Origin of the sequence: Pedobacter gandavensis, from assembly GCF_032677645.1 — a bacterium.
Lineage (GTDB): Bacteria > Bacteroidota > Bacteroidia > Sphingobacteriales > Sphingobacteriaceae > Pedobacter > Pedobacter gandavensis_A.
The window spans coordinates 1-57,671 of the sequence record NZ_JAVTSB010000007.1; the positions used below are offsets into that span (position 1 = coordinate 1).

Consider the following 57,671-nt stretch of genomic DNA (forward strand, 5'->3'; position numbering starts at 1 on the left):
TTTAAGGTTACCAGCTTTTTTTATGGAAATCATCGTTGGCTGGGCCAACGGGGATGAATAAATTGAATTTAGTGCCTACGCCGGGCTCACTGTCTACTGTAATATCGCCATCATTACGCTCCATAAATTCTTTGCAGACTACCAGACCTAAGCCAGTTCCTTTCTCATTCAAGGTGCCCCTGGTCGACATATTTTCTCCGCTAAACAACTTGTCAACAGTTTCTTGTTTTATCCCGACACCATTGTCATGGACCGAAAGCATCATTTGCCCTCTGTTATAGACGGAAGAAATATCAATCTCGCAGCCTTCGTAACAGAATTTTATTGCGTTACTCAGTAAGTTGCGCACTACAATTTGAATCATTAACATGTCTGCATAAACCATCATTCCCGGAAATACATCCTGGATGATTTTAATGTTTTTTGAAGCGGCGGAAGGTAAATGATAATTGACTTCATTGATGATCATACTCCTCAAATCGAAATATTCTTTATTGAGACCGTATCCTTTTAGTTGACTTCTGGACCAGTGTAAAATGTTTTCCAGCAGTTCTGTGGTATATAAAATGTCCTTGTTTAAGGTCGGTGATAACATTTTAAACTCTTCAATGGTGATCTGATCATTTGAAATCATTTTGAGTACTTCCGAAAGATTCACCAAAGGTCCGCGAAGGTCATGCGCAATGATCGAGAAAATCCGGTCTTTTAACTGGTTTAGTTTTTTAAGTTCCTCGGTTTGGTGCTGAGATCTTAGGGCATCCTGTTTAAAATGGGTGAGGTCCTGAAATTTAATGATGGTTGCATTGTTGCTCAGTTGATTTTCATCGAGGTAAAGGATGTCTGCTTCCAGGTCATGTTCCCCCAAAGGACTTTCTACCCGTAATTCTACCTTGCCCGATTGATGGTCTTTTAGGCATTGAAACAGCGCTTCCTGCTCAGGAAACAGGGATTCGATAGAAGCACCGATGATTTTTTTGCTGTTCGGTTCTTCCAGGTATTTTCTGATGGCATGGTTGTAATCGATTACTCGGTATTGCTTGTCGATCACCAAAAAACCATCCTGAATTAAGTCCATTACCTTTTCCCGGGCTACCGGTAACACATCAAAAAGTTTGTACCGGTATACAGCAATAGCCACAAAAGTGATGGTTCCGGCAAAAGCAAATGGGGTAAGGTCCAGGTTTTCCACCGGGCGAAAGCCAAAAGTATAGGCAATATTGGTTACCCAGGGGATAAGTGCCGCGATGATGATGCTGAAGTTTTGTCTTTTATAAATCGGATCCGCTTTGCGGAAAGTAGAGATCAGCAGGTAAGTGCCAATGGCGAGTAGCAGATAAAAATAGGTGGTAAATGCTTTATAAGCGATGCCGGGTTCAATGGAAACCATTGGAAAAGGACCGCTGGTATCCATAAAGTAATTCTTGTAATGGAGGTGGTGGTAATCGTTGGTCCAGACCAAAATGGAGGTAATAAAGGCCAGGCCGATGAGTATAGACAGGTTTAACGTCCTTTTATACCAATATTCTTTTCCGGATAGCTTTAAACAGAAGAGCAGCCAGTAGAGTGGAACGGTGGTGATGCCAATATATTCGATATCGATGAAGAATTTCGCATCTGCTAAATTATTAGTGGCGAGTTCCAATCCATAACCAATTGACCAGATGGCATTGGAAAGCATGACCAGGCCGAAAAGCCGCACTGCACCATGGTCTTTGCGATACGCATACCAGGATAAAAAGAGGGTGATTGCCCCGAAAAAAATTAAGAAATATGAGTACGCATTAAAGGTAAAATCCATCTAAATAGGTGATGATTAGAGCCTCACCATTGAATTCTAACGTGATTTCAAACAGGCGATTGTAAATATAAAATTACGTAATATACTGATGAATTAAAAATATTCTTAGTTTTACATTATAGTTTTACTATCAACCTAACATTGCATTATGAAAAAAATAATCTTATCTGCGTTATTCATCTGTTCGAGTATGATGGCGTTTAGTCAGATCTTACCAAGCTTCCAGTTCGGACTAAAAGGTGGGGTCAATATGACCAAGTTTAGTACAGAAGGTACATTCAAAAGTGAGAACAGAGCAGGATATTATGGTGGTATCTGGGCACGTATTGGTGCAGCAGGAATCCACTTACAACCAGAGATGTATGTTTCAGGTAAAAACACAACAGTAAAAAGGGATAATGGCTTTGAAAGTAACGTAGATTTCACAAGTTTAGATATTCCGGTGTTAATCGGTACAAAAATCGGTGCAGCTGGTGTAGGCATTCGTTTAAACACAGGACCAGTAGTTTCTTTTGTGTTGAGCAAAGATCAGTCGATTAAACAAGCAGCAACTGAGGCTTTTAACGGTAAATTTAAGGATCAAAACTTTGCATGGCAGTTTGGCGCAGGCCTGGATGTCAGTAAATTAGGTATTGACTTGAGATATGAACAAGGATTGACAAAAATTGGCAAAGATGATTACAGTGGCGCTAAAAAACTAGGCTTATTCACGTTAGGACTAGCTTACCGCTTATTCTAAAATACAATTTTTCAACAATTGTGGAAAAGGGTTGATCTTTAGGGGTTTGCCCTTTTTTTTGGCGCTAAAATTGATGTTATAATTCTCCCTGACTAAATTATGAAGACCATGAGTATCAAAGAATTATTATTAAACGGAAAAGGCTTCTCAGAGCTGCTGAAACAGTTCTCGATTGAGGCTAATGATGTTAAAATTCAGGATGAAGACGTGATCTTATCTGACCAGACTTTGCGACACAAAGACATCCTGAAAGAAAGCATCTGTATTGAAGGCAGGAATGAAGAAGGTATTGTGAACCTATTTGGTACCCTTCATTATAACCTGCTTAATAAGCTGGCCATATTTGAAATGCAGGGCTTTGAGAAAATCGCCGCAGTTTAAAATTGGCTAGGTATCCTTTATTATTTCCTTAATTTCGTAGTTAAAAGCGCCCTTTATAGGACGTATAGGATGGTTTTTGTCGTCACTTAGTACCTTCACATAACAGGCTCCGAAGTAAAAAATGAAGGAAGAATAGAATACAAATAGCATAATCAGGACAATAGATCCTGAGGTGCCATAGATGTTTCCGATACCACTAAGTGGTAACATGATCCTGAGTATGGACTTTCCGATGGTAAATAGTATTCCCGTAAGAATACCGCCATGGATCGCAGATTTCCAGCTTGGACGACCATTGGTGAGGTACTTAAATAAGACGGAGAACCAGGTGGTCACAATCACAATAAACAAGACCTGGTTTAGGATCATTAGGAAAATTCTTCCGAAAGTTGGGGCAGCATTGTTCACATAAGTCCCAATAATAACCTGCATACTGTCTGTCATGATGCCCACGAAGAATAATAATCCGGCAAGTAAAATGATCACAAATGACCTTGCGCGGAGTTTCATTTTGAAATAGAATCCCACCTTTTCCTTGATGCCAATAGACCAGATCTGATCCATGGAGTTCTTGATTACGGCAAAAAGTGTGGTAGCTACAAACATAAAGAAGATAAAACTCAATACCGTTGCATACCACTGGTGCTCTACGCCTCTGATATTTCGCAATACCTGTTTGATTTGAGTAGTACTGCTATCGTCTAATACCGTTCCTAAACGTTCAAATAAAGTATTGGCAAGGGTTTTTCGATCCGTGAAAAATCCAAATAAGCGAATTAAGATGATGAGGATGGGCGGTAGGGCGAAGTTGGCAAAAAAAGCAGTTGCTCCGGCAAGACGCAGCGGGTCGTTTTTTTGGAATAGTTTAAATGCCGCCGTAAAGCGTGTGAAAAATAATGAGATGCTTCCGATGATATTGATGTCCATTCCCGCGGGTTGCCTTGAAGGCCGAAATTAACCATTTTTTCGTATATCTCCGCCTGCTATGATGTAAAAAAGCCAGTACTGTTTCCAGACTGGCTTTCGTTTTATGAATAATAAGCGTCAGTTTTTTATAAGTTACCTCTCAATTCCTGTTCACGTTCCAGGGATTCAAATAAGGCTTTGAAATTTCCGGCACCAAAAGATTGGGCCCCTTTTCTCTGGATAATTTCAAAGAATAAGGTTGGACGGTCTTCTACCGGTTTGGTGAAAATCTGTAACAGATAGCCTTCTTCATCACAATCTACCAGGATACCCAGTTCTTTTAACTGTGCAATCTCCTCATCGATTTCACCTACACGCGTTGGCATCATGTTGTAATAGGCATCAGGGGGTGCACTTAAAAACTCAACCCCTCGAGCTTTTAATTCCCTTACAGTAGACAAAATATCTTTTGTAGCTACCGCAATGTGTTGCACCCCTTCGCCTTCATAAAATTCTAAATATTCTTCGATCTGAGATTTTTTCTTTCCTTCCGCAGGTTCATTGATCGGGAATTTAGAAAAACCGTTCCCGTTGCTCATTACCTTACTCATCAGGGCTGAGTATTCAGTATTGATCTGTTTATCATCAAATGATAGGATATTGACAAATCCCATCACCTCTTCGTACCATTTTACGGTCTCATTCATCCTGTTCCAGCCCACATTACCCACACAGTGGTCAATGTACAAGAGGCCAGCTTCTGTTGGCGCGTAATCGCTTTTCCAGTCGCGGTAACCCGGCATAAAAGTCCCTGTATAGTTCTTGCGTTCTACAAACATGTGGATGGTCTCTCCATAGGTATAGATGCCAGACATTCTGACTTCTCCATACTCGTCAGTTTTTGTCACCGGCTCCAGGTATGGTTTTGCGCCACGTTTAGTGGTTTCTTCAAAGGCACTATAGGCATCATCAACCCATAAAGCCAATACTTTTACGCCATCGCCATGTCTTTTTACATGTTCTGCAATCGGGCTTTCCGATTTCAAAGCCGTAGTTAACACCAACCTGATTTTCCCTTGTTGTAACACGTAGGAAGCACGATCCCGGACCCCTGTTTCTGGTCCGGCATATGCCAGAGACTGGAATCCAAACGCAGTTTTATAATAATGTGCAGCTTGTTTTGCATTGCCTACATAGAATTCTATGTAATCCGTTCCATTTATTGGAAGAAAATCCGGCGCTTTGGCAATCTTTTCTGCAAATGTTTGTGTACTCATGATTTAAATATTTTAAACTCTTAATCTGATTTGTCTATTTATATTGGTTTATCCAGCATTTTCCTGCCAGCTTTTGTAGTAATCCGGGTCTTCAATCTGGAGCGCATCTTCGGTTAGCATTAAAGGACGGAAAGGATCAATCATGACCGCCAGTTCTTCTGTACTTTCTTTACCGATGGATTTTTCTACGGTTCCGGGGTGTGGTCCATGAGGAATTCCACCGGGATGGAGGGTAATCTGGCCTCTAACCACACTTTTTCTGCTCATAAAATCACCATCAACATAGTATAGCACTTCATCACTGTCCACATTACTATGGTTGTATGGGGCAGGAATAGATAGGGGATGATAATCGTATTTTCTTGGTACAAAAGAGCAGATCACGAAATTATGGCCTTCAAAAGTCTGGTGTACAGGAGGTGGTTGATGTAAACGGCCTGTAATTGGTTCAAAATCATGGATAGAAAATGCCCATGGATAGTGGAAGCCGTCCCAACCTACAAAATCAAAAGGATGGGTACCATAAGTATAAGGATACATCAGGCCTTGTTTCTTGATCAGTACCTTGAAATCACCATATTCGTCGATGGTTTCCAGATCCTGAGGACGTCTGATATCGCGCTCACAATAAGGAGAATGTTCCATTAACTGCCCGTATTCGTTTCTATAACGTTTCGGAGAACGGATCGGAGAGAAACTTTCAATAATGAAAAGCCTGTTTTTCTCGTCGTCAAATTCCAATTGATAAATCGTACCCCGGGGTACGACCAGGTAATCGCCATAGGCAAAACGGATCTTTCCGAAGCCTGTTTTTAGCGTTCCGGTACCTTCATGGATAAAGATCACTTCATCTGCCTGACTATTCTTATAAAAATAGTCGGTCATAGATTTTCTTGGCGCGGCCAGGGAGATGTGTAAATCGCTGTTTACGAGGACAGGTTTTCTGCTTTTCAGGTAATCATCTTCCGGTTTGATGTTGAAACCAATCAGGCTGGTATGACGCAGATGCTTTTCGCGCGCAATCTTTGGCTCCACCGAGTAAGGCTCACCGAGTTCTTTTACGATGGTTGGCGGGTGACAATGATAAACGAGTGAGTATAAGCTGGAAAACCCTTCAGTAGAGACTAATTCTTCTGCATATAAATTGCCATCTGGCTTTCTAAAAACGGTATGACGTTTCGCAGGAATAGTTCCTAAGGTATGATAAATAGGCATAACAGTAGGTTAATTTGGTTAGAATTATATGTATATTAATAACAGTAAAACGCAGAAAACGTTTTATTCAAAAGCGAGGGAATGCTAAATGGAGTATTGTGCAAAGATGATCTTGGAAAGCATCGCATACCTGAAGGCAGCCAACGCTTGTTTGGCCACTTGATTGTGATATGTGAGGTTTAAAATCATTTTGTTTGCGGAGCTAAATTAAGTAATAATTATAGTAAAGAACAAACAATCAGCACGATTATATGTAGATAAATTATATTTAACCATCGTAGCTGTATTTTTATATAGCTTTGAATAACTTGACAAAAAACTGAGCATATGAAGCTGGTATCCTATAAAACAGAAGACAGAGAACACCTGGGTGTTTTTGTAAACGGACATATTTATAACCTGAATTCCTGCGACAAATTGTTGCCTGATGAGATGAACGAATTCCTAAGGGGAGGGGTTGATTTGATGGATCGCGCTAAAAAGGTGGATGCACAGATTAAATCCGGTGAGATCGAACCTAAAGAAGAAGCTTTCTTTGAATTACTGGCACCAGTACCGCATCCAACATCTTGCAGAGATGGTTATGCTTTTCGTCAGCATGTAGCTGCAGCACGTAGAAACCGTAAGGTAGATATGATTGCGGAGTTTGATCAGTATCCGATTTTTTACTTCACCAACCACAATGCCATTCAAGGTCCTGGTGATATCTTATGTATGCCGGATCATTTCCAAAAACTGGATTTTGAATTAGAAGTTGCCATTGTCATCGGTACTAAGGGCCGGAATATTACTGCTGCAGAAGCTGATAATTATATTGCCGGTTATATGATCATGAATGACATGAGCGCAAGAACCCTGCAAATGGAAGAAATGCTGCTGAATTTAGGTCCGGCAAAAGGGAAGGATTTCTCTACCGTAATCGGCCCTTGGTTGGTTACTCCGGATGAACTGGAAGAATATTTAACGGAAGCAAAACCTGGTCATACCGGAAAAGCTTATAACCTGGCAATGACTTGTACGGTAAATGGTGTACAGGTATCTGCAGGAAATATGGCTGATATGGACTGGACTTTCGCAGAAATTATTGAGCGTTGCGCCTATGGTGTAGATGTTTTGCCAGGCGATGTGATTGGTTCAGGTACTGTTGGTACAGGTTGTTTTCTGGAACTAAATGGCACAGGATTGTTGAATAATCCTGATTTTAAACCTCAATGGCTACAGGAAGGCGATGTGGTTGAAATGGAAATTACCGGGCTCGGACATCTGAGCAACAGCATCATTAAAGAAGACAGCGATTTCTCGATCCTTGCTTTGAAAAAGAAATAAGCTAAATATTCTACATAAAAACCTATGCTCCGCTAAGAGATGTTATTTTCTTAGCGGAGCATATCGGCTTTGCTATAAAAATTCTACAGCCCTTTTTTTAACTACTTTTAGGCAGTAACTTTGAGCGTACACAAGCTCAAATAAATATGCTGACTATCGATGTAACCACGCTTTCTGCTGTTCAATTGCAAAACTACCTGCAATATGCCATTGCACCCAGACCCATTTGTTTTGCAAGCACCATTGATCAGGAGGGGAACATCAACCTCAGTCCTTTCAGCTTTTTCAATATGTTTAGTACCAATCCGCCAATGTGCATCTTTTCTCCATCGAGAAGGGTGAGGGATGGCAGTACCAAACATACCCTTGAAAACGTGTTGGAAGTGAAAGAATGTGTCATCAATATCGTCAACTATCCGATGGTTCAGCAAATGAGTCTGGCCAGTACAGAATATGTAAAAGGGATTAATGAGTTTGAAAAGGCTGGTTTTACCATGTTACCTTCTGTTTTGGTTAAGCCACCAAGGGTGGCCGAAGCACCGGTGCAAATGGAATGTGTGGTTAAAGAAGTGATCCATTTGGGAGATCAGCCGGGCGCTGGTAACCTGATTCTGGCGGAAATAAAAATGATTCACATCAAGGAAGAAATACTGGATTCGGAAGGTAAAATCGATCAGGAAAAGATAGACCTGGTGGCTCGTTTAGGTGGCGACTGGTATTGCCGTGTAACGCAGGAAAGCCTGTTTAAAGTAGCGAAACCCTTAACCACACTGGGTATTGGCGTAGATGCCCTGCCTAAAGCTGTAAGGAACTCTTATGTGTTATCAGGGAATGACCTTGGGAGATTAGGAAACATAGAGCAGCTGCCTTCCGCAGATGATGTGGATGAAATGCAGCGCAACAGTCAGGTCAAAGAAGTTTTAGACGCTACGATTGGGGATGCCAATAACCGCGAGCGTGAGCTTCATGAACTGGCAAAGCAGTTTCTGGCAGAAGGAAATGTACTGGATGCTTTAAAGATTGTGTTGTTATAAAAGCTCGTAAAAAGCCTTTAGAAGGGTTTTTATAAAATACTCACTACTTTCATAAAACGTTTCTTGTAGAAACCCTCGTTTAAGCTGGTAATGGTAACGCCTTTTGCAGCACCTGAAGAAGCGTGGATAAACTTGATTTCATCGCCGTCTATTGCAGAAATAATCCCTACATGGCCAACACGACGAACCCGGCTGTTGGTACCGGTAAAGATGATCACATCTCCAACCTGAGCATCAGCAAGCTTTTTATCCTGTCCTTTGGTCGCAAAATCTCTGGACGACCTTGGGGCATTGATCCCGAAATTCTTAAACACGTAGTTTACAAATCCGGAACAGTCGAAACCTACTTTCGGATTGCTGGAAGCATAACGGTAACGGGTACCAATCATGGACTTCGCAAAAGATAACAAATTGACTGGTTGAAATTTGCTGGCAGGAAGTGCCGGTAAGTTTTCCATAATTTTGAAAACCATATCCTGATAAGGAATAGGTGTCAAAGACTGCGACTTTGCAGCAAAGGTACTTATGGATAGAAAAAGGAGAATTAGGATGCTTTTCTTCATAGGGATTGGGCTAAAGATAATAAAACTATCTTTAGCCTAAAGTAATGTTGATAAGTAATTGATTAAGGGGTGGTTACTGCTACAGGTAGCACTTTTCCATTGAAAAACTTGTGTCCGGTCTTCGCAAAGTCGGCCACATATTTACCCATTTCAAAGGCCATAACCGGCGATTCATAGCCTGGGAAGGCTAATTCCAGCATTTCTGTTTGCGCAGAACCTAGAGCCAGACAGTTAACTTTAATACCCGTTTCTACTAATTCAGCTGCCAGACATTCCGTTAAAGTATGCAAAGCAGACTTGCTCGACGAGTACGCGGCAAGGCCTGGGAACTTTACGCTACCCTGAAAACCACCCATGCTACCAATGTTTACAATATGGCTGCCAGCCATCATTAAAGGCAATAGGTTCTGAATCATATTGAAATGACCCAATACATTGCTTTCGAACATTTCATATAGATCATCTTTACTGGTTTCCAGGAAAGACTTGTTGATCAATGCGCCTGCATTGTTGATTAAAATGTCTACGGTACCTAATTTTTCCTTTAGAAAAGGAAGTAACACCGCATAATCATCCTTAACAATGTCAAATTCTACCGGAAGCAATACGCAATCCGGATTGATACTTCTGGCAATTTCCAGCAGTTTACGTAGTTTGTCCGCAGAACGGGCAATACATACAATTTTATTCTCTTTGTAATTACTGAACTCTAATGCGGCTTCAAAACCTATTCCGCTGCTCGCACCTGTTAATACTATATTCATTTAATCTTCTTCTGTAATCAACTGACTTACCGGATTTTCAATCACATGTAAACCATCTGTAATTAATTTAAAATGATCTGGCTCATTCGCCGCTTTTAGCTCCAGGTAAATCCGTATCTCTTTTTCCAGTTCAGGATCAAGATTTTTGTGGTAAAGGATCTCAAGAATCTCTAAAGCAGCCAGCCAGTCGGCACGATGATCTGTTTTTAAAGCTTCAAATAAAGCAATCACCTGCTCGTAGTTTCTTTTATCTTCTCTGATCGTACGAATTTCCTTGTAAATCGCATGTAACTGCTGCGTTTTCTCGTCGTACGTTACTTTATGTGTTTGTTTATCACTGACGTGTGTGATTTCTTCGTAAGCATCTTTATCGGCAGCACCATTGAAGACAGAAATGATTTTCTCGCCTACTGCCATGTCATAAGTACCCCACTCCGGTTGGAAAAGCACATTGCCATTGTCTTCTTTTACGGTACAATCTTCAAATACAATCAGGATCGTTTTGTCCTTATGTTGAAGAATATCTTTCACCATTCCATTTACATGGATGCCACTGTCAAAGGTTACATCCGCGCGGCTACCAATTGCAATGCCTTGTTCCTGCAATTCCGCCAGACTAAGATCTTCCAATACCAGGCCATTTAAGCGGCCAACAGGAGAGGAGAAGCCGTCTTTATGGTAGAATTTGCCATGGCCTTCTAATTGTACCGAATCTACTGCCAGGGCAGAAGGACCCGTTGTTTTGATGAAAGTAAGCTCATCAGCGGTATTCAGACCCATGTCTGTAAAGATACCGGTTACCTGTAATCCGGAACTGTAAACTGCCGTTGCCGGGTTTTTACACTCAATGGCTTTAACTACGCTTTCGGCACCGCCACGTCTGAACGCCATAGTATCCGCAAACTGCTCTAGAACATCAATCAGGTTCTGGAAATTCTCCGTTACAAACAGTTGTGGCTGTTGTTTCGTGATGTCGTAGGAATAATTGATCGTATCAATATTGTACCATAGTTTGGTAACTTCTTCTTTCATACAGCTGGAACTTTCTCCGATAGAAGAAAGCAGTCCTGCACCGTATATTTTCGGGTTTTCCAGAGTACCGATCAAGCCATATTCTACGGTCCACCAATGTAAACGACCCAACAGGGACATTTCCGAAGGCTCGCCCATATTTTCTGAAACCACTTGTAAGTGTTTCTCCGCTTTTGCAATTTCCTGTTCCGGTGCATTTGCCGCTTCTTTTAAGATACTCAGGTTGCGAATTGCTTCGTACAACTCAAAATCTTTCGAAGAAAACATGGCTTTAGCACCGATAGAGCCAAAGTAGCTCAGGTAATTGTTGTAATCGGTATCTGCAATAATCGGGGCATGCCCGGCCGACTCATGGATGATATCCGGAGCTGGTGTATATTCAATATGGTTAATCTGACGTATGTCTGCTGCAATCACCAATACCCGGTAAGCCTGGTATTCCATGAAAGCCGCAGGCGGAATAAATCCATCTACAGTAACGGCACCCCAGCCAATTTTGCCAAGGTTATCGTTCATGGTTTGTAAATTAGGGATATGTTCGATACTTAAACCTGCGCGTTGCAAACCTTTGATATAAGGATAATAGGCCACTTGTTTCAGATAGCTGTAGTTCTGACGCATTACATAGCGCCATACTGCCTGATCAATTGGCGTATATTTTTCATAATGCTGCTCTACAATAAATTGCCTTAAATGCTTAGGAAGCTTAGCTACTCGTGGATTGTTAAAGTCATTAAAATCACTCATTACCTATATCGTTTATATAAAGCCCAATATAAGAAAATCTATTTCTTCTCCTAAACAAAAGCTGCCCTGACTACGGAAAATAACGGAAAGTAGACATAACCAGGTACTAAAACTCCTATTTCTTCACTTTAAAAGTAAAGTGTTTTTGGGAGAAATAACTAAACACGGCAAGGAGTAAAGAAATGATCACTTTGGTAACTGTCGGGTAAAAACCAAAGGCTTCGACCAGTACTTTAAACAAAGCATAATTGATTAGGATATTGGTGGCTACCACAGAGGCATACCTAAACAACTGAATCCGGCCTTTTAAGGTCGACTTTGTAAAGACCAGATATTTGTTCAGGGTAAAACCGATGAAAAAAGTAATCACCGATTCTATGGCAAGAGCCGCAATCGGTGCAGTAATGAGCTTTGGGAGAAAAGAGATAGTCAAATGAACATCCTGCTGTTTCAACACCCAATTATAGACAATATAGTAAATCACAATTCCGGCAGCAGTTGTAGTGCCCCCGGAAGCGATATATCGAAACGTATGTAAGGAAATGTATTTTGAAAAAGGAGGATAGAAAAAGTCTATGAGCTTTAACAAAGCTTTGCGCATACTTATTTTTTATAGGTTAACTGGTTTGCGATCATTCTGTTGTTGTACTGTTGTCTGAAAGCTTTCAATTTCTTTTCCATATCCGCGGCAACTTCCGGTTCTTCCGCAAGGATATTGTGTTTGCTGAAACGGTCTTTTTTAAGGTTATATAAGGCCAGGTTGTCCTTGCCATCATTCACCAGGTAATAATCACCCATGAAAAAGTTAAAAGAACCGTCGTTATTGTTCACCACAAAGTTATCCGTTTTTCTGTCAAAAGCATCAAATCCCATAGAGAAGTAAGGCTTGTCGTAATTCAGGTAGTTCAACACAGTTGGCATGATGTCCATTTGTTGCACCAGCTTATCCGACAATCCTTTTAAGGAACCATCCGGGCGATAAAAAATAATAGGGATCGAGTAATAGCCTGGTGTATTCTGGTATTCCGGATGAAAAGTCACCGTAGCATGATCTGCGCAAAGCACAAACAATGTATTCTTATACCATGGCATTGTAGATGCCGTTTTGAAGAAATTACGCAAAGCCATATCCGTATAACCCATAGGTTCATGTACCGGAAGTGGCCCTTTAGGGAATTTCCCGATATACTCATCCGGAACACGGAAAGGGTGATGAGAAGATAAAGTGAACACACTGGCAAAGAAAGGCTGTTTTAGTGTATTTAATGTTTTTGCCGTGAACTGTAAGAAGGGATCGTCCCAGATACCCCAGGTACCGTCAGAATCACCGGTCTTCTGGTATTCATTTTCACCAAAGTATTTCTTTACACCTGCCAAATGGGTATAAGAAGAGAAGCCCATGGAACCATTTGGTGCACCATGGAAAAATGCGGTTTCATAACCTTCCTTACCAAGGATTTCCGCAATACTGGTGGTTTTATTGCCCGAATAAATGGACAATACAAAAGGTTCATTAATAGAAGGAATTCCGGTAATTACAGAAGGAAGGGCGTCAATAGACTTCCGGCCATTCGCATAACTCTTGTTAAAAGTATAGCTCTGCGCCGCTAAAGAATCCAGAAAAGGGGTGTATCCTTTATACTTACCACCGTCAAGATCTTTGTTAAAGTAGCCCATGTGCTCTTTTCCCAGACTTTCCACAATGATAAACATGACGTTTAGCTTGTTAAAATTCCCGCTATCTTTTGGGAGATGAATGGGGTTGTAAAGGTTGTTTAAGGTTTTCTCATCGTAATAGTTAACCGGCGATAATTTAGAAACTCTTAAGGTTCTGATGATGGCGAAAGGCGTGTTTAACACCAGGCTCATCTGATCCGGTGTATCCACAAATTCGCCCGCATTGCTTAATGTGATTGGTCTGGTACCAAATCCCCAGCCGCCACGAACTCCTGTGATACACATCACCGCAATTACAAATACCAAAACCGTATGTAATACATAGACTGGCCAGGTAAAACGGGCAGGTTTTTTAACGGTTACCAAATCATATAATTTGATGAACAACCAGATAAATACGGCAAGTAAGATCAAGAGGTACCAATAGTCTTTCCCGAAATCACCGAAGAGTTTCAGCTTGTTGTTTTCATTACTAAACTGGCTGAAAACCGTTGCTGTTGTTCTTTTAAGCGTAAATTTATAATAGACGAAATCCATGAGATTGGCTACAATCCCTAAACTGTTGGTGATGATGAACCACCATTTGAAAAATCTTTGATAACCTTCGTTATACCGGAAAGGAAAAGGAATTACATGCGCAAGAATATAAATCGAATTGATATAAACTAAAGCGGAAACATCAAACTTTAAGCCGCCCCAAAGGATGTACAGGTACTTAGGCAGTGTAATGTTTTGGAAGAGATCCTGGTTGAAAAGGTAGAAACCGATTCTACATAAGGTATATAGTAGTAATAATATTAGAAAGCGGTAAGCCAGCGCCAGATAAAGGTTTAGGCCTGTTGTGTCTTTTATTTTCAATTCTTGAATATTTGCTCCAAAGCTAATAATTGATAATGATTTATTAATGTTAAATTAATCAAAAGGGCTATCTCCTTATGGAAGACAGCCCTTTTTGATCATTGGTAGCTATTTCTCTATAATATCATGCTCTAGGAAAAATAGATGTCTTTAAAGTTCAGCGTTTTCGTAGTGTCAATTCTTCTGTTGAAACGTTCTGGTTTGATCTCATTTAAGGTGTCAAAGCCACAAGCTTCCATCAGTTCTATCGTAGCGTGAACGGTATTTTTATGGAAATTGGCCACACGATGTTTTTTATCGGTCACGTCAATCCCTTTAAATAAGCTTTTATCTTGTGTTGCAATACCTACAGGGCATTTACCACTGTCGCATTTAAGGGCCTGAATACAACCCAGAGCCATCATCATACCTCTGGCACTATAGCAAGCGTCTGCACCTAAGGCAACCACACGCATAATGTCGAATCCGGTAATGATCTTTCCTGAAGCCAGGATTTTAATGTCTTCTCTTAGTCCGTATTGTTTCAAAGTGATGTTTACAAAAGCAAGGGCATCTAATAAAGGCATCCCTACATAATCTGTATATTCCAGTGGCGCTGCACCGGTTCCACCTTCTGCACCATCAATGGTAATGAAATCCGGAGAGATTTTAGTGGCGATCATCGCTTCGCAGATCTCAATAAATTCTTCTTTGCTACCGATACATAGTTTAAAGCCGACAGGTTTACCACCTGAAAGCTCACGCAATTGGTGCATAAAGTACATCAGACCTGTTGCATCAGAGAAAGTACTGTGTGCTGGTGGAGAAAGAATGGTTGTTCCTGCAACCACATTTCTGATTTCCGCAATCTCTGGTGTATTCTTGGCTGCTGGTAAAATACCACCATGACCAGGTTTTGCACCCTGCGAAAGTTTAAGCTCAATCATTTTCACGTATTCTCTTTTCGAGTTCTTTTGAAACAGTGCAGCATCAAATTTACCTTCTGCATCTCTACAACCGAAATAACCGGTACCTACCTGCCAGATCAGGTCGCCACCACCTTTAACGTGGTAAGGACTAATCCCACCTTCGCCGGTATTGTGTGCAAATTTATTCAAATGGGCACCATTACTAAGCGATTGAATCGCTGTTTTACTTAATGCACCAAAACTCATTGCTCCGATATTCAGGATACTCAGGTCGTAAGGCTGCGAACAAACCGAACCTCCAACTTTTACCCTTAAATCCATATTAGAAATCCTTTTAGGATAAATACTGTGGGATACCCACTCGTAACCTTCCTGATAAGGATCTACCTGCATTCCGAAGGCAACCGTTTCTCTTTCGTTTTTTGCTCTTTGGTAAACAATAGAACGTTGACGACGGTTAAAGGGCTTGCCATCTAATTCCGATTCAAAGAAATACTGACGCATCTCAGGTCTGATCGACTCAAAGAAATAGCGTAAGCGGCCAATGACCGGATAATTGCGGAGCACCGCATGTTTAGATTGAAAACGGTCGTATGCCAGAGCCGTAATCAGAATAACGGGCAACGCTATTAATAAATGGAAGGCAGATTTCTGATAAAATGCATTCACGATTAAAGCGATAATGCCAAATAAGGCGATCCAAAGAAATACTGTTCCTAGTATGGAACGAAATCCTTTTTGTTTCATAAGATGGTGATAAATAAAAGTAAAATGAACATCCTTCAGGCATATGATTTTTGAATCGTATACCTTCAAAATGAATTTAAATAATGATTTTTCGAATAGAATAGGCCCCTGAATCGAGAATCTTATGGCGAAGGACTCGGGGCTAAGAGAATAAAATCTCTCGAGGTACTCTGAAAAACAAAGCCAAAAGCGTAGTTCTCCCGCTCATATCGGCCGAAGCGCTTATACGCGGTGTTGTACTTATCCTCAGTTGTTTTCATTGGCGCAAAGCTCGGCACCTTTTTCCTCAATTCAAAGGAATTTGACGTTATTAATTGTAAAAATTAATCCGGGAGGGATACAAAGTCGATGACGGCACAATAACGGTACCTTGGGTGTGGTTGAATACTCAAACCAACGGTGTTGAGTTCGGCAGATTTGTTTAAGATCAGTTTGCGGTGCCCTAAGTTAGGAACACCCTTGTCCAGCAGCAACATACATACGTTCTCCAGTCCTGAGTTGAATCCAAAAGCAATACATTCCCCATTAGATTTCTTCGGATATGCAGTGCCGATGCGTTGGTTTAACGTACGTCCGTCTTTCGAAGTATGACCCGCATAATTGTTTCTATTTAAGTCTTTTGCATGACCTTTGGCGATGTTTGTCAGCGCCCTGTCCGGCCAAAAAACCGGAAAATCCTTAATCTGCTGCAGATCTCTTCTTAAGCTGCGGTAATAATTGTCATTTCTGCTCACTTTTAGCTCTTCATAATTGCCATATTGCCTGACCTTCATGTTATAGGCATCTACGAAATCCTGAAAATAGGTATCAAAAAAACGGGCACCATCCATTCTGGCCAGATTCATATAAATCACCATGTCTTTTTCTTCGGCAGTGAGGTAGCTGGCATCACCGGCTGTATTGGCCATTCTCAGTTCCTCTCTAGTCCAGCTGTCATCTGGTGATTGGGCAGTTGACTGAGGAGCAGGGGAGGTAAATGGTAGTATTAGTAAGAGCGCAAGGGCGATGATCTTCATCTTATCTGTCTTTATTCCTGATCAGTTATTATTTAGCTGACCGATTTCCCTGCATTAACGCAAAACACCGGCCATATGGTATAAATAGGAGGTACTCTTGTTGAATTTATAAATTAGGAACGGGATTTCCTGAGTCTGCGCAAAGAAAATACTCAGGCAGCGGAAATAAATCATCAGGTAAAACCTCCGGGAAACAAAAAAGGAGCTGCCGGCAAGACAACTCCTTTTTTAAAGTATAAATCAGCTCCTTAGAACCTGTAGTTTAATGTAGCTACAAATTGTCTTGGAGGGATTGGATTCACACTGTAATTCTCGTGTACAAAATAGTTCAGCTCATTAGTGATGTTCGCTATTTTAGTTAACAGAGATAGTTTTTTCCATTGGTAACCAGCAGAAAGGTCAAAGGTAGTGAAGGCTTTTAAAGGAATAATTCCAGTAGAAGTTCCTGATTTGTTGGTATTTCTACCACCATTACGGTCGCCTGTATAATAAGCAGAAGCACCTAGTTTCAAACCTTTCAGGTTGCCATTCTGGAGCGTATAGAATAGAGATCCGTTAGCGGTGTTTTTAGTGGTACCTACTAAGCGTTCGCCTTCAATGATGCCACCAGGTACTACTTTATTGTCAGCAGTTTTAGAGGGTTCACGGGTATGTGTATAACGCATATAGTTATAACTGTAACCGGCAAGGAAATTTAATCCTTCTACGATTGTTCCCGTAATGTCCAGTTCCACACCATCACTGGCTGTTTTACCGGTAAATTCTTTTAGGTTAGTATCACCATTGATACTGCCATCAGGTTTAAATTCCGCAGTTTGCGCGAATTTATTGTTGTTGATTCTATACACCGTCAGGTTAGCTGTTAAACGACCACCAAGGAAGTCATTTTTAATGCCAGCTTCATACTGATCAATGATCGAAGGATCCATCGGTGCATTTGTAGTGATATCTAATCCGGCATTTGAAGTGAAGTTATTGGCATAACTCACATAAATTGAAGTCGTTTTGAATGGCTCATAGATGAAACCTAATTTAGGAGAAAAAGCACTTTCTGTTTTAGATTTCTCAATACCATTGGGCGAGATCGTTTGTAAACCTGTAGCATAGGTTGTAACCACAGATCTTGGTGTTTTCTGGAAGCTATAACGTAAACCGGCCAATACTTTAAACTGATCTGTTAAAGCGATTAAATCCTGTATAAAACCACCCATTCTATAAATCGGAGTTTTAGTGTCAGAAATTAATGGCGTTTCCGGCATATTAAAGTTAGAAGGTATGTTAAAGCTGGCTGGATCCAGAATGTTTACCTGATCATAATATTTAGCTTTTGTATCGTCCGGAGTAATTAAGTTATTAGGAACACTATAACCATAAGCTTTAGTAATCGATTGATCTGCATCAGCGCCTACCAATAAAGTATGTGTAATTCCGGCCGTTTTAAATGAACCGCTTAAGTTGATTTGTTGGTTATAAGTTTGCTCATCTGTTTTAGAACGCGTTAATGCACGGTACCATACACCAGTAGCTAATGCTGCAGGGCGTTCAGAAGAGAAGTAATTTCTGTCGTAAGATTGCAAAGAGGCAACTACGTTTAATTTCCAGTTGTCGTTAAACTTGTGGGTAATATTTGCTTGTGCAGTAGTGGTATTTGTTTTGTTATAGGCCCAACGGGTATTTAAAAACATGCTTCTGTTGATGTTTCCAGGCAATTGGTTCCCAACGGTACCAACCCCGAAATCCGGTGTGAAATCACTTTTCAGGTAATCTCCCTGAAGCAAGATTTCCGTTTTATCACTTAGTTTATATAATAGTGACGGATTTACATAAACGCGGTTAGAAGTAACATGGTCTCTGAAACTACCGGCATCTTCGTAAGTACCAATCATACGGAAAGCAAGGTCTTTAGTAATCGGGCCATAAATATCAGCTGTAGGCTTATAAAGATCATAGCTGCCAGCACGCATGGATACTTCTCCACCATAGTTGAATTGTGGTTTTTTAGTCACCATGTTCACTACAGCACCACCAGAAACACCACCATATAATAAAGCAGCACTACCTTTTAATACTTCTACGGACTCTAAAGTACTGGTTTCGGGCATGCCACCAGTAGTGGTACGCGCTCCGTTTTTGAATACATTATTGGTTCCTAAGGCATAACCACGGGCATAAAATGTTTCACCACTTACGCCACCACGGTTGGCACCAAAAGCAACACCATTTACATTTTTCAACACGTCGCTTAATCTGCTGGCTTGTTGGTCAGTAATCGTTTGACTGTTGATGATCTGTACGGCCTGAGGAAGATCTTTAGCCGGGATGTTTACTTTACCAAGGCTCACCGGTTTTTTGTTCGGACTGATATTAGCCGCGATAATTACTTCATTTAGTTCAGAAGAGCTTTCGTTCAATGTAAAGTACAACTTCGTGTCCTGACCTTCGATAACGGTTGCGGTTTGAGTTTGCACTTCTAGACCGATGTAAGAAGTCTTTACAGTATATTTTCCTGATTTCAGGTGATTGAAGGTAAAAGTACCATCGTCTTTAGTCAGTGTTTTTCTGTTGTTTTCTACAATTTGTACATTCACGTAGGCAGCAGGTTTCCCATCGCTGGTACTCACTTTTCCACTGATTGTACCTCTTACAGGTGCCGATGCCAGTTGCGCAAAGGAGGTAGTGGTCAATAAGGTAAGCAGCATGAAGCTGAATAATATGTAAAGTTTTTTCATATATAGTTTATTTAGATTAATTCTAGAAAGGCGCAAATGTAAGTGCTGATTCTGACAAGTGCAAGAATTATTTAGATTAATTGTAAATAGACTAAAAAGAGGCCTTAGCGCTATTAAGAATAACGATCGCAGGGATTGCAATAAAGGCCGAAATGGAAGAATAGGGAGGGAAATATAAAAATATTTTCAGTCGGATATAATAAACTGGATAGAAGAGCGTCTTTATATATGAGAGCGTTAATTTAAACGGGGAGGTTTCGGAGGAAACTTCCCCGTTTTACTTTAGAAGCTTATTTTAAATGCCACAGTGGTTATTTTAAACACCAGACATGATAGGTGTCGTCTTTCATTTCTGATCCTTCCACTACCTTTTCGAACCCAGGGAATTTACGTCCCCAATCCTGCAGGCTGCGGATATAGCTTAACCATGGACCATCTGCCGGACCAAAATTCTCACCCGGCATAATGATTGGAATTCCAGGAGGATAAGGGATAACTCCTACCGCAGACGTTCTGCCGGCCAGTTTATCCAGAGGCAATAACTCTACATCACCCGACATCAGTTTTTGGAAACCAACTCTTGGCGTGGTAATCGGTGTTGGCAATTGACTAAATGCTGCCGTTTGCCATTTATCCATGTTGCTTTCTCTCATGTTATGGAACATCTCATCAGCAAGGTCTTTCAATCCCATTTTTCCATAACGATCAGGGTAGTTCGCAGGAAGGTCAGGGATAGTTACCGTTAACGGTGCGTTTTCATCATACAATCTTTTGAACTCTAAAAGCGCATTGATCAAGGTACCCCATTTTCCCTTGGTATTTCCTACGGAGAACAGGCAAAGGACCATGAAATCTGTCGTTCTGGAAGGGATAATACCTTTGGCATATAAGAACGACGACAATACGGCTGCGGGAATTCCCCAGGTACTCAATTTACCATTATCTTCCATTCCCGGGCATAAAATACCGGCTTTAATCGGATCTAACATACACCAGTTTTCGGTCATATGATCGAAACCATGCCAGGCATCACCAGGTTTTAATACCCAGCATTTCGGATCATGACTCAGCAATTCTTTCGGTGCATCTGCAAAATCTATTTCTTTGCCAGTTGCGGGATCAGTTACCGTTGGCGCATTCCAGGAACCAAAGAACCAGTCTTTTTTCTGATGGAAAGCACGTTGTGTACGCGCTAATGCCTGGCGGAAATCTACCGCTTCATCAATTACATCCTGAATCAGAATTTCTCCCTGTGGACCGTCCATCATCGCTGCACCAATTTCATTAGAAGCGATAATCGCGTACAATGGAGAGGTGGTAGATTGTAAAAGGTAAGATTCGTTAAATCGGCTATGCTCAATCGGCCTTCTGCCATTCCTTACATGGATATAAGAAGATTGAGAGAGTGCCGCCAATAATTTATGCGTAGAATGCGTTACAAATATCGTAGGCGCATCTTTTGGATGATCTTCCGCTTTACCGCGTAGGCCAAAACGATCTTTGTATAAAGGGTTAAAACGGGCATAAGCATACCAGGCCTCATCTAAGTGGATCTGGTCTACGGTTGGGGCCAGGATACCTTCCAGCTCTTTAGAATTGTAGCACATCCCATCGTAAGTACTGTTTGTTACTACAGCATACACAGGTCTGTCCTGAACCGCTAAATCTTTAAGCGCGTGGTTTTTTATTTTCGACTGGATCACTTCCGGAGAAAATTCTTTTGCCGGAATCGGGCCGATGATCCCAAAACGGTTACGGGTAGGGATAAAGAAAACCGGAATCGCACTGGTCATGGTTAAGGATTGCTCTATGGATTTATGACAATTTCTATCACATAGCGCGTACTGTCCATCGCTAACTGCCGCGATAAAAACTGCTCTGTTAGAACCGGAAGTTCCATTCAGCATGTTGTAACTTAAATGTGAGCCAAAAACCTTTGCGACATAGGCTTCCGATTCTTTTACCGGTCCTTCATGGTCTAACAGGGAGCCTAATGGTGTTCTTTCGATCCCTGTATCCGTGCGGAAAAGGTTCTCTCCAAAGTAATCAAAAAACACTCTTCCTACTGGAGATTTTGTAAAGGCAATCCCACCCTGATGCCCCGGAGCAGCCCAGGAGTACTCTGCTGAGCTCTCTGTATAGTTGATTAAAGCTTTAGTAAATGGAGGTAATAAGTTTTCAAAATAATGATGAATCGCGATCTCAATCCTGCCACCAAGAAAGGAAGCTGTATCTTCCAGCATCCAGATAAATTCATTAGCCAGGCTCATCGATTCTATAGTGAAAGAATGCTGATCGCCTTTTTCTGCCAATAAAAATACCGGTACAGCAGCATTTCTTTTTCTGATTTCATTCAGTAATGCCGTTCCCTGTTGATGGGTCGCATCGTCATTATCACCTAAAGTCCAGTCCAGCAATACACAGCTGATCGCTGCGTCAGAGATAATCACCGATAGGGCGTCGTCATAAGAAATTGCTTCGATGACCTCAAAATTACGGTCATTCAATTCATTTACCAATGCTCTGACCGCTCTTCCATTGGCTGTATTTAGAATAAGAAGTTCATCATCGATGATCAGAACTTTTCTTTTGTTGAGTTTATTGATACGTTGAATCATAGGTTTTTTATTTAATTAGAATCAAGTGGAAATGCTCCTTTATGGGTACGGTTATAATTGAAGGCGTATAAGGCAGTAGTAATCAGTACAGAAACGAAAGCACCCAGTACAGTAGTAGAATCTGCACTCACGACAGACCAGATACAGTAAAGGAAGGCAACGCCGATAATCGCGATGTAAGCGTTACGTTTTTCGCCAAGGTTACCATGACCAATCAGCATCAATGCCGCACAGGTATAGATATAAGGGATCACGGTAAAGATTACAGTGATCGAAGAAACTACACCGAATTGTTTTGCCGCATTTGGCGAGATGGTTGTCAGCTGAAGAATGGTCATCAGGACACCCACAATAACCAAACCGGCAACCGGGATTCCGTCTTTGTTCACTTTACCAAATATTTTAGGGAATAAACCATCATCAGCGGCTGCTTTTGCCGTTTGTCCGGCCACTAAAGTCCAGCCACCAACAGAACCTAAACAGCCCAGCATGGCGCAGAAGGCGACTACCGCACCGGCAGTTTTTCCTAAGGCCATTGCTACCGCATCGCCGAAAGGTGAAGAGGAAACCTGTAATTCTGCATTGGGAATCATCCCCATAATCGCAGTACTGGATAATATATAAGATACCGCGGCAATTAAGACCCCGCCAACGGTAGCAATAGGCACATTCTTTTTAGGGTTTTCTACTACTCCGGCAACAACCGAAGCGGTTTCTACCCCAATGAATGCCCATAAAGTAATGTTTAACACACTTTGTACGGCACTAAGCGAGCTTTTTCCACTCACATTCCAGGCCTCCATATACGTACTGCTTTTAAACCAGAACCAGCCAAATATAGCCACACCGATAATCGGAATTAAGGCTAAAACGGTGGTCACGGCCTGTACTTTGGTCATTAACCGCGGACCAGAGATGTTGATCAACACAAATCCCCATAGGATTGCAATGGAGCAAATTGCAGCAGGAATCGGTTCTTTTAAGAAAGGAAAGAAGAAACTCAGATAACCTACACCGACCACCACAATGGCGATATTACCTACCCAGGCGGCCACCCAATACAACATATTGGTCTGGTAACCTAGAAAAGGGCCAAAAGCTCTTCTTGCATAAGCATAAGAACCACCCGGGCTATGGTCTATCGAAGAAATCTTCGCATATACTATAGATAGGGCGATTGCACCGACAATGGTGATCAGCCAACCATATATGGCAATACCACCGGTAGCCGCCAGATTTGCAGGCAAGAGGAATACCCCTGAGCCCATGATATTCCCTGCAACCATCAGCATTACAGGGATTAAACCAACTTTTTTATTATTTTCTGCCATAATATTTGAGGATTTAGATAGACCCTATAACAAAGCTATTGATCCAGTTCAACAATTGGGAGTAAGATGTCGGGCAATGCGTTGCAGTTTAGAATGTGGAACATAGTGGCCGGCATACCGGTAGCGCTTTTGTGTATTTTGAGGAATTAAATATATTATGGCGCTGACTGAAAACCGACTGATTAAGCTATCTATTTATCTGACAGGTGTTTTTGCACTTTTTAGCATCTTTTTTGGCTTGCTGACGGATGCCAAGGCTATTATATTTGACGGCCTTTTTAGCCTGATTGGGATGATCCTGTCTATCGCTTCCATCTTCGCCATCCGCTTTATCAGAAAACCAGAAGATCAGGTACTTCCTTATGGAAGAGCGCATTTTGAACCCTTCATTATTCTGATACAATGCCTGGTGATCATCTTCCTCTGCTTATATTCTCTGATTACCGCAACGCTCGATTTTATGCATGGCGGCAGGATTGTAGACCTCGATGTTGCCATTCTGTTCTTAATATTTTCGGCTCTTGGATCATTAGTTATCTGGTTGTATTTCAGGAAACAATCGCGGAAATCAGCTTCTGAATTTGTGCGGATAGAGGCACTGGAATGGCAGTTAGGCGCTTTCCTAAGCGTCGCAATTTTAGTGGGTATGGTGATTGCCTTTGTCCTCGACTGGCTGGGTTTTCATGCTGTGGTTCCTTATGTAGATCCGACACTGGTGATTCTGGCTTCGCTGATTTTTCTGTTTGAGCCGATAAAAACCGGAATCAGGAACCTCAAAGAGTTGCTTTTATTTGCCCCGGATGATGAAGTGGAAAGAACCACCAAGGCATTGGTTCAGGAGATTGTAAAAAGTAAAAACTTCCTTGATGTGAAAAGCCATATCGCTAAAACCGGTAAACACCACCTGATAGAAATTGATTTCCTTTTACCGGAAGGTTATCCATTACACTCTGTAGATGAGCTGGATATCATCCGAGCTGCGGTATATGATGGCATTAAAGATAAAAACAACAACCTATGGCTCACCATTTCATTTACTGCACAAAGGCGTTGGATGATCTGATGAATAACGCTGGATGATTTAATTAACTATATAATAAACGACCAAAACTGTTGATATGATGCGACTTCTTCTTAAACTGACACCTGTATTAATCCTCCTTCAAATGCTGACGATGACGGCTTTTGCGCAAAAAGATTCCCTGACCCGTAAACGCCTGGATAGTCTGGAAGCCCGCTTAAATTACCTCGATATCAGGTTAAAGAAAAACTCTTCACCGCCCAGAACTCAAACCAGAAGTGCGGTGGAATCGGGAAGGTATACCGGAATGGTTATAGCCGACGATGAGAGCGTGGCCCTGCAAATAGGTGGTTTTATCCAGACAGATGCCATCCACGATTTTCACAATAACAACAGCCCTTTAGGCTTTTTATCTTCCGGAATCGATATTCCCAATGCTAAAAAAAGCAATACCACTTATAGTGTCGCCGCCAGTCGTTTTAACCTTAGCGGACAAATTCCGATAGAAGGGAAAGCGCTGAAAACCGTATTGGAGTTTGATCTCTTCAACAGTTCTTTTAGTCCGAACCTCAGAAATGCCTATGCCGAATACGGAAAGGTGCTGGTCGGAATGTACTGGTCTAACTTTATGGATGTAGATGCCTATCCAAATACACTGGATTATAATGGCCCTAATGCCATGACCTCCGGCAGGCAAGTGCAGTTTAGGTTAACGTTGCCTGTCAGTAAAACTACAGAGATAGCATTTGCCCTGGAAGATCCGGCGAGTTTTCTAACCCTGCCAGATCAGTCAGGGTTTAAAGCCCTAAAGCAAATACCTGACATTACCGGTAGTATTCAGTATAGTAAAAATGGAAGTCACCTGCGTTTTGCCTCGGTTTTACACCCGATTGTCTACGAAGATGCGCAGCAGAAAAGAGAAAGTAAGCTTGGCTATGGCTTAAGTGCGAGTGGCGTATTACAACAGCCGGGAAATAAGGATAATTTCGTGTTTCAAGCCACTTATGGTAAGGGAATCAGTAAATACATTAACGACATTGGTCCGGATAATTATGATGGCGTCTATAATCCGGTTACTAAAAACCTGGATGTATTGGCCGTTTGGGGCATATCTGCTTCTTATGATCATTGGTGGGCCGATAAATTTAGCTCTACTGCCGGATGGGGTTATTTGAACCTTGAAAATAAAGAAGTATTTGCAGGTCAGAGTTTTAGGTCTTCTAGCTACGGTATTTTAAATGTGATTTATTACCCAAACAGCTTTATAAAAGGTGGCGTTGAATATTTATATGGCACCAGAAAGAACGTAAACGGCGATTCTGCCAATAATAGCCGCATTCAACTGACGATGCAGTTTAGATTTTAGTTATTCAGTACCTGAGTTATTTGTTAAGAAATTAATTGTTCCTTCGCTTTTATCTTGATAAAAGAGGACGGACTTTACATAGAATTATTCTGATAATAATCCTCTATTTAGGTAATTATTTATTTTAAAATAAATAAAACCTTTTCCCATCAATAATGTACTATAATAAACCTGTATCTCTAAAAACGGAACTTTTGGCTTCTTTTGTAGAGATTCAGGTTGTGAAATTATTAATCGTTTAGCGGAAAAACTTACAAAATCCATTACCTATGGAAAAACATACTCCTCATGCTAACAGGTATCTCCGTCCGGGGTAATTCTCCTGTTGTCCAAAAAACATCCTATCTATCCTTGAAATTCTAAATGCTCATTACATGGTAAATTTTTCCCCGCAAATCGATGATAACGCGTTTGTAAGCGCAGCTTATCTACTTTTTTTCGTTCCAGAAGTCGTAAAACACCCCATTTTTCGATTTATTAATACCCTCAAAAGGAGACTTTCCCCTGAGCCTCAACCAGAGGAACAACACGGGCAACCGATGAAAAAAGACCCTTGTCAGGGGCACCTGCTTTATGGTAGAGATAAGCGTAATGCCTATCTGCAAACCTTAGAAAAAACATTAGCCGATCAACAACCCTTCCTCACCAAAGGCTATTCTATAAAAGACCTTGCAGAAGATACCGGCATCCCTGCGCACCACCTTTCCTGCTTGATTAACAAGGAGTATCAGCTTAATTTCCAGAATTTTATTAACTTTCAGAGAGTGGAATATGTAAAGTCACAAATCCACCAGGAAGAATGGAAACAATTGTCTTTGGAAGGCATGGCCTGGCAAGCCGGATTTACCTCCAGAACTACTTTTTTCAGGGCCTTTATTAAAAACACCGGTAAGGCGCCTTCTTATTATTTAGGTGATGCTCATCATAAGGTCTAATTGAATGAAGTTCAAGATTCTAACGTTTTTATCTATACTATGTACACCGGTTTTATTGAAGGCGCAGGGGGTCGAAATCCCTGTGTCCTCGAAAACCAAGCTTACTTTATCCGGAATGTTGCAAAGTCAGTTCAATTACTCGCTGGACGATAATGTAGACATCAAAGGACTACACCATTCCGGGGAGGAGCATTTTGCGCACAACTCTTTTTCTGTAAAACGAGCCAGGGTACAACTGAATGCAGCCATCAACGACCGCATCAATGCGGTGATCCTGGTCAACTTTGGCGACTTTACCGGAAACCCGCAGAATAAGGTGCTCGAAAACGCTTTTATCAAATATAGTGTCAATGATTATGTGAACTTTCAATTCGGACAGTTCCGCCCACAATTTGGTCAGGAAGATAATTATCCGGTTGATTTTGTCAAATCAATAGACTTTTCTAATCAATATTATTTGTTCGGTGCCAATAGCTGGCAGAGTTTCCAGATTGGTGCAAGTTTCTCCGGTGAAATTAAAGATATCGCCATTCCTATTCAATATTCAATCGGCGTTTTTAACGGAAATAACCGGAATCAGGTCAGCGACAATGACGATGGCAAGATATTTCCTGCCAGAGTCGTGTTAGGTCTAAGCAAAAACACCCATCTGGGTGCCAGTGGTGGTATCGGAAAGAACCTTGGACAAAAGATCTGGGCTTATGGCGTAGATGTAGACTATACCAAAAAGCTGAACGACAGATGGGGGATGAGCTTTGTTTCTGAATACAAACAAGGGATCAACAGTCAGGAGTTCTTTGGACAGGAAACACCAACAGTGCCCATTAGTAAATATGCCATGCGGGGGATTTATGTGCTCCCAAATGTGAGTTACAGTTTTAAAAACACACGCTTAAAAGACCTGGAATTTGCCTTTCGCTACGAATATCTGGATGCAGATTTCAGACTGGCAGGAAATTCCAGGGAAACTTATATCCCTATGCTCAGTGCTTCTTTTGCCGAAGCTTATGCCATCCGTGTACAAGTTGGACTGCAAATGGACCGTTACGAAAGAAATATACCCAACACCACACAATACAATACCAATCGGGTGATCTGTCAGGTGCAAGCCCGTTTTTAATCAGATGTTAGCCTGTCTCCAAGGAACCAGGCTTGTTTAAAATAGTATAAACCAAACTATGCAAGAAATAAACTACAAAACGCTGCTGATTACCCTGGTATTCGGGGCAATTATCTGGTTTATCCCCGAGCCCGAAGGGGTTAAGGCGGAAGCATGGCACCTCCTGGCCATTTTCCTCGCCACCATTCTGGGGATTATTCTCAAAGCCGCTTCCATGGGTACCATGTCCATGATCGCGATTGCTTCGGTAGCCGTATCCGGTGTGCTCGCCCCTGGTGATCCCGGAAAGGCAATATCTCTGGCTTTAAGTAGCTTCGGTGATAAGGTAATCTGGTTAATCGGTATCTCCTTTTTTATCGCACGTGGCTTTATCAAAACCGGACTGGGCAGTAGAATCGCTTACCTTTTTATCCGCGTATTTGGGCGCAGTTCCCTGGGATTGGGCTACGGACTAGGGCTGGCAGATTTAGTACTCGCACCAGCAATTCCCAGCAATACCGCCCGTGGTGGGGGTATTATTTACCCGATCATGAAAGCAATGGCCATCAACTTCGGCTCTTTTCCTGATAAAGAAGAAACACACCGAAAACTGGGCGCTTACCTGAGTCTGAGCAGTTATAATGTCAACCTGATCACTTCTTCCATGTTTCTTACCGGCACCGCCAGTAATCCGATGTGTCAGAAGTTTGCTGCGGATCTGGGCATTCATATTACCTGGATGTCATGGATGTGGGCAGCGATTGTTCCCGGCATCATTTCCCTGCTGGTGATCCCCTATGTACTCTATAAAATTTATCCGCCGGAGATAAAAGCCACACATGGCGCCACCAAAATGGCCACAGATAAGCTGAAAGAAATGGGTGCTGTTTCTACCAATGAATGGCTGATGTTAACCGCTTTTGTGCTGCTCCTGGTCTTGTGGGTAAGCGGCGACTTTTTCAAGATCGATGCCACAACCACCGCCTTTATCGGACTGGTATTTCTATTGCTTTCCAGAGTACTCACCTGGGAAGATGTGAAAAGTGAAAAAGGAGCCTGGGACACGATTGTCTGGTTCTCCGCATTGGTGATGATGGGCAGCGCGCTAAATACCCTCGGATTAATTCCATGGCTGAGTAACCTGGTGAAAGACCAGATTGGTGGCTTAAGCTGGACACTGGCCTTTCCCATTATCATACTGGTCTATTTTTACAGTCATTACCTTTTTGCCAGTGCAACCGCACATGTCGCGTCCATGTATGCGGCATTATTAGGCGTAGGGGTGATTATCGGTATTCCGCCAATGTTGCTCGCTTTGGCACTGGGTTTCTGTGGTGGTATTTTCGGCACCTTAACCCATTATGGACATGGGCCCGCCCCCGTATTTTTTGGAAGTACTTATGTAGATGTCAAAGATTGGTGGTCCAGAGGATTTATCCTCAGCATCATTTTCCTGATCATCTGGATGGGAATCGGTGGGGTTTGGTGGAAAGTAATCGGTGTATTTTAATTTAAAGCTATGGATAGAAAAACAAATACCTCTACGCTGATGCGTAAAACATTGATGGCTTTAACGGGCTTATTCCTCTGTTTCTTTCTGGTGATTCATTTGCTGGGGAACCTGCAATTGTTACTCCCTCCCGAACAGGCAAAAGGAAGCTTTAACGGTTATTCGCAACTGCTTTCCGGCAATATTTTCATTAAAATCATTTCATATGTATTGTATGCCTGTATCATCATACATGGTATTGATGCCCTGGTGATCAGCCTGAAGAATCAAAAAACTGCCGGTAAATATGCCGTAGACGGAAGAGCGGCCACCAGTAAATGGTATTCCCGAAATATGGGGATTCTGGGAACGCTGATTCTGATCTTTCTGGTGTTCCACTTCAAAGATTTTTGGTACCAATACAAGTTTGGAACCCTGCCAATGGATGCGGATGGCCATAAAGATTTATACACGATTGTCATCGCTGCTTACCAGGACTGGTGGTATGTGTTGTTCTACGTGCTCTCTATGTTTGCACTGGGCTATCACCTGCTGCACGGCTTTTTCTCTGCCGCCCGTTCCCTGGGCCTTTATCATCCTAAATATGTTATTTGGGTAAGGAATTTTGGAAAGGTTTACAGCTACGCGATTACGTTCGGCTTCGCAATTATCCCTGTTTATATTTATTTAACCCAGCATGTGGTATGGAATTAAACGCAAAAATCCCGCCGGGCCCCTTAAAAGACAAGTGGAGCTTTTATAAAGACCATGCCCGTCTGGTGAACCCCGCCAATAGAAAGAAAATGGATGTGATTGTGGTTGGTACCGGACTTTCCGGAAGTGCTGCCGCCGCATCTTTAGGAGAAATGGGCTACAATGTGAAATCATTCTGCTTCCAGGATTCCGCAAGAAGAGCGCATTCTGTTGCCGCACAAGGTGGCGTCAATGCCATGAAAAACTATAAAAATGATGGCGATAGCGTGTATCGCATGTTCTATGATACCATTAAAGGAGGCGATTTTCGCTCCAGAGAAGCCAATGTGTACCGCCTGGCAGAATGTTCGGCACAGCTGATCGATCAGGCCGTTGCCCAGGGTGTACCTTTTGGCCGCGAATATGGCGGATACTTGAACAACCGTTCTTTTGGTGGCGTACAGGTCAGCCGTACTTTTTATGCCAGAGGACAAACCGGACAACAACTATTACTGGGTGCCTATCAGGTACTCATGAGACAGGTAGCCGCCAAAACGGTCACCTTATATACCAGGCATGAAATGTTGGATCTGGTCATCGTAGACGGCAAGGCGAGAGGGGTTATCGTGAGAAATCTCGATACCGGTGAGATCGAAAAACATAGCGCACATACCGTGATTCTGGCCACCGGAGGCTTCGGAAAGATTTACTATTTGTCTACCCTGGCGATGGGTTGCAATGCTTCTGCCATCTGGCGGGCCCATAAAAAAGGAGCCTTTATGGCTTGTCCAAGCTGGACACAGGTGCATCCAACCTCTTTACCGCAATCCGGAAGTTACCAGAGCAAGCTGACCTTAATGTCCGAATCTTTAAGGAATGACGGTCGGATCTGGGTGCCTTTGCAAAATCCTGAAAACAGAAAACCCAATGATATTCCCGAAACAGAAAGAGATTACTATCTGGAACGTCGGTATCCTGCTTTTGGAAACCTTGCGCCAAGGGATATTTCTTCCCGCGCAGCAAAGGAGCGTATTGATGCCGGTTTTGGCGTAGGTCCACAGCTCAATGCCGTTTACCTTGATTTTTCAAAAGCGATCAAAGAACAGGGAAAAGATAAGATTAAAGAGAAGTACGGAAACCTGTTCGATATGTACCGTAAAATCACGGATATTGATGCGTATGCAGAACCCATGATGATTTCCCCTGCCGCACACTTTTCTATGGGCGGTTTATGGGTAGATTATACACTGATGACCACCATTCCTGGCTTATTTGCTCTGGGAGAAGCCAATTTTGCTGATCATGGCGCCAATAGATTGGGTGCCAATTCCTTGTTGCAAGCCTGTGTGGATGGTTATTTTATCGCACCCTATGTGGTATCTGATTACCTGGCCGGAGAAATCAAATCTGCCAGACTAACCACGGAAGAACAGGAGTTTGTGGATGCCGAAGTCGGAGTAAGGGCACACCTGGGTAAACTACTTGCTATTAACGGGACTAAAACCGCTGATCACTACCATAAAATATTAGGAAAACTTCTTTACGACTATTGTGGTTTATCAAGAAGTAAGGATGGGTTAACAAAAGCAATTCAGGAAATCAAAATCCTGCGTGCAGACTTCTACCAAAATTTAAAAGTACCAGGAACCGAAGAAGAAATGAACGGGGAACTGGAAAAAGCAGGCCGCATCAGCGACTATCTGGAGATTGCAGAACTGATGTGTCAGGATGCTTTAACCAGAGATGAATCATGTGGTGCCCATTTCAGGGAAGAGTATCAGACTCCGGAAGGAGAGGCTTTACGAAACGACGAGAAATATTGTTTTGTATCCGCCTGGGAATATCAGGGACCCGATCAGGAAGAAAAACTGATTCCCGAACCCCTGCATTTTGAGAATGTAGAATTAACGGTAAGGAGTTACAAATAATACAGCGGTTATGAAGATCTATTTAAAAATATGGCGACAAAGTGATGCCGGTACTCCGGGGAAATTAGTCGATTATGAATTGGATAATGTGATTCCACACATGTCCTTTCTGGAAATGATGGACACGCTAAACGAACAACTGATTCTAAGTGGCGACCGCCCGGTGGAGTTCGACCATGATTGCAGGGAAGGGATTTGCGGACAATGCGGGATGATGATTAACGGTCGTGCACATGGCCCGATTAAGCATTTAACCACTTGTCAGTTGCACATGAGGGAGTTTAAAGATGGAGATACCATTTATATAGAACCTTTTAGAGGAGCTGCATTTCCGGTTAAAAGAGATTTAAGGGTAGACCGTTCTGCTTTCGACCGCATCATCCAGGCCGGAGGTTTTGTATCGGTAAACACCGGACAAGCGCCCGAAGCCAATGGCATCCCCATCACGCATGAACAAGCAGAATCGGCTTTCGATAGTGCCGCATGTATTGGTTGCGGTGCCTGCGTAGCCACCTGCAAAAATTCCAGTGCTGCCTTATTCACTTCTGCTAAGATCGCACACCTGGTGAAACTGCCCCAGGGAAAGTTAGAATCCCAAAAACGGGTCTTATCCATGGTGGCACAGATGGATCTCGAGGATTTTGGCCATTGTACAAATACCGAAGCCTGTGAAGTGGAATGTCCGCAAAGTATTTCCGTCCTCAATATCGCCAGAATGAATTGGGAATATACCCTCAGTAAAGTTTTAAAAAAGTAATATGTTTAAAGAGATACATACCTATAAAAGTTACGTCCTCCTTTGTGGCCTCATGGTTTGGGGTATCGGGGCAAACGCACAGAATACCAGTTTGGAAGATTGTTTTAACCTCGCACAGCAAAACAACCTGATGCTGAGGCAGGCGAAATCTTCCCTGGCTTCCGGAGAAGCAAATCTCAAAGCAGAGAAGAAAAGTTACCTGCCGAAGGTGGATTTACTATCCAGCTATACCTATCTGAGCAGCCCTTTGACGATAAACTTACAGCAGACCAGGGATGGTGTGGTGAACGGTTCTTCGCAGCAAAGTGTCAATACAGCCAATGAGATATACAAAGAAATCACCGGAAACCCGCTGTCACAATCGGTGCAAGACCGCATTTACAATACTTCTAAAAATGTGATCGGTGCCATTTACCCGGATTACAACCCTAGCCTGAGCAGACAGTCTTATTTTGTAGCTGGAGTAGGTTTTAGACAACCGATATTTTTGGGCTATAAACTGGATGCTGCGGGAAACCTAGCAGAATCATTGGTAAAGTCGGCAGATATTAATGTAGACCTGGTGGGGAAGGAAGTAGAATTCCTCATTTCTTTACAGTACCTGCGGATTTTATTCCTGAATACCTTGCTGCGCGAACAGCAAACCATGGTAACGGCACTGACTAAAAACAAGAACTATGCACAGGAACTGGTGAAGAACGAAATCCTTGCCCCATACCAGAAAAGCTGGACAAATGTTGTCTTGATTCAGGCAGAAAGCCAGTTCAACAACATTAAACTAGAGCAGGAGAATGCGAAAGTAGAACTGAATAAACTGCTGGGCGTTCCATTAGATTCCAATATTGTGATCGCGGATACGCTAAAATACCAACATATAGTACCAGCAGCACCAAAAGAAGATTACTGGGTAAGCAACCCGATTTACAGACTCGCGGGAAGTAAAATCAACTATGCGAAAACCGCAGAGAAGATCAGCAAGTCCTTTTCTTTACCTAATATTTTTGCCATTGGTAATTATAACCTTTACCAGAAAGACCTTCCGGTAACTATGCCGGATTGGTTTATCGGCGTAGAAATGCAATGGAGCTTATTCAACGGACAAACGCGTAAACGCACACAAGCTGCCAGAAAATTGGTAGAAGAGGCAAAACTTGGTGAGCAAAGCGCTGGATTGGCCTTACAGGTGCAGTCAACAGTGGCCAGAAACAAAATGAAGTCGCTGCAAAATGATGTGAATGCCTTAGACAACGCCCGCAAGGAAGCCCATACCACCAGCAAGCTCATTGGCGAAAGGATGAAAAACCAGCTTTCTTCTCCTAAAGATGTGAATGATGCCTTATTGGTAGAAACAGAAATCGACAAAGGCTACCATACTGCCGTTTTTGGCTATTATCTGGCCGTTGCTGCTTACTTTAATAGTATTGGAACGCCCAAAGAACTGGCACAATACCTTAAATAAATTATCCGCATAACATACACTGATACAAACTTAAAACTCAAGATATAAAACACTTATACATGAAAGATATTATAAAAAATTACTGGGCCTTACTGATCCCTATTATAGTGGTCATCGCTGCTTTGTTCTTCTTCCTGGCAGGGAATAAAAAACAAGCCAATAATTTCATAGGGATGGTAGATGCGACCAGCGTAGATGTGGCGGCAGAATTTCCAGGCCGTTTAGATTCTTTGCTGGTAGAACTCGGTGATACGGTAAAAGAGGGGCAAATTGTGGCAATTCTTCGTTCTAACGAGATTGACGCCATAAAAGCACAAGCCCTTGCCGCAATTGATGCCGCAAAAGGACAGCAGGAATTGTTATTGAAAGGGGCAAGACCAGAACTGATCGACGCTACTTCTAAGTTATACCAGATCAGCGAAGATCAGTACAAACTATTTAGCGCTACCAACGACAGGATGCAGCGCCTGTATAACGCAGATGTGATCTCCGGTCAGGAAAGAGATATTTTCTACTTCCGCTATGAGGCAGCGAAAAAAGAAATGGAAATGGCAAAGCTGAACCTGAAGATGTTAAAAGATGGTACCCGTCCGGAAATCATGAAAACTGCCAATGCGATCGTAAAACAAGCAGAACAGGCTTATGAGCTGACAAAATCATTAGGCGATAATACCAGGGTTCATGCGCCCGCAGATGGCGTGATCACTAGTTTGGTGACGCACCAGGGGGAAATTGTTTCTATTGGTTATCCAATGATGACGATTGAAAAGAAAAACTCTAAACTGCTGCGGTTCAATATCCGTCAGGACGAATCTAACCTGTTAAAAGTAGGCTCTAAAGCTTCGGTAAAAGTGCCGGGTTGCGATCCGGAGACTTTTGAAGTCAAGGTAACGTCTATTGCGCCTACTTTAGAATTTGCCAATTGGGTGCCTACAAAAGACAAAGGGCAGTTTGAACTGAGAACATTTACTATAGAGCTGAAACCAGAAAACCCTGCCGGAATTAAAGGCCTGCGTGCTGGTATGACTGCTTCCTTAATTTTGCCATAATGCGTTCGACTTGTCAGATCATCATCCGGGAATGGAACAGGATTCTCCATCTAAAGGTATTTTACCTGGTGATGTTGGTGGTTCCTGCCCTGTTATTTTCTTTTTACGCGTATATCTACCAGGAAAAAGAAGCCAAACACCTTCCTTTTGCCATCTGGGATGACGATCAAAGTCCGGTGAGCAGACAGCTGATTTTTTTGCTGGAGCAACGGGATGCCTTAAAGATTAGCAAAAGACTGTATAGCGAAGCAGAAGTTAAGCGCGCTATTCAGACAGGTGAAATCATGGGTGCCGCGCATTTCCCTAAAGGGATGCAGAACGATATTTATAGCCGTCACCCTACAACCGTGACTTTATATACCAATGCGGCGGCTTTAGTGCCGGCAAAAATGGTGTACAAAGCAGCAGCTCAGGTGATCATTACCGGAAGCACCGGGATCGTGCTGAAAAAACTGGTGAAGACAGGGATGGAACCCGATCGGGCAATGGCTTTAGCGAACCCCATCAAACTGGACACCTATCAGCTATACAACGCAACTTACAATTACCAGGAATACCTGGTTCCCGGACTAATTACCGTGGGGATGCAAATGATTCTGATCATCAGTAGCATGTTGGCGCTCAATTATGAATATAAAACGAATACAATGGGGGAGTTGTATGAACTGGCAAAGGGTTCTGCTTTTCGCGTGATTGCCGGTAAAACGATTGCCCATCTGGTGGTCAGCTGGTTCAATTTTGTGCTCATTGCCTTTATCCTCTTTCCGTTTTTTGATATCGGTGTGCCGGCAGCAACGGGCAAGTTTTTTGCCTTATATACCTTATTGTCTATCGCCTGTATCGGGATCGGAATGTTCATTTCCGCTTTGTTTAAAGATGTGATGCTTTCCGGCGATGTGGCCTTGTTTTATACTTCGCCGGCATTTGTGTTCAGCGGTTTTACTTTTCCAAGATGGGCCATGCCTTGGTATGATCAGTATTACGCGACCATCATGCCTTATACACCCTTTCTGGATACTTTCTTTAAGATATACTATATGAACCTGCCTTTCTACTATGCACAGGCCGATTTGTATAAGCTACTGTTGTTCCCGGCCGTCATGTTCCCCACTGCCTTAATTCTTTTCCAACGTCAATTTAATAACAGCAAAAATGAAGCAGCAGCCGAACCCGTCCTTAATTAATCTTTTACTGAGAGAGGCTGCACTAGTGGTAAAGGACCATAGTTTGCTCCTGACCTTGCTGATTGCACCTTTGCTATACGCCTTTTTCTACGGTAGTATTTACATCAATAAAGAAGAAGAAAATGTGAAACTGGCCATTGTAGATGATGATCAGACGCGTTTATCCCGTTTATTACAACAGAATATCGACAATTCCCCAATGGTAGAACTGCTCCATTTTTCCAATCTGGAAGATGCGAAGGAGCAGATGTATGAAGGGAATTGCCAAGGGTACATGTACATTCCAAGAGGGACACAAACAAATCTGTTAAGCCTCAAACAAAGTAATGTGGTATTGGCAGTAAACGCGGCAAGATTTCTGCCTTCCAGTGATATTCTGGCTAGTGTACAACAAATCTGCCTCACGGTAGGCGCAGGAGTCCGGCTCCAGTTTTTTGAGAAAAGTGAGGGGATGACCACCGCAATTGCGATGCAGAACGTGATGCCCGTCAGCCTCGATTACCGTCCGCTGTTTAATGAACGATCCAGTTACGGGGCTTTCCTGTTACCCGGATTGTTAGCGCTGATTCTGCAACAAACCTTGCTGATCGGCCTTTCGGAAAGTGTGGCCGCAGAAAGGCAACATTCCACGATTGGAGGCTGGTTAAGAGGTGGTGCCTCCACAGCGATGTGGGGTAAAGGATTATTTTATCTGTTCCTGTTCTCCGCCTACGCGTTTTTCTTTCTCAATGTGAATTATAGTCTGCTCGATCTGCCCATGCGGGGCAGTGGTTTTCAGCTGAGTATATTGCTGTTTTTATTCCTGCTGACCTTAATCCCAATGGGACAGTTTATCGGCTCTTTATTTAAATCACAGCTGCTTTGTTTACAGATGATGGCCTTTTCAACCTATCCGATCTTTCTGATCACCGGATACTCCTGGCCATTTGAATCCTTGCCATTGCCGGTGCAGTGGTTGTCGATGCTATTGCCTACTACGCCCTTTATCCAGTTGTACACGTCAGTAGTACAGTCAGGGGCGAGTATCTGGGAGAATCCGAAGTTATTGTTGCACCTGATGCTGCTATGGGCTTTCTACAGCGGGATCTGTTATGCACGTTTACATACGCTGAGGAAACGGACGCTGGCCTGATTTTTCTGAGTACTCCATAAAAAGAAAAGCCCTGCAATCATACGATTGCAGGGCTTTTTTATTCAGTTGAATTCCTGATTATCTTAAAAGGTTTTTCCAGCTTACTCTGCTAGAGATCAATTCTTCCAGGTCTTTGATGTCAATTCTTTGCTGCTCCATCGTATCGCGGTGACGGATAGTTACGGTATTGTCTTCTAAAGTCTGGTGATCTACTGTTAAGCAGAATGGCGTACCAATGGCATCTTGTCTGCGGTAACGTTTACCAATCGCATCTTTTTCTTCATATACACAGTTGAAATCAAGTTTGAGGCTGTTCATGATTTCTCTTGCTTTTTCTGGTAAGCCGTCTTTCTTCGTTAATGGGAAGATCGCCACTTTTACCGGAGCTAAACAAGGGTGTAAGCGAAGTAAAGTTCTGCTGTCTTGTTTTTCTTCTGTACTCAAATCCTGCTCTTCGAAAGCATTGATCATTGTTAACAGGAACATACGGTCTAAGCCGATAGAAGTTTCGATGACGTAAGGAACATAATTTCCGTAAGGCTTACCTTCTTCGTTTAGTTCGGCATCGAAATATTGCATTTTCTTACCAGAGAAAGTCTGGTGTTGTGTTAAATCGAAATCTGTACGACTGTGAATACCTTCTACTTCTTTAAATCCGAATGGGAATTCAAATTCGATATCTGTAGCGGCATTAGCGTAATGAGCTAATTTCACATGGTCATGGAAACGGTATTTCTCTGCTGGCGTACCTAATGCCTGGTGCCATTTCAGACGTGCTTCTTTCCAGTAAGCGAACCATTTTGCATCTTCACCCGGACGAACGAAGAATTGCATCTCCATTTGTTCGAATTCGCGCATTCTCATGATGAACTGACGTGCAATTACCTCATTTCTGAATGCTTTACCGATTTGTGCGATACCGAAAGGAATTTTCATTCTTCCTGATTTCTGCACATTTAAGAAGTTTACAAAGATACCTTGTGCTGTTTCCGGACGTAAATATACTTCTTCAGCACCTTCTGCCATAGCACCAAACTGCGTGCTGAACATCAGGTTAAACTGACGTACATCAGTCCAGTTTTTCGTACCACTCACCGGACAAGCAATTTCATGTTCTTCGATCAGTGCTTTTAAGCGTGGAAGATCATCTGCCGTTAAGGCATCATCCATATCAGCCTGCAATTGTGCAGCTTTATCAGTTTTACCGTCTTTCTCGTAACGGGCAATTTTATCCTCTAACAACTGATCAGCACGGTAGCGTTTTTTCGAGTCTTTATTGTCGATCATAGGATCGCTAAAGCCGTCTACGTGTCCGCTGGCTTTCCATACTTTCGGGTGCATAAAGATTGCAGAATCGATTCCTACAATGTTCTCATGCATCTGAACCATGGATTTCCACCAATAAGTTTTAATGTTATTCTTTAATTCCGAGCCTAATTGTCCGTAGTCATATACAGCACTTAGTCCGTCATAAATCTCGCTACTTTGAAATACGAAACCGTATTCCTTGGCATGTGATATTACATTTTTAAATTGTTCGTCGTTAGTGTTCTTTGCCATAATGATGCAAATATAGAAGATTAACAAATATATATAGGGCCTAAATTCCTACTTTTGGCCATGAAACAATTTAATCTGCTTCTGGTAAGCTTCCTGATGCTTGCCGTATCCTGCACAGGACAAACAAAAAACTATATTTCTTTTAGCAGTGGCGAAGAATTAAGGTCATTTTTAAATAGAAAAACGCCGGGTTATCCGCTGATTTCTGCACATCGTGGAGCGCCAATGAAAGGTTTTCCTGAAAACTGCATCCCTACTTTCGAGAATGCGACTAAATATCAACCGGTGGTGATCGAGTTTGATGTTGCGCTGAGTAAAGATTCGGTTTTGGTGATTATGCACGATGACCGTCTGGATAGAACCAGTAATGGCAGCGGAATGATCGGAGACTATACTTATGCAGAATTGCAAAAGCTACGCCTGAAGGATGATTACGGTACTTTAACCAGTTATAAAATCCCGACTTTAAACGAAGTACTCACTTGGGGAAAAGGAAAAGTATTGTTTACCATTGATGTGAAAAAAGGCGTTCCTTTTGCCAAAATCATCAATGAAGTACGTAAGACGAAATCAGAGAGCAATTCTATTGTGATCACTTACAACGACAACCAGGCGGTAGAAGTACACCGTCTAGCACCTGACCTGATGATTTCTGCTTCTGTTAAATATGCGGGAGATCTGGACAGGTTAAATGGTAAAGGCGTACCAAACAACAGAATTGTGGCTTTTGTAGGTACATCCCTTCCGGAGCAAAAAGTTTTTCAGAACTTACATGACAACGGGATCACTTGTATCATGGGAACTATGGGCAACTTAGACAAACGTTCTCTGGCCAGACCAAATGGTAAATATTACTATCAGTACCTGGAGGCAGGTGCCGATATGATTTCTACTGATAATTTAGCATTGGCCGGAAAAGATTTTGATCAGTATAGAAAAGATAAAAAGATTCGTTCTTCACACGTTAAAAAGGTAAAATAAATTGAGCATCCAGGTAAATTCACTCAGCAAACATTTCGACCAGCAAAAGGCGGTAGATGGAATTAGCTTTGAAGCTAAACCCGGTAAGATATTAGGTTTTCTCGGTCCCAATGGGGCCGGGAAGTCGACCACCATGAGAATGTTGACGAGTTACCTGAAGCCAAGCTCAGGAACGGCCAGCCTTTGCGGCTTCGATGTGCAGACACAGGCTGTTGAAGTTAGAAAGATCATGGGCTATCTTCCCGAAAATACACCTTTGTATACCGATATGTATGTGCAGGAGTTTTTACTGTTTGTTGCCAATACTTATCAGCTGAAAGAGGCTAAAGAAAAAGTAAAGGAAACTATTGAAAAGGTAGGCCTTGCTTCAGAACAGCATAAGAAAATAGCGATGCTGTCTAAAGGTTACAAGCAAAGGGTAGGTCTGGCCCAGGCGATCATTCATGATCCGCAGGTCTTGATTTTAGATGAACCAACTTCCGGACTGGATCCCAATCAGTTGGTAGAGATCAGAGAACTGATCAAACAGCTGGGGAAAAACAAGACAGTGATCATTTCTACGCACATTATGCAGGAAGTGGAAGCGCTCTGCGATGCCGTAATTATCATTGATAAAGGGCGTATTGTAGCAAATGCTTCCATCACTGAGCTCAAAAATGAACACCAACTGACTTCTTTAGAGGATATTTTCAGGAAATTAACTTCCTAATATTAATCTTTTCCTGTGTTTATAGCCATTGGCCAAGTTTTTGCATTTATGTATTGATTTATATCATTAATACGAATTAAACTTAAACACATGAAAAAAGTATTTTTACTAACAGCGATCGCAGGTATTTTTGCATTCTCGAATGTTAAGGCTCAAAAAGATCCTGCTATGAATGGACCTAAATTAGGTATAGGTGCTGAATTTGCATTTCCGATGGGAAACTTCGGAGATATTTATAATATGGGATATGGAGGTTCATTATTGTACCAACATCCTGTTGCTCCAAATTTAAACTTAACGGCTAATGCAGGTTACTTAAGTTTCAAAGCTAAAGATATTTTCGGTGGTGGTACCTCAGGAGTTATTCCGGTTAAAGTTGGTGCCAGGTATTTTGTAGCTGAAAACTTTTATTTGAATGGTGAAATAGGTGCTGCATTCTCAACTGAGGATGGCGGTGGAACAAAATTCGCCTATTCACCAGGAGCTGGTGTTGAATTTCCAGTAGCTGATAAATCTTCCATTGATTTAGGTGTAAGATATGAAGGATGGTCTAAAGGTGATGGATTCGTTACTCCTTCTTTCATTGGCGTAAGAGCTGCATTTAACTTCGGTTTGTAAGCATTCTACTAAACTTATCCGGTGTCAGATAAACACTGGTAAAAGCCTTCCTGGAAACAGGAGGGCTTTTTGTGTTTTAAGCGGTTATTACCCCTGCCGTTTCCCCCTTTTTGAGCGTAATCTTCAGACCTATTTTTAATAAATTCTAACCGGATTATGTCCGACTTGATCGGTTTTAGGAAGAATTTGAATTTTTAGCCGAATTTCCTGGTTCTAAAAAAGCTTGTTTTTGCTATTTTTTACTTCTTTTCAGCGTATATTTTATAGGTAGTCGGACTTTTTTTAAACTTTTTTTTCAAGTGTAGAAATAACACTAACCTACTGAAAACGAGTGATTTTGTCTAACTTTTAAGGAAATGTCAATTTAATGTAAAAAGATAATTATTTCATAATAATATTCCAGTTCAGCCAACTGTATCATGTGGAATTATTTTTTATCATAAAGAGATTTTTCATTCATTTCCATTGAATTTTCTTTCAAATGTTTTTTGATCTGTTCAAATGATTGTACTCTTCTATATTTTATTCCAAACCTGTACAATCTTTTTAAAAAAATACAAAAGGTTTGTATTCTTAATGTAAGTTTATATAGCTTTATGTAAAATTAACGATAGATATGTCTGCTACAATTAAGAAAAGTGCACAGTTAAGGAAGGAAATACTTAAGCATTTGTATTCTGGCTTAGCACTTTCTTTAAATGAGCTCAGCAAACTAACTCAGAAAAGTCTCCCGATTGTGACCACCGTGGTCAATGATCTGATCGCAGATGGATATATGATCAGCGATGGACTTGCGCCTTCCAGCGGGGGGAGAAGAGCCTCAATGTTTCTTTTGAATCCTAAAAAAGAACGATACATTATTTCAGTTGCTGTAGATCAGATGGTTGCCCGAATGGTGATCTACAATTTGACCAATCAAATTCAACTCCCGGTTCAGGTTACTGAAATTGATACTTACAATGATGTAAATGCCCTTCAGAAATTAGTGGTATTTATTGCCGGTAACCTGGAGAAATCAGGCCTAAACAGGGATCATATACTGGGCATCGGTATAGGTATGCCTGGCTTCGTAAACATTGAAAAAGGAATCAACTATACCATCTTTCCTACTGCAGAAGGGGAATCTCTGAGAGATCACCTCAGTAGCCGCTTAAACCTCCCGGTATTCATAGACAACGACTCTAGTTTAATTGGAATTGCAGAGCTGAAATTTGGAAAAGCCAAAGGTAAGCAAGACGTTATGGTCATCAATTTAGGCTGGGGTACCGGACTGGGGATGATTATCGATGGAAAAATATTCAGGGGCCATAGTGGTTTCGCCGGTGAATTTAGCCATATCCCTTTATCTGGTAATGATCATTTATGCTCTTGTGGTAAAAGGGGATGTCTGGAAGTCGAAACCTCCTTATTGGTGATGGCAAGGAAAGCTAAAGTACAGGTGGAAGCAGGAGTAGAATCAAGTATGAAACGATTGTTTTTGGATAAATCCAAACATGACGGGGATCATTTTTTAGCTGCCGCCCGTTCCGGAGATCCACTGGCCATCTCCATCTTATCAGAAGCATCCTTTCATCTTGGAAAAGGGGTAGCCACCTTAATCCACATCATGAATCCAGAGAAAATTGTGTTGAGCGGGAGAGCTGCCATAGCCGGTAAAATGTTTATGCCTTCGATTCAGCAAGCCATTAATGAGTTCTGTATTCCCAGAATCGCAGAGTGTACCGATATCGAAATCTCTGAAATCGGCAATGAAGCGGAATTGCTGGGGGCAGCCCACATGGTGATGGAACGCGCAGAATCCCTGTAAAGCACAAAAGATAAGTATAAAAAGAACCATCCTTTTTCCGATTAATATAAACCCAAATTAAAACTAAACAACTATGACAAAACTACTACTAAAAATGACGTGGCTTAGCTTTGCGGCGTTATTCTGGAGCATCGGCGTCTATGCCCAGACTGGTCGTACCGTATCTGGTACTGTAAAGGATGAAACAGGCTCGCCCATGCCTGCGGTAAGTGTTCGGGTAAAAGAAACGAAAAAATCAACCAGTACTAATGCAGCGGGGAAATTTGTAATTGATGCAGTACCCGGGAATACACTGGAATTCAGGTATGTGGGATATGTGAGCAAAGATGCCGTTGTGGGTGCCGACGGAGTGGTTAATGTAAGCTTAAGTCCAAGCGATAATGCTTTGAAGGAAGTGAGCGTAGAGGGAGCTTTGGGGGTGAAAAAGATAGACAGGAACCTGGGGTATTCTGTAACCAAGATCAAAGGAGATGAAATTACCCGTACCAATACCGTCAATCCGATTACAGGTTTGCAAGGTAAAGTAGCCGGGGTGAACATCAATGTGGTGGGAACTGCAGGGGTACAAACTTCTCCTTACATTCAAATCAGGGGTGCTAAGGTTTTAGGTAGCAGCGACCGACAAGCGAATAATCAGCCAATCTTTGTGATTGATGGCCAGGTGATCACCAACAACATCGTAGGTGGTGATGCTGCTGATGGCGGTTCTCAGCTTAAAAGTTTGAATCCTGATGATTATGAGTCGATCACGATACTTAAAGGTGCTGCGGCAACTACATTATACGGTTCCAGAGGTTTGAATGGAGCGGTCGTGATCAATACCAAAAGAGGGAAAAGTGGCCCGGGATTAGGTATTGAAGTGAACAGCACTTACCAGACTACAGAGGTTTATAAAAGCTTTATGGACCTTCAGAATGAGCATGGTATGGGAAGTTACCTCAGTAGAGAGGGGAATTTCAGACCAGATGGTACGCAAAGTTTAACTACTGGTAACTGGGGGCCAAAATTCGATGGAAGAATGACTCCCGCGATTTATAACCCATCAAAACTGGTTCCTTATGAGGCGCAGCCAGACAACTGGAAAACCTTTTATCGCAATGGAAATTACATCAATAATAACGTGGCCTTAGGTGGAAGTACGGATAAATTTAATTACCGTGTTTCTTACTCTAATACCAGTAATAAAGGGATTTTGCCTAATAATGGTTTGAAAAGAGATGCGATTGATGTTAAAGTTGGGGGAGAAATTAATAAAATATTTTCTTCGGAAATGGGAATCAGCTATGCAAACACCAGAACTTCCAACTATTTTAATCAAAGTAGATTTTCTGTTTATGGCGATAATGCACTCGCTTTTAGTACTTATTATCTGCCAAGAAACATTGATTTTGCAGATTGGTATGCTGGCTATAGAAATCCTGCAAATAATGAGATCTATACCTATAGTAAACCAGGTGGTAATTTTGATGCAGTAGTCAACACCTTTTCAAGAATTGACAAAAAGAACTATACCAATCATGAGAATTCGCTATTGGGATTCCTTCAGTTAAAAGCACAGGTAAATCCCTGGTTAGATTTTAGCGCGAGAGGTAACTTTAACTACCAGAAAAACTTTGCCGAATCCAAAGAATATGGTAATGAGAAAGACAATAAAGGTGGATATTATAGTGCAGGGGGTGGTTATTCTACAGATTACACCTTATTATTCATGGCCCACGCCAATAAAGACATTAGCGACGATCTGAATGTTGATGTCAGGTTGATTAATGAAATTTATGGTGATAAACTAGGTGAAACCTATAGTGCAAATACCAACGGCGGTTTGGCAGTACCAAACTTTTTCTTCCTTGATAACTCGGTGAAACCTATTCAGGGAGATGCCGTTAACCTCACTACCAGGAAGTATTCAGTCAACAAGCCAAGCAGAGAAACAATCGGTATCGCTGGAGTAGTGAACTTCTCTTATAAGAAATACCTGAATTTAGAGTTATCTGGCCGTAACGACTGGATTTCGGTGTTAACTTATCCTAAAATTGTTCCTGGAAAGAATAACAATTCTGTATTCTATCCTTCGGCAAACCTTTCCTATATCTTCTCGGATCACTTTAAAGAAGATATGCCATCCTGGTTGTCGTTCGGAAAAATCAGAGCTTCCATTGCTTATGTAGGAAGTGCTGGTATTGCCAGACCATTCGATACAGGCGCTGGTTATTCACCATCGGTTATTATTGATCAGAATGGACAAACAGTACCTGCTGCTACTCAGATTAATGGGGATACAAAACCAAATTATGATCTAAGACCACAGAGACAACGTGAAATTGAGTTTGGTACCACTTTATCTTTCTTGAAAAATAGAATTGATGTGGATTTTGCCTGGTATAAAGGTAATACCTACGATCAGCTCCTGAAATTGGATGGAGTACCCGAGACTGGTTATAAAAGAACCTTCTTTAACGCGGGTAACATTCAAAATAAAGGATTTGAAGCCTCAGTTAGTGGCGCTCCAATCAGAACTAAAGATTGGGGATTAGATTTATCCCTTAACCTAGCTCACAATAGAAGTAAAATCATCAAATTCGGAGGCGGTATCACCAGCTGGAACATTACCGGAGATTATGAAGGTGGACAAGTATGGGCCTATGAAGGTGGCGATTTTGGAGTATTGGAGATGCGTGCCAATACCACTGTGAAAATTGATCCTGCTACTGGCTTTCCTTTAATTATAAATGCACCCAGACTTTCTAACGCAACTGCAGATGTGAAATACAATGTGGCCAATTATAATCTGGTTGATAACTCTGATTCCGATTTGCCAAATGGAAGGCTGCCGATAGGAAGAGTAGAGCCAAGTTTAACAGGCGGTTTCTCTGTGAATCTGAGGTATAAGAGCTTTAGCTTATTTACACAAATGGACGCCCGTTTTGGTGGGTATGTTTATTCAGAAACTTATGCCTACTCTATGGGGAATGGAGTGCCATTAGCCTCTTTAAAATATCGTGATGAGGCTCATGGTGGTGTAGCCCGTATCGATTCTTACACAGGACAAACGGTGTATGATGGTGCAGTTCCTGATGCTGTTTTTGCTCCGGGACAAATGAGTTTAATTGATCCAACCAAATCTATCGCAGGAATGACCTTCAGATCAGCTTATGATCAGGGATTGGTAGAACCATGGAAAGCTTCAGTTTATTATACCTATACAAAAGGATGGCAGAATGCGCTGAATAATTCCGATGCAATCACTAAAATGTCCTGGTTGATGTTGCGTGAGGTGACTTTAGGTTATCAAATTCCTTTTCAAATCCTGGACAAGGTGAAAATTAAAGGCGCACGCCTCAGCTTTACCGCTAGAAATCTGGGTTATTTATACAACAGTTTAACAGGTGGTCAAAATCCTGAATCTGTTCAAAGTAATGACCCTTTTAGCCCATGGATTACTGGTGGTGTTCCTTTTACAAGGAATTACGCGGTTTCCTTAAACGTTAAGTTCTAATCCTAAAATCTAAAGAAATGAAAAAGAAATTATATATAATTGGACTGATTGTCCTGGCATCACTTGGGCAATCGTGTAAAAAAGATATGATTGAACTCAATACAAGACCTGATGCACTTCCGGATGTTGATCCGAGGTTCTTGTTCTCTACCGCAATAAACGATATCAATTATAATGAAAGGTTCAAGGTTCAGAATAGATTCACCATCATGACCTATATGCAATATATCGTGCAGGATGGAGCTAACGCGGATCTTTCAGGGAATTATTGGGCGCCAGCGGCTACAAAAGGAGGAAATCCGGGCTTGAGTCAATATTATAATGATTATTATCAAAAGGTCGGTGTAGGTCTAAACAGGATCATCGCTAAAATTGATGAAATGCCGGAAGCTCAAAGAGCCACTTACGCGAATTTAAAAGCAGTTAGTCAGATTATTGATGTTTACCAGGCCTGGAGGACATCCGATGTATTTGGGGCAATGCCTTATTCGCAGGCTTTTCAAGATCTCACGTATCCATTACCTGCGTATGATTATGATTATGACCTGTATAAAGTATTCGATACTAAATTGAAAACAGCAGCGAATACCATCAAAACCTTACCTGCAGGACAAACAGAATTAACCGCGAATGACTTCTTTTATAAAGGAGTGATGAACAATTGGCTGAAGTTTGCGAATACATTGCGTATTAAAATCGCGCAGCGTTATGAGAAAAGAGACCCTGCAAATCTGGATGCAATCCTGACAGATGTGGAGACTAATTTTGGTGGACAATTGATCTCTACTTATGAAGAATCTTTCGGAATCAATAATTCCAGAGACTGGAACAATAACGTGGATGATATCAATGCGATCAAAACGAGTTTTAATGCAGCCTATCCTTTTGTGGAGTTCCTGAAGTCGGCTAATGATCCCCGATTGGCGGTAATGGTTCGTCAGAATCAGCTGGGAGCTAACAATCCTGCCTATAGCACTTTGTTAACTACGGCTACTCCGGCTACGCTTGCCTTACTCGCTACTCCGGAGTATAAACAACGTTATTATGGGAAACATACGTTTCCTGCTTCACAGGATGCTTCTTATGGACCAACAGGAGCGGGACGCTTCCAGACATTTTCAACGACTGGTCCTGCGGCTAATCTAACCTATCAATCGCTGATTCAAGGTCGATATTTCGTGAAAAATGGTGGTTTTAAAGAAGGAATACCTGATCCGCTATTGAATACTAATGAAGAGGTGGTTGCCGGTGGTTCCCTGAAGTATAAATCTTTGTTCCTGAGCTATGCGGAAACTTGTTTCATGATGGCAGAAATTGCTGCTAAAAAAGGTGGTTCTGTTATGGGGAAAGGCGCGGCTGCTTGGTATAATGAAGGTGTTACGGCTTCTTTTGATCAATACAAAAAGGTTGGAACAGATATTAAAGTACCATTTGCAACAACGCTTGCCATGGGAGATTATTTGTCACGTTTCCCTTTTAATGGACTGGTAAGTATATACTCTCAATCCTGGGTGCATTTTCTGGCTCAACCGGAAGAAGCATGGGCGATGTGGAAAAGAACAGGATATCCTCAGGCTGTAGATTATAGAGCCGGACAACCAACCACGCCTGGAAATATAGGTGATGGCACCGGGGTAGCTTATCTGGAAAACTTATGGAACGGTAGTGCCAATCTGATCAGGCCAAGAAGAGGGGTATTACCCGGAGCTGACTTGAACAGAGCCAATATATTGAAAGCTGCTAATGATATGAAAGCTAAAGATGCAGCTTACGGAGTCGATATCAATGAAACCAAAGGTAGAATTTGGTGGGATAAACAATAATAAATTTAGGGGGTTTTTAGTTTTGTGTTGGGTGTCCGATTTTTTCGGGCACCCTTTTTTGTCTATTAAATTTTCTAACTTCGGCAGCGTTAATCCAAATGAATGTACGCGGTATTTAAAAGAGAGTTATTTAGTTTATTGAATTCATTGATGGCCTATATTACCATTGGTGTATTTCTACTGGCCTCCGGCTTGTTGTTGTGGTTTTTTCCGGATACTTCTATCCTGGAATATGGTTATGCAGAACTCAGCGGGTTTTTCGGACTTGCTCCTTTTTTATTCCTTTTTCTTATTCCCGCCATCACCATGCGTTCTTTTGCAGAAGAGCGGAGGGAAGGAACGTATATCTTACTGGCCACGCGTCCGCTAACCGACTGGCAGATCATTTTTGCCAAATACCTGGCCTGTTTAGTACTGGTGCTGTTTGCTTTGTTACCTACCCTGATTTATACGTATTCGATTTCCGAACTGGCCCTGCCAAAAGGAAATATCGATACCGGAGCCATTATTGGTTCCTATATCGGACTGTTGTTGTTAGGTGCAGCGTTTGTTTCGATCGGCATCTTCGCTTCTTCGCTGACTAAAAATCAGGTGGTTGCTTTTGCACTTTCCGTATTCCTATGTTTCTTCGCTTACAGCGGATTTGAGGCGATGAGTCAGATTTTTGCCTTTCGTTCATTTGAAAATATATTGCTCAATCTGAGTGTCAACGAACATTATCAATCTATGAGCAGGGGTGTTTTAGATACCCGTGATCTGGTGTATTTCCTGACGTTTATCCTGGCTTTCCTGGGCTTAACCAAACTAGTGATCGGAGGTAGAAAATGGTAATTAAACAACAGAAACTGATTCGCATTGCGCTTTTCATTGGCGCTTTGGTTTTACTCAATGTAGCGGCTCAGTATTTTTATACCCGCATAGATTTTACCAAAGAAAAACGGTACACGCTGACAGCAAAATCAAAAGAGATCTTAAAAAATATTAAGCAACCGATTACCATAACTGTGTTTCTGGAAGGCGATTTACCGGCTCCTTTTAAAAGGCTGAGAAATGCAACCAAAGACCTGCTGGCAGATTATAAAGCAGAATCTGGTCAGGAGATTAAAGTGATTTTCAAAGACCCGGTTTCCGGACTTTCTATAGCCGATCAGGATACGGTGATTAACCATTTATATGAGGCCGGGATTGAACCCACTACCATCAACATTAAAAACGACGCTGGTTTTGCACAGAAAATGGTCTTTCCGATGGCCATGCTGGAAAGCCCTGACCGACAATTGCCGGTTAAGTTGTTACAGAATTTAGGGGCTACCGGTAGTTATGAAGAAAATATCAACAATTCAATTCAGAACCTGGAATACCTGTTTACTTCTGCCATTCAGAAAGTGCTTTCTGCGGATCACCCGAGGATTGGTTTTACGGAAGGAAACGGAGAATTGCCGGATCTGATGTTAAATGATGCCATTACCAGTTTGTCGGATAGTTATGAAGTGGGCCGGGTAAACCTGAGTACCATTGATGCTGCGGGACTGGATAAATTGAAAACGCTGATCATTGCCAAACCTCAAAAGGAATTTACAGAGGCGGAGAAGTATAAAATCAATTATTTTGTGATGAAAGGCGGCAGGGTAGTCTGGGCGATTGACCAGGTGAGTGCCGATCTGGACAGCCTGAAAGGTTCCGGAGAACAGCTGGCCTTCAATAAAAAGCTAAACCTGGACGATATGTTGTTCATGTACGGTGCCAGAGTAAATTACAACCTGATTGCGGATGCCAATTGTGCGGAAATTCCACTGAGTATGGGTACAAACGGGCAGATAGAAATGGCGCCATGGGTCTATTATCCTTTGATGAAACCGGATACTTCGCATAACCTCGTTAAGAATATTGATGTGCTGAAAGGGGAATTCGTGAGTACTGTAGATACCATCGCCGTGAAAGGTTTAAAGAAGACGGTGATTTTGCATTCTTCTCCTTTTAACAAGATTTTCAATGCGCCTAAATTATTGTCGTTGCAAATGGTGGCCGAGCAACCAGACCCACGTGCATACGCGAGTGTGCCACAAGCTTTGGCGGTATTGATCGAGGGGAGTTTTCCTTCGGTGTTTTTGAACCGTTCGGTTCCTGCCGGAATTACCGGTAGCTACCCGCTTCCGGCACAGAGCAAGCCAACCAAAATGGTGGTCATCGGCGACGGCGATGTGTTCAAAAATCAAATCAGCAGCAAGGACGGTTCGGTCTTTCCCCTGGGCTTCGACAGATACACGCAAAAAAACTACGGAAATAAAGCTTTGCTCTTAAATATCGCAGATTACCTGTCAAATGACGATCATTTAATCGCTTTGAGAAATAAAGAGGTTAAAATCAGGCTGTTGGATAAGGCGAAATTACGTATAGAAAAACTACAATGGCAATTGATCAATATGGCTTTGCCCTTATTATTGTTAATATCGTTCGCGATTTTTCAACATTATTACCGCAAGCATAAGTATGCGAGGTAATTTTTATATTTTTGAGAACTGACAAGATCATACTATGAGATTTATTGTATCCACATCAACGTTATTAAAACATTTGCAAACAGTAAACGGTGCATCAAGCAGCAGTACTGTATTGCCGATATTGGAGAATTTCCTTTTTGAAATTAAAGATGGAAGTTTAACCATCTCTGCCACTGATTTACAAACCAGCATGACCACCTCTTTACCGGTTGAGTCTAAGGAGGGTGGAAAAGTAGCTGTGCCAGCAAAAATACTTTTAGACACTTTAAAAACATTACCGGATCAGCCGATCTCTTTCAATATTGACGACAACACTTTCTCTATTGAAATCAGCGCAGGTGACGGTAAATATAAACTAAGCGGAGAAAATGGGGATGATTTCCCGAAGATTCCGGTAGTAGAAAATGCTTCATCGGTAAACCTTCCTGCTTCAGTTTTAACAGAAGCAATTACCAAAACAATTTTTGCAGTAAGCAGCGATGAGTTGCGTCCGGCAATGACTGGTGTATATTGCCAGTTATCTGAACAACACATCACTTTTGTAGCTACTGATGCACATAAATTGGTAAGATATAGAAGAATGGACAGCAAAGGCGAAAAAGCTTCTTCGTTCATCCTTCCTAAAAAAGCATTGACTTTATTAAAAGCAGCACTTCCTTCTACTGATGTGAATGTTTCTGTGGATTATAATGCCACCAGTGCTTTCTTTAAATTTGAAAACATCAACCTGGTTTGTCGCCTGATTGATGAGCGTTACCCGGATTATGAAGCAGTAATTCCTGCAAATAACCCTAATAAACTGATCATCGACCGCGCATTGTTCTTAAACACTTTACGTAGGGTGGTGATTTTTGCCAACAAAACTACGCATCAGGTACGTTTAAAAATCAATGGTTCTGAGCTGAATATCTCTTCGGAGGATTTAGATTTCGCTAATGAAGCACATGAGCGTTTGAGCTGCCAGTATGAAGGTGAAGATTTAGAAATTGGCTTCAATGCCCGCTTCCTGATCGAAATGCTAAGTAACCTGAGCGGTGAAGAAGTGACTTTAGAACTTTCTACACCTAACCGTGCAGGATTACTAATTCCACACACGAATGACGAGAATGAAGATGTTTTAATGTTGGTGATGCCAGTAATGCTGAACAACTACAACTAGAATTATCTTAAAGTATAAGTAGAGGCCTGGTATTTTATCAGGCCTTCTTTTTGCCAAATCCCCGGAAGAACCACGGAATTTGTTCTGTCACAGCTAACTAATTATTGACTACTAAAATTGAAAACAGCAGGTTTATTAACATGTAATTCTTAATTTTGGGCTTAAACTATACGATTTGGAACTTTTATCACAACTAGTAGATTTTATATTGCATACCGATAAAGCTTTAGTACAGCTGGTAAGCGATTATAAAACATGGACTTACCTTATTCTATTCTTAATCATTTTCGCGGAGACCGGATTTGTAGTTACCCCCTTTTTACCGGGCGACTCGATGCTGTTTGCCGTTGGTGCATTGATCGCAAAAGGCGGAACCGGCCTTGATATCTGGATCATGTTCCTGTTACTAACCATTGCTGCCATTGCTGGAAACAGTTTAAACTATCGACTCGGTAGCTATTTTGGGATTAAAGTGTTTAAAGAAGGGAATAAAATCCTGAAACTGGAATACTACAACAAATCTCATGAGTTTTTTGAAAAACATGGTGGTAAAGCGATTATTTTCAGTCGTTTCCTTCCGATTTTCAGAACCATTGCCCCTTTCGTTGCAGGTGTAGCTAAGATGCCTTTCGGCAGATTTACCTATTACAATGTAGTGGGTGGTATTGGATGGATTTTCAGTTTATTGTTCGCAGGCTTCCTGCTTGGACAAATTCCAATCATCAGAGATAACTTCTCCATTGTGATCATTACCATTGCTGTAGTGACCTTCGGTCCGGTAATTTATGCTGCGATTAAAAGCAGAATCAAACCAAAAGATATTTTGAAGGGCTAATCTGGCTCTCTACCAAGGATACGCCCATTGGGCAACGGCGCTGCTTCAAGTTCTTTAACCAGACTGGAAGCAGCGTTTTTTTTGGGCATATTTTTTAAGTCCGGTTGTCCGGCATCGATCCAGGCGGAATACCAATAACTGCCGGTAGCATGGATGGCAGCCCGCATTTGCCGTTCCACCATCTGGTTCATTACTTCATGATAGGCCCTCGAATAACTTTCGGAATACTGCCTCAATAAGAGGTTTTTACGCTTGGAAAAGCTGTATTTCTTTCTCCCGGGGGTGTTTGAACTTACTTTTAATTCCATGGACAACACGCTGTCCAGTAAACGGTGACTCTGACTGACCATCTTCCAGGCTGTTTTCAAAGGGTCTTCAATGTAGATCGCTTTCCCGACGCGGAAATTATATTGTTCCGCAAAGAGTTCCGGTAAGCGACTTTCCCAGAAGGCATGGATGCCATGTTGGTTGCTCAGTTGGCCGTTATGGTTTTGCGTGGTATGGAGGGGCACATGGGCATCAGAAATATAATGCCCGAGGTAGGCCGAATAGATCAGTATTTTCAGGGAATCCCTGTCTACAAAGGCCCGAACGAGTTTGAAATAGGATTTCTGGATTTGCCAGGGTAGGGTGCCATTGGTCTGTAGTTTCTTCGCCCCGTATCTTTTCAGGGCCTCCTGCCATTTGCGAGGGATGCTGTCGATATGGTTTTCATAACATTCTACGTCGATGAAATGTCTGGGCGCTTCCGCGGTGTCTGCATAACGACGCTTGTCGGCATCTATCGCATGATCACTCAGGTAGTTGATATTTGCCTTGTAAAAAGTATTGAGGCCATTATGGAGCGTAAAAACAGCCAGATAGTTGATGCGCTGATGGGCATAAAATCCCCAGGAGGAACACAACAGCAAAACGCTTAAAAGCAAAACAGGGATAAATACACGATTCATCCCTGTCAAGTTCTGTATAATAACCTATTACCTGGTTATTTTTCGATGCTTTTTCCTTTCATGGCTGAGGAAACGGCCATGTCCATCACTCTTTCGGCGAATGGACGGGTGAACTCATTCAACTCATCCGCTTTTTTCAAAATGTTATCTTTTTCTGCGGTAGCCAATGCGGTTTTAAGCGCTTCGATATAAGTTTTGGTGTCTGTAATTTCTTCGGCGGTCAGGAAGTTACTGTGTTTGTCGATGAAGCGCTCAGCAGTGTAGACCAATTGTTCGCCTTCACTTCTTGCTTCGATCAACATACGTTGTTCTACATCACTTTTTGCATGGGTAATACTGTCGATCAGCATTTGCTCTACCGTATCATCGGTAAGGCCATAACTTGGGGTAATGTCGATTTCCTGTTTCACACCAGAACGTAGCTCAATTGCCTGTACAGTTAGGATACCATCGGCATTCAACATAAAGTTGATGTCTACTTTTGGCAATCCTGCCGGCATTGCCGGGATACCTTTCAGGTCAAATTCTGCCAATTTCCTGTTTTCTTTAACCAGGTCACGTTCTCCCTGGAATACAGAGATTTTCATGTTGACCTGTCCGTCGATAGAGGTGGTATATTGGCGGCCGGCTTTAGTCGGCACTTTTGCGTTTCTAGGGATGATCACATCCATTAATCCACCCATGGTTTCAATACCCAGCGACAATGGCGTTACGTCCAGTAAAAGAATGTCTGAGCGGTTTCCAGCAAGGATGTCTGCCTGAATTGCAGCACCCAATGCCACCACTTCGTCCGGATTAATCTGGTCGTGTGGCGTAGAACCGAAGAATTCAGCAACCTGTGCTTTTACATATGGGGTACGTGTAGAACCACCAACCAGTACTACTTCGTCGATTTCTTTTACCGTTAAGTTAGCATCTGTTAAAGCTTGTTTACAGGCGTTTAACGTTTCTGCAACTTTAGCTGAAATCAGTTGTTCAAAGGTTTGTTTGTCTAAAGTACACCAGATTTCTCCGATTTGCTCATTGAAAAGATTTTGAGTACTTAAGGCTTTTTTAGCTTCTTCTGCTTTTAGTCTTAAGGATTGCATTAAACCTTGATCTGCTGATAATGCAGCGGCATCCAGTTTATTTTTCTCTATCCAGTGGTGAACGATGGCACGGTCAAAATCATCACCTCCTAAGAAGGTATTTCCATTGGTGGCCAGTACTTCGAATATTCCGTTTTGAATAGACAGGATGGAAACGTCAAATGTTCCACCGCCAAGGTCGTAAACGGCAATTGTTTTTTGTTGCGTAGGGTCTAAACCGATTCCGTAGGCCAGACTGGCTGCGGTAGGTTCGTTTACAATTCTAAGGACATCAAGGCCTGCTAACCTGCCCGCATCACGGGTGGCCTGGCGCTGACTATCATTAAAATAAGCAGGAACGGTAATTACAGCACGGTTTACCGGTGTTTTTAACGCGTGTTCTGCTCTTGCTTTTAGTTCTTTCAGGATTTCTGCAGAAAGCTCTATAGGTGTGTAAAACTTATCACCAGCTTTAATCTTTACCAAAGAATCGTTTTCGTCATCTATGATTTTGTAAGAAAAAGTATCCTGGTGTGCAGCAACATCTTTATAGGATCTGCCTAATAATCTTTTTACTGAAAATATAGTGTTTGATGGATCGCTGATTAAAAATTCTTTGGCTTCATTTCCTACAACTGCATCGCCATTGGCATTAAAATGCACGATGGATGGTACCAATACGCCCTTCCCCGTGTCGTTGATGACCATAGGGTTTTTGTCAGGGTTGATAAAGGCTACCAGACTGTTGGTTGTACCAAGGTCAATGCCGACGATGATTTCTTCTTTCTGTAAGGAACCTGTTGCGAGGTTAATGGATATCTTTGCCATAGTGAGGCAAATTTAGGAATGTTTTGTTCTTTTTTTGTTTTAAGGTTGTAATGTTTTAACCTTCTGCGCAGGAATCAGGTCTTTTTTATGAATATTATACAACCATAACACAATATCCTGATAGCTATCCGTTCCTTTTTTCTGGTTATTCAGCTTTAAAAAGCTGTCCAGGGCCACATCCATATAACCATACATATCGCTGTTGTATTTTTTCCAGAATGCTCTTTCTATTTGAAAATCGTTCAAAGTAACCGGATTTATGGTCGCATAAAGGCGTTGGTAATCTTCCGGTGATTTGTATTTGATCTCAAAAAGAATACTTCTGAGCATATTGTAGGCCGCAGAATACTGGAAGTTTTTATCGCTGCTGTGGATAGCCACGAGGTAACCGATCAGGTTGGCTTCATCTTCTCTGGCGATGCCCAACTGGTGTGCAATCTCATGACAGGTTACAAAAGGTAAGGAGGTTGTGGGTAATCGGGTATTCACATTGGCTTCGCCGGAAACTGGATTGTAATAGCCTTCAATGCCGATTTTGGTCACAATCCAGCTGTTCAATACCGCTTTTACGGATGGCGCGGGGTACCTGAAAAAAGCATTGCTTTTCCCGAGCTCATCATAGGAGATCTTTGCCTTGCTTTCTAGCTGATCCAGGGTATATCTTTCCTTTTTAGCCGATTGTAAACCGTTGAGCTGTTTGATAAAATACTCGCCAAGGGAAACCAGTTCTTCGGTCGTATACTTTTCATTTGAAATACCCAGTTGTTTGCTGATAGTAGGGCGGGAGTAGTTTAAACCCCATAATATTTTAAAAACCAGGTATAAGATCAGGCCGAAATTAACCAGTTGCAAAGGGATTTTGATCCGGTCTGCTTTAGTGAGTTTCTTTTGACTAAGTTTCTTGAAAAAGAGAAAAACACTCCTGAGCATATATAGCACGAGCAGGAGGTAGAGGAAATCCCCGACAGGGAAAGGAAACAGGGAACTGATCCAGCGTTGAATCAGGGAACTGACCGGATACAGGCCATTGGAATAGTATTTTTCTATAAAATTACTGTTCAGTCCGGCAAGAAATACGATTCCCGACAGACTGAACAGCAGGACAAACTGTTTAATTCCCGGCTTGTCCATTAATCTCATTATTTATGTTTCTTTTGATCTGTTAAAACAATCTGATTACCTGTTAAATTCTAATCTTCTTCCTTTTTCATTGGTCATGAAACTACCTTTTTGATAAGCCAGGTTTCCGGAAACAAAGGTATGGGTAATCTCCGATTGGAAGGTTTGTCCTTCAAAAGGCGACCAGCCACATTTGTACCAAAGGTTTGCTCTGGTTACTTTAACCGGATCATTCAGGTTAACCAGTACTAAATCTGCCCAGTAACCTTCTCTAATGAAACCTCTTCTATCCACTTGAAAACAAGTAGCCACATTATGCGCTGTTTTTTCGGCAATCTGCTCTAAAGTGATTTTCTTTTGATGGTACATTTCCAGTAAAGCAGAAAGGGCATGTTGTACCAATGGGCCACCAGAAGGGGCTTGTAGGTAAGGTTGCTCTT

At 41.9% G+C, this 57,671-nt stretch carries 44 protein-coding genes and 1 pseudogene (1 of these 45 running past the window's edge); 26 read left to right on the forward strand and 19 right to left on the reverse strand.

Annotated features, from left to right (window positions below; all coding sequences use genetic code 11):
* Window positions 1–7 precede the first annotated feature (7 nt).
* Window positions 8–1,798 (reverse strand): histidine kinase N-terminal 7TM domain-containing protein, encoded by a 1,791-nt coding sequence (locus tag R2Q66_RS12425; protein WP_316749384.1) that lies wholly within the window; start codon window positions 1,796–1,798, stop codon window positions 8–10.
* Window positions 1,799–1,946: 148 nt separating this feature from the next.
* On the opposite strand from R2Q66_RS12425, the gene R2Q66_RS12430 reads away from it, so the two are divergent.
* The gene (locus R2Q66_RS12430; RefSeq protein WP_316749387.1) at window positions 1,947–2,537 is read left to right on the forward strand and encodes a porin family protein; all 591 of its coding nucleotides are present in this window, start codon (window positions 1,947–1,949) and stop codon (window positions 2,535–2,537) included.
* Window positions 2,538–2,645: 108 nt separating this feature from the next.
* A complete protein-coding gene (locus R2Q66_RS12435; protein ID WP_316749389.1) occupies window positions 2,646–2,918 on the forward strand; it encodes a hypothetical protein in 273 nt (90 codons plus the stop codon).
* Window positions 2,919–2,924: 6 nt separating this feature from the next.
* Here the strand turns inward: R2Q66_RS12435 and R2Q66_RS12440 are convergent, their stop codons facing one another.
* The 3 genes and pseudogenes from R2Q66_RS12440 to R2Q66_RS23905 all read right to left on the reverse strand — a co-directional run.
* Window positions 2,925–3,845, reverse strand: a complete 921-nt coding sequence (locus tag R2Q66_RS12440) for a YihY/virulence factor BrkB family protein (protein WP_316749391.1) — start codon at window positions 3,843–3,845, stop codon at window positions 2,925–2,927.
* A 125-nt stretch (window positions 3,846–3,970) separates the two neighbouring features.
* Window positions 3,971–5,101 carry a 4-hydroxyphenylpyruvate dioxygenase gene (hppD, locus tag R2Q66_RS12445; protein WP_316749393.1) on the reverse strand — a complete coding sequence of 377 codons (1,131 nt, stop codon included), beginning with the start codon at window positions 5,099–5,101 and terminating at the stop codon, window positions 3,971–3,973.
* Between the two features lie 477 nt (window positions 5,102–5,578).
* Window positions 5,579–6,316: pseudogene (locus tag R2Q66_RS23905) on the reverse strand (homogentisate 1,2-dioxygenase); the annotation flags it as partial.
* A gap of 327 nt (window positions 6,317–6,643) precedes the next feature.
* Here R2Q66_RS23905 and R2Q66_RS12455 point away from each other — a divergent pair.
* Window positions 6,644–7,642, forward strand: a complete 999-nt coding sequence (locus R2Q66_RS12455) for a fumarylacetoacetate hydrolase family protein (protein WP_316749397.1) — start codon at window positions 6,644–6,646, stop codon at window positions 7,640–7,642.
* A 146-nt stretch (window positions 7,643–7,788) separates the two neighbouring features.
* Entirely contained in the window at window positions 7,789–8,676 is an 888-nt protein-coding gene (locus R2Q66_RS12460; protein ID WP_316749399.1) for a flavin reductase family protein, read from the forward strand.
* Window positions 8,677–8,705: 29 nt separating this feature from the next.
* Here the strand turns inward: R2Q66_RS12460 and R2Q66_RS12465 are convergent, their stop codons facing one another.
* From R2Q66_RS12465 to adiC, 10 genes are all read right to left on the reverse strand, one after another.
* On the reverse strand, window positions 8,706–9,239 hold the full coding sequence (locus R2Q66_RS12465; protein WP_316749401.1) for a C40 family peptidase: 534 nt from the start codon (window positions 9,237–9,239) through the stop codon (window positions 8,706–8,708).
* A 62-nt stretch (window positions 9,240–9,301) separates the two neighbouring features.
* Window positions 9,302–10,003 (reverse strand): SDR family oxidoreductase, encoded by a 702-nt coding sequence (locus R2Q66_RS12470; RefSeq protein ID WP_316749403.1) that lies wholly within the window; start codon window positions 10,001–10,003, stop codon window positions 9,302–9,304.
* The gene (locus tag R2Q66_RS12475) at window positions 10,004–11,782 is read right to left on the reverse strand and encodes an aromatic amino acid hydroxylase (RefSeq protein WP_316749405.1); all 1,779 of its coding nucleotides are present in this window, start codon (window positions 11,780–11,782) and stop codon (window positions 10,004–10,006) included.
* Between the two features lie 115 nt (window positions 11,783–11,897).
* On the reverse strand, window positions 11,898–12,383 hold the full coding sequence (locus R2Q66_RS12480; RefSeq protein WP_316749407.1) for a GtrA family protein: 486 nt from the start codon (window positions 12,381–12,383) through the stop codon (window positions 11,898–11,900).
* A 2-nt stretch (window positions 12,384–12,385) separates the two neighbouring features.
* A complete protein-coding gene (locus R2Q66_RS12485; protein ID WP_316749410.1) occupies window positions 12,386–14,317 on the reverse strand; it encodes an LTA synthase family protein in 1,932 nt (643 codons plus the stop codon).
* A 131-nt stretch (window positions 14,318–14,448) separates the two neighbouring features.
* Window positions 14,449–15,972, reverse strand: coding sequence for an FMN-binding glutamate synthase family protein (locus R2Q66_RS12490; protein WP_316749412.1), 1,524 nt, complete (start codon window positions 15,970–15,972; stop codon window positions 14,449–14,451).
* A gap of 323 nt (window positions 15,973–16,295) precedes the next feature.
* On the reverse strand, window positions 16,296–16,988 hold the full coding sequence (locus tag R2Q66_RS12495) for a CAP domain-containing protein (protein WP_316749414.1): 693 nt from the start codon (window positions 16,986–16,988) through the stop codon (window positions 16,296–16,298).
* 248 nt (window positions 16,989–17,236) lie between these two features.
* Window positions 17,237–19,717 carry a TonB-dependent receptor gene (locus R2Q66_RS12500; protein WP_316749416.1) on the reverse strand — a complete coding sequence of 827 codons (2,481 nt, stop codon included), beginning with the start codon at window positions 19,715–19,717 and terminating at the stop codon, window positions 17,237–17,239.
* Window positions 19,718–20,028: 311 nt separating this feature from the next.
* A complete protein-coding gene (locus tag R2Q66_RS12505) occupies window positions 20,029–22,335 on the reverse strand; it encodes an Orn/Lys/Arg decarboxylase N-terminal domain-containing protein (protein WP_316749418.1) in 2,307 nt (768 codons plus the stop codon).
* Between the two features lie 11 nt (window positions 22,336–22,346).
* A complete protein-coding gene (adiC, locus tag R2Q66_RS12510; RefSeq protein WP_316749420.1) occupies window positions 22,347–23,666 on the reverse strand; it encodes an arginine/agmatine antiporter in 1,320 nt (439 codons plus the stop codon).
* Window positions 23,667–23,823: 157 nt separating this feature from the next.
* Between adiC and R2Q66_RS12515 the strand changes: the two genes are divergently transcribed.
* The 12 genes from R2Q66_RS12515 to R2Q66_RS12570 all read left to right on the forward strand — a co-directional run bounded on the left by R2Q66_RS12515 (window position 23,824) and on the right by R2Q66_RS12570 (window position 37,778).
* Window positions 23,824–24,729 (forward strand): cation diffusion facilitator family transporter, encoded by a 906-nt coding sequence (locus R2Q66_RS12515; protein ID WP_316749422.1) that lies wholly within the window; start codon window positions 23,824–23,826, stop codon window positions 24,727–24,729.
* A gap of 55 nt (window positions 24,730–24,784) precedes the next feature.
* Window positions 24,785–26,053 carry a DcaP family trimeric outer membrane transporter gene (locus R2Q66_RS12520; RefSeq protein ID WP_316749424.1) on the forward strand — a complete coding sequence of 423 codons (1,269 nt, stop codon included), beginning with the start codon at window positions 24,785–24,787 and terminating at the stop codon, window positions 26,051–26,053.
* Between the two features lie 539 nt (window positions 26,054–26,592).
* Window positions 26,593–26,988 carry a helix-turn-helix domain-containing protein gene (locus R2Q66_RS12525; protein WP_316749426.1) on the forward strand — a complete coding sequence of 132 codons (396 nt, stop codon included), beginning with the start codon at window positions 26,593–26,595 and terminating at the stop codon, window positions 26,986–26,988.
* 4 nt (window positions 26,989–26,992) lie between these two features.
* The gene (locus R2Q66_RS12530; protein ID WP_316749428.1) at window positions 26,993–28,108 is read left to right on the forward strand and encodes a porin; all 1,116 of its coding nucleotides are present in this window, start codon (window positions 26,993–26,995) and stop codon (window positions 28,106–28,108) included.
* A gap of 58 nt (window positions 28,109–28,166) precedes the next feature.
* Entirely contained in the window at window positions 28,167–29,597 is a 1,431-nt protein-coding gene (locus R2Q66_RS12535; protein ID WP_316749431.1) for an anion permease, read from the forward strand.
* A 9-nt stretch (window positions 29,598–29,606) separates the two neighbouring features.
* Complete coding sequence (locus tag R2Q66_RS12540; RefSeq protein WP_316749433.1) at window positions 29,607–30,290, forward strand: succinate dehydrogenase cytochrome b subunit; 684 nt, start codon at window positions 29,607–29,609, stop codon at window positions 30,288–30,290.
* Entirely contained in the window at window positions 30,281–32,197 is a 1,917-nt protein-coding gene (locus R2Q66_RS12545; protein ID WP_316749436.1) for a fumarate reductase/succinate dehydrogenase flavoprotein subunit, read from the forward strand. Before R2Q66_RS12540 ends, R2Q66_RS12545 begins: the two co-directional genes overlap by 10 nt.
* Window positions 32,198–32,207: 10 nt before the next feature.
* Complete coding sequence (locus R2Q66_RS12550; protein WP_316749438.1) at window positions 32,208–32,954, forward strand: succinate dehydrogenase/fumarate reductase iron-sulfur subunit; 747 nt, start codon at window positions 32,208–32,210, stop codon at window positions 32,952–32,954.
* Window position 32,955: 1 nt separating this feature from the next.
* Complete coding sequence (locus R2Q66_RS12555) at window positions 32,956–34,413, forward strand: TolC family protein (protein ID WP_316749440.1); 1,458 nt, start codon at window positions 32,956–32,958, stop codon at window positions 34,411–34,413.
* 59 nt (window positions 34,414–34,472) lie between these two features.
* Window positions 34,473–35,462, forward strand: coding sequence for an HlyD family secretion protein (locus R2Q66_RS12560; RefSeq protein ID WP_316749442.1), 990 nt, complete (start codon window positions 34,473–34,475; stop codon window positions 35,460–35,462).
* Window positions 35,462–36,646, forward strand: a complete 1,185-nt coding sequence (locus R2Q66_RS12565; protein ID WP_316749444.1) for an ABC transporter permease — start codon at window positions 35,462–35,464, stop codon at window positions 36,644–36,646. Before R2Q66_RS12560 ends, R2Q66_RS12565 begins: the two co-directional genes overlap by 1 nt.
* A complete protein-coding gene (locus R2Q66_RS12570) occupies window positions 36,615–37,778 on the forward strand; it encodes an ABC transporter permease (protein ID WP_316749446.1) in 1,164 nt (387 codons plus the stop codon). Before R2Q66_RS12565 ends, R2Q66_RS12570 begins: the two co-directional genes overlap by 32 nt.
* A 78-nt stretch (window positions 37,779–37,856) precedes the next feature.
* On the opposite strand, the gene R2Q66_RS12575 is transcribed toward R2Q66_RS12570, so the two are convergent.
* Window positions 37,857–39,338 carry a glycine--tRNA ligase gene (locus R2Q66_RS12575; protein ID WP_316749448.1) on the reverse strand — a complete coding sequence of 494 codons (1,482 nt, stop codon included), beginning with the start codon at window positions 39,336–39,338 and terminating at the stop codon, window positions 37,857–37,859.
* A 60-nt stretch (window positions 39,339–39,398) separates the two neighbouring features.
* Between R2Q66_RS12575 and R2Q66_RS12580 the strand changes: the two genes are divergently transcribed.
* From R2Q66_RS12580 to R2Q66_RS12625, 10 genes are all read left to right on the forward strand, one after another.
* A complete protein-coding gene (locus tag R2Q66_RS12580) occupies window positions 39,399–40,319 on the forward strand; it encodes a glycerophosphodiester phosphodiesterase family protein (RefSeq protein ID WP_316749451.1) in 921 nt (306 codons plus the stop codon).
* A 1-nt stretch (window position 40,320) separates the two neighbouring features.
* Window positions 40,321–41,028 (forward strand): ATP-binding cassette domain-containing protein, encoded by a 708-nt coding sequence (locus tag R2Q66_RS12585; protein WP_316749452.1) that lies wholly within the window; start codon window positions 40,321–40,323, stop codon window positions 41,026–41,028.
* A 90-nt stretch (window positions 41,029–41,118) separates the two neighbouring features.
* Window positions 41,119–41,646 carry an outer membrane beta-barrel protein gene (locus tag R2Q66_RS12590; RefSeq protein WP_316749454.1) on the forward strand — a complete coding sequence of 176 codons (528 nt, stop codon included), beginning with the start codon at window positions 41,119–41,121 and terminating at the stop codon, window positions 41,644–41,646.
* A 616-nt stretch (window positions 41,647–42,262) separates the two neighbouring features.
* Window positions 42,263–43,453, forward strand: a complete 1,191-nt coding sequence (locus tag R2Q66_RS12595; protein WP_316749456.1) for an ROK family protein — start codon at window positions 42,263–42,265, stop codon at window positions 43,451–43,453.
* Between the two features lie 73 nt (window positions 43,454–43,526).
* Window positions 43,527–46,949, forward strand: a complete 3,423-nt coding sequence (locus R2Q66_RS12600) for a SusC/RagA family TonB-linked outer membrane protein (protein WP_316749458.1) — start codon at window positions 43,527–43,529, stop codon at window positions 46,947–46,949.
* 17 nt (window positions 46,950–46,966) lie between these two features.
* Window positions 46,967–48,772, forward strand: a complete 1,806-nt coding sequence (locus tag R2Q66_RS12605) for a SusD/RagB family nutrient-binding outer membrane lipoprotein (protein WP_316749460.1) — start codon at window positions 46,967–46,969, stop codon at window positions 48,770–48,772.
* Between the two features lie 102 nt (window positions 48,773–48,874).
* Window positions 48,875–49,603, forward strand: a complete 729-nt coding sequence (gldF, locus tag R2Q66_RS12610) for a gliding motility-associated ABC transporter permease subunit GldF (protein ID WP_316749464.1) — start codon at window positions 48,875–48,877, stop codon at window positions 49,601–49,603.
* On the forward strand, window positions 49,597–51,273 hold the full coding sequence (gldG, locus tag R2Q66_RS12615) for a gliding motility-associated ABC transporter substrate-binding protein GldG (protein WP_316749466.1): 1,677 nt from the start codon (window positions 49,597–49,599) through the stop codon (window positions 51,271–51,273). The genes gldF and gldG overlap by 7 nt, the downstream gene beginning before the upstream one ends.
* Window positions 51,274–51,307: 34 nt before the next feature.
* The gene (dnaN, locus tag R2Q66_RS12620) at window positions 51,308–52,432 is read left to right on the forward strand and encodes a DNA polymerase III subunit beta (protein ID WP_182961418.1); all 1,125 of its coding nucleotides are present in this window, start codon (window positions 51,308–51,310) and stop codon (window positions 52,430–52,432) included.
* 175 nt (window positions 52,433–52,607) lie between these two features.
* Window positions 52,608–53,267 (forward strand): VTT domain-containing protein, encoded by a 660-nt coding sequence (locus tag R2Q66_RS12625; RefSeq protein WP_265841267.1) that lies wholly within the window; start codon window positions 52,608–52,610, stop codon window positions 53,265–53,267.
* Here R2Q66_RS12625 and R2Q66_RS12630 read toward each other — a convergent pair.
* The 4 genes in view from R2Q66_RS12630 to R2Q66_RS12645 are tightly spaced (at most 45 nt apart) and all read right to left on the reverse strand, a layout consistent with a single transcriptional unit that may run on beyond the window.
* Complete coding sequence (locus R2Q66_RS12630) at window positions 53,264–54,217, reverse strand: zinc dependent phospholipase C family protein (protein WP_316749469.1); 954 nt, start codon at window positions 54,215–54,217, stop codon at window positions 53,264–53,266. The genes R2Q66_RS12625 and R2Q66_RS12630 overlap by 4 nt on opposite strands.
* A 35-nt stretch (window positions 54,218–54,252) precedes the next feature.
* The gene (gene hscA / locus R2Q66_RS12635; protein WP_316749471.1) at window positions 54,253–56,112 is read right to left on the reverse strand and encodes a Fe-S protein assembly chaperone HscA; all 1,860 of its coding nucleotides are present in this window, start codon (window positions 56,110–56,112) and stop codon (window positions 54,253–54,255) included.
* A 39-nt stretch (window positions 56,113–56,151) separates the two neighbouring features.
* Window positions 56,152–57,243 carry a DUF3810 domain-containing protein gene (locus R2Q66_RS12640; protein WP_316749473.1) on the reverse strand — a complete coding sequence of 364 codons (1,092 nt, stop codon included), beginning with the start codon at window positions 57,241–57,243 and terminating at the stop codon, window positions 56,152–56,154.
* Window positions 57,244–57,288: 45 nt separating this feature from the next.
* Window positions 57,289–57,671, reverse strand: the final stretch of a protein-coding gene (locus tag R2Q66_RS12645) for a dihydroorotase (RefSeq protein WP_316749475.1). It continues 952 nt past the right edge of the window; 383 of the gene's 1,335 nt are visible here — the last part of the coding sequence; the start codon falls outside the window, past its right edge — the gene reads right to left on this strand; it ends in the stop codon at window positions 57,289–57,291.

What these genes read in the sequence shown, in the direction of transcription:
- R2Q66_RS12425 (WP_316749384.1), bottom strand. Translation starts at nt 1,798, where the DNA reads ATGGATTTTACCTTTAATGCGTACTCATATTTCTTAATTTTTTTCGGG.
- R2Q66_RS12430 (WP_316749387.1), top strand. Translation starts at nt 1,947, where the DNA reads ATGAAAAAAATAATCTTATCTGCGTTATTCATCTGTTCGAGTATGATG.
- R2Q66_RS12435 (WP_316749389.1), top strand. Translation starts at nt 2,646, where the DNA reads ATGAGTATCAAAGAATTATTATTAAACGGAAAAGGCTTCTCAGAGCTG.
- R2Q66_RS12440 (WP_316749391.1), bottom strand. Translation starts at nt 3,845, where the DNA reads ATGGACATCAATATCATCGGAAGCATCTCATTATTTTTCACACGCTTT.
- hppD (WP_316749393.1), bottom strand. Translation starts at nt 5,101, where the DNA reads ATGAGTACACAAACATTTGCAGAAAAGATTGCCAAAGCGCCGGATTTT.
- R2Q66_RS12455 (WP_316749397.1), top strand. Translation starts at nt 6,644, where the DNA reads ATGAAGCTGGTATCCTATAAAACAGAAGACAGAGAACACCTGGGTGTT.
- R2Q66_RS12460 (WP_316749399.1), top strand. Translation starts at nt 7,789, where the DNA reads ATGCTGACTATCGATGTAACCACGCTTTCTGCTGTTCAATTGCAAAAC.
- R2Q66_RS12465 (WP_316749401.1), bottom strand. Translation starts at nt 9,239, where the DNA reads ATGAAGAAAAGCATCCTAATTCTCCTTTTTCTATCCATAAGTACCTTT.
- R2Q66_RS12470 (WP_316749403.1), bottom strand. Translation starts at nt 10,003, where the DNA reads ATGAATATAGTATTAACAGGTGCGAGCAGCGGAATAGGTTTTGAAGCC.
- R2Q66_RS12475 (WP_316749405.1), bottom strand. Translation starts at nt 11,782, where the DNA reads ATGAGTGATTTTAATGACTTTAACAATCCACGAGTAGCTAAGCTTCCT.
- R2Q66_RS12480 (WP_316749407.1), bottom strand. Translation starts at nt 12,383, where the DNA reads ATGCGCAAAGCTTTGTTAAAGCTCATAGACTTTTTCTATCCTCCTTTT.
- R2Q66_RS12490 (WP_316749412.1), bottom strand. Translation starts at nt 15,972, where the DNA reads ATGAAACAAAAAGGATTTCGTTCCATACTAGGAACAGTATTTCTTTGG.
- R2Q66_RS12495 (WP_316749414.1), bottom strand. Translation starts at nt 16,988, where the DNA reads ATGAAGATCATCGCCCTTGCGCTCTTACTAATACTACCATTTACCTCC.
- R2Q66_RS12500 (WP_316749416.1), bottom strand. Translation starts at nt 19,717, where the DNA reads ATGAAAAAACTTTACATATTATTCAGCTTCATGCTGCTTACCTTATTG.
- R2Q66_RS12505 (WP_316749418.1), bottom strand. Translation starts at nt 22,335, where the DNA reads ATGATTCAACGTATCAATAAACTCAACAAAAGAAAAGTTCTGATCATC.
- adiC (WP_316749420.1), bottom strand. Translation starts at nt 23,666, where the DNA reads ATGGCAGAAAATAATAAAAAAGTTGGTTTAATCCCTGTAATGCTGATG.
- R2Q66_RS12515 (WP_316749422.1), top strand. Translation starts at nt 23,824, where the DNA reads ATGGCGCTGACTGAAAACCGACTGATTAAGCTATCTATTTATCTGACA.
- R2Q66_RS12520 (WP_316749424.1), top strand. Translation starts at nt 24,785, where the DNA reads ATGATGCGACTTCTTCTTAAACTGACACCTGTATTAATCCTCCTTCAA.
- R2Q66_RS12525 (WP_316749426.1), top strand. Translation starts at nt 26,593, where the DNA reads ATGAAAAAAGACCCTTGTCAGGGGCACCTGCTTTATGGTAGAGATAAG.
- R2Q66_RS12530 (WP_316749428.1), top strand. Translation starts at nt 26,993, where the DNA reads ATGAAGTTCAAGATTCTAACGTTTTTATCTATACTATGTACACCGGTT.
- R2Q66_RS12535 (WP_316749431.1), top strand. Translation starts at nt 28,167, where the DNA reads ATGCAAGAAATAAACTACAAAACGCTGCTGATTACCCTGGTATTCGGG.
- R2Q66_RS12540 (WP_316749433.1), top strand. Translation starts at nt 29,607, where the DNA reads ATGGATAGAAAAACAAATACCTCTACGCTGATGCGTAAAACATTGATG.
- R2Q66_RS12545 (WP_316749436.1), top strand. Translation starts at nt 30,281, where the DNA reads ATGGAATTAAACGCAAAAATCCCGCCGGGCCCCTTAAAAGACAAGTGG.
- R2Q66_RS12550 (WP_316749438.1), top strand. Translation starts at nt 32,208, where the DNA reads ATGAAGATCTATTTAAAAATATGGCGACAAAGTGATGCCGGTACTCCG.
- R2Q66_RS12555 (WP_316749440.1), top strand. Translation starts at nt 32,956, where the DNA reads ATGTTTAAAGAGATACATACCTATAAAAGTTACGTCCTCCTTTGTGGC.
- R2Q66_RS12560 (WP_316749442.1), top strand. Translation starts at nt 34,473, where the DNA reads ATGAAAGATATTATAAAAAATTACTGGGCCTTACTGATCCCTATTATA.
- R2Q66_RS12565 (WP_316749444.1), top strand. Translation starts at nt 35,462, where the DNA reads ATGCGTTCGACTTGTCAGATCATCATCCGGGAATGGAACAGGATTCTC.
- R2Q66_RS12570 (WP_316749446.1), top strand. Translation starts at nt 36,615, where the DNA reads ATGAAGCAGCAGCCGAACCCGTCCTTAATTAATCTTTTACTGAGAGAG.
- R2Q66_RS12575 (WP_316749448.1), bottom strand. Translation starts at nt 39,338, where the DNA reads ATGGCAAAGAACACTAACGACGAACAATTTAAAAATGTAATATCACAT.
- R2Q66_RS12580 (WP_316749451.1), top strand. Translation starts at nt 39,399, where the DNA reads ATGAAACAATTTAATCTGCTTCTGGTAAGCTTCCTGATGCTTGCCGTA.
- R2Q66_RS12590 (WP_316749454.1), top strand. Translation starts at nt 41,119, where the DNA reads ATGAAAAAAGTATTTTTACTAACAGCGATCGCAGGTATTTTTGCATTC.
- R2Q66_RS12595 (WP_316749456.1), top strand. Translation starts at nt 42,263, where the DNA reads ATGTCTGCTACAATTAAGAAAAGTGCACAGTTAAGGAAGGAAATACTT.
- R2Q66_RS12600 (WP_316749458.1), top strand. Translation starts at nt 43,527, where the DNA reads ATGACAAAACTACTACTAAAAATGACGTGGCTTAGCTTTGCGGCGTTA.
- R2Q66_RS12605 (WP_316749460.1), top strand. Translation starts at nt 46,967, where the DNA reads ATGAAAAAGAAATTATATATAATTGGACTGATTGTCCTGGCATCACTT.
- gldF (WP_316749464.1), top strand. Translation starts at nt 48,875, where the DNA reads ATGTACGCGGTATTTAAAAGAGAGTTATTTAGTTTATTGAATTCATTG.
- gldG (WP_316749466.1), top strand. Translation starts at nt 49,597, where the DNA reads ATGGTAATTAAACAACAGAAACTGATTCGCATTGCGCTTTTCATTGGC.
- dnaN (WP_182961418.1), top strand. Translation starts at nt 51,308, where the DNA reads ATGAGATTTATTGTATCCACATCAACGTTATTAAAACATTTGCAAACA.
- R2Q66_RS12630 (WP_316749469.1), bottom strand. Translation starts at nt 54,217, where the DNA reads ATGAATCGTGTATTTATCCCTGTTTTGCTTTTAAGCGTTTTGCTGTTG.
- hscA (WP_316749471.1), bottom strand. Translation starts at nt 56,112, where the DNA reads ATGGCAAAGATATCCATTAACCTCGCAACAGGTTCCTTACAGAAAGAA.
- R2Q66_RS12640 (WP_316749473.1), bottom strand. Translation starts at nt 57,243, where the DNA reads ATGGACAAGCCGGGAATTAAACAGTTTGTCCTGCTGTTCAGTCTGTCG.